Annotated in this window: 50 protein-coding genes, 1 pseudogene and 1 riboswitch (2 of these 52 running past the window's edge); of the genes and pseudogenes, 20 read left to right on the forward strand and 31 right to left on the reverse strand. The window is 61.4% G+C overall.

From position 1 onward, the window contains the following. A protein-coding gene (locus J3P79_RS21875) for a hypothetical protein (RefSeq protein WP_434605645.1) crosses the window boundary here: on the reverse strand, positions 1-304 show its 5' portion. 17 nt of this gene lie to the left of the window's left edge; 304 of the gene's 321 nt are visible here — the first part of the coding sequence; it begins with the start codon at positions 302-304; the stop codon falls past the left edge of the window. A gap of 200 nt (positions 305-504) precedes the next feature. On the opposite strand from J3P79_RS21875, the gene J3P79_RS21880 reads away from it, so the two are divergent. After that, positions 505-1,590, forward strand: coding sequence for a diguanylate cyclase domain-containing protein (locus J3P79_RS21880; RefSeq protein WP_434605646.1), 1,086 nt, complete (start codon positions 505-507; stop codon positions 1,588-1,590). On the opposite strand, the gene J3P79_RS21885 is transcribed toward J3P79_RS21880, so the two are convergent. The 6 genes from J3P79_RS21885 to J3P79_RS21910 all read right to left on the reverse strand — a co-directional run bounded on the left by J3P79_RS21885 (position 1,574) and on the right by J3P79_RS21910 (position 15,689). Next, positions 1,574-3,925, reverse strand: a complete 2,352-nt coding sequence (locus J3P79_RS21885) for a TonB-dependent receptor (protein WP_434605647.1) — start codon at positions 3,923-3,925, stop codon at positions 1,574-1,576. The two genes, J3P79_RS21880 and J3P79_RS21885, sit on opposite strands and share 17 nt — an antisense overlap. 1 nt (position 3,926) lies before the next feature. Then, the gene (locus J3P79_RS21890) at positions 3,927-6,314 is read right to left on the reverse strand and encodes a 7TM-DISM domain-containing protein (protein ID WP_434605648.1); all 2,388 of its coding nucleotides are present in this window, start codon (positions 6,312-6,314) and stop codon (positions 3,927-3,929) included. Next, complete coding sequence (locus tag J3P79_RS21895; RefSeq protein WP_434605649.1) at positions 6,314-7,135, reverse strand: response regulator transcription factor; 822 nt, start codon at positions 7,133-7,135, stop codon at positions 6,314-6,316. The genes J3P79_RS21890 and J3P79_RS21895 overlap by 1 nt, the downstream gene beginning before the upstream one ends. Positions 7,136-7,467: 332 nt before the next feature. After that, positions 7,468-9,132: a ShlB/FhaC/HecB family hemolysin secretion/activation protein gene (locus J3P79_RS21900; protein WP_434605650.1), complete on the reverse strand. Its 1,665-nt coding sequence runs from the start codon at positions 9,130-9,132 to the stop codon at positions 7,468-7,470. Between the two features lie 90 nt (positions 9,133-9,222). Then, the gene (locus J3P79_RS21905) at positions 9,223-14,745 is read right to left on the reverse strand and encodes a filamentous hemagglutinin N-terminal domain-containing protein (RefSeq protein WP_434605651.1); all 5,523 of its coding nucleotides are present in this window, start codon (positions 14,743-14,745) and stop codon (positions 9,223-9,225) included. 449 nt (positions 14,746-15,194) lie between these two features. Beyond that, complete coding sequence (locus J3P79_RS21910; RefSeq protein WP_434605652.1) at positions 15,195-15,689, reverse strand: hypothetical protein; 495 nt, start codon at positions 15,687-15,689, stop codon at positions 15,195-15,197. 343 nt (positions 15,690-16,032) lie between these two features. Between J3P79_RS21910 and J3P79_RS21915 the strand changes: the two genes are divergently transcribed. After that, positions 16,033-17,538, forward strand: a complete 1,506-nt coding sequence (locus tag J3P79_RS21915) for a hypothetical protein (protein WP_434605653.1) — start codon at positions 16,033-16,035, stop codon at positions 17,536-17,538. 156 nt (positions 17,539-17,694) lie between these two features. Here J3P79_RS21915 and J3P79_RS21920 read toward each other — a convergent pair whose 3' ends face one another. Continuing rightward, positions 17,695-18,240, reverse strand: a complete 546-nt coding sequence (locus tag J3P79_RS21920) for a DUF4256 domain-containing protein (RefSeq protein WP_434605654.1) — start codon at positions 18,238-18,240, stop codon at positions 17,695-17,697. Positions 18,241-18,388: 148 nt separating this feature from the next. Between J3P79_RS21920 and J3P79_RS21925 the strand changes: the two genes are divergently transcribed. The 3 genes from J3P79_RS21925 to J3P79_RS21935 are packed head-to-tail and all read left to right on the forward strand — an operon-like array spanning position 18,389 to position 19,110. Further along, complete coding sequence (locus J3P79_RS21925; protein WP_434605655.1) at positions 18,389-18,562, forward strand: hypothetical protein; 174 nt, start codon at positions 18,389-18,391, stop codon at positions 18,560-18,562. 15 nt (positions 18,563-18,577) lie between these two features. After that, the gene (locus tag J3P79_RS21930) at positions 18,578-18,817 is read left to right on the forward strand and encodes a pyocin S6 family toxin immunity protein (RefSeq protein ID WP_434605656.1); all 240 of its coding nucleotides are present in this window, start codon (positions 18,578-18,580) and stop codon (positions 18,815-18,817) included. A gap of 41 nt (positions 18,818-18,858) precedes the next feature. Then, positions 18,859-19,110: a DUF7683 domain-containing protein gene (locus J3P79_RS21935; protein ID WP_434605657.1), complete on the forward strand. Its 252-nt coding sequence runs from the start codon at positions 18,859-18,861 to the stop codon at positions 19,108-19,110. A gap of 216 nt (positions 19,111-19,326) precedes the next feature. On the opposite strand, the gene J3P79_RS21940 is transcribed toward J3P79_RS21935, so the two are convergent. Continuing rightward, the gene (locus tag J3P79_RS21940; RefSeq protein ID WP_434605658.1) at positions 19,327-20,040 is read right to left on the reverse strand and encodes a FadR/GntR family transcriptional regulator; all 714 of its coding nucleotides are present in this window, start codon (positions 20,038-20,040) and stop codon (positions 19,327-19,329) included. Positions 20,041-20,136: 96 nt separating this feature from the next. Between J3P79_RS21940 and J3P79_RS21945 the strand changes: the two genes are divergently transcribed. Continuing rightward, positions 20,137-20,880, forward strand: coding sequence for a FadR/GntR family transcriptional regulator (locus tag J3P79_RS21945; RefSeq protein ID WP_434605659.1), 744 nt, complete (start codon positions 20,137-20,139; stop codon positions 20,878-20,880). Positions 20,881-20,883: 3 nt separating this feature from the next. Here the strand turns inward: J3P79_RS21945 and J3P79_RS21950 are convergent, their stop codons facing one another. The 7 genes from J3P79_RS21950 to J3P79_RS21980 all read right to left on the reverse strand — a co-directional run bounded on the left by J3P79_RS21950 (position 20,884) and on the right by J3P79_RS21980 (position 28,192). Beyond that, complete coding sequence (locus J3P79_RS21950; protein WP_434605660.1) at positions 20,884-21,606, reverse strand: oligogalacturonate-specific porin KdgM family protein; 723 nt, start codon at positions 21,604-21,606, stop codon at positions 20,884-20,886. 131 nt (positions 21,607-21,737) lie between these two features. Then, on the reverse strand, positions 21,738-22,505 hold the full coding sequence (locus J3P79_RS21955; protein WP_434605661.1) for an ABC transporter ATP-binding protein: 768 nt from the start codon (positions 22,503-22,505) through the stop codon (positions 21,738-21,740). Between the two features lie 10 nt (positions 22,506-22,515). Further along, a complete protein-coding gene (locus tag J3P79_RS21960) occupies positions 22,516-23,355 on the reverse strand; it encodes an ABC transporter ATP-binding protein (RefSeq protein ID WP_434605662.1) in 840 nt (279 codons plus the stop codon). A 10-nt stretch (positions 23,356-23,365) separates the two neighbouring features. Then, positions 23,366-24,274 (reverse strand): ABC transporter permease, encoded by a 909-nt coding sequence (locus J3P79_RS21965; protein WP_434605663.1) that lies wholly within the window; start codon positions 24,272-24,274, stop codon positions 23,366-23,368. Beyond that, positions 24,274-25,311, reverse strand: a complete 1,038-nt coding sequence (locus J3P79_RS21970; RefSeq protein WP_030138629.1) for an ABC transporter permease — start codon at positions 25,309-25,311, stop codon at positions 24,274-24,276. The genes J3P79_RS21965 and J3P79_RS21970 overlap by 1 nt, the downstream gene beginning before the upstream one ends. Before the next feature lie 34 nt (positions 25,312-25,345). Next, positions 25,346-26,968, reverse strand: coding sequence for an ABC transporter substrate-binding protein (locus tag J3P79_RS21975; protein WP_434605664.1), 1,623 nt, complete (start codon positions 26,966-26,968; stop codon positions 25,346-25,348). A gap of 69 nt (positions 26,969-27,037) precedes the next feature. Next, positions 27,038-28,192 (reverse strand): mandelate racemase family protein, encoded by a 1,155-nt coding sequence (locus J3P79_RS21980; protein WP_434605665.1) that lies wholly within the window; start codon positions 28,190-28,192, stop codon positions 27,038-27,040. Between the two features lie 268 nt (positions 28,193-28,460). On the opposite strand from J3P79_RS21980, the gene J3P79_RS21985 reads away from it, so the two are divergent. Then, positions 28,461-28,877: a VOC family protein gene (locus J3P79_RS21985; RefSeq protein WP_434605666.1), complete on the forward strand. Its 417-nt coding sequence runs from the start codon at positions 28,461-28,463 to the stop codon at positions 28,875-28,877. 21 nt (positions 28,878-28,898) lie between these two features. Here J3P79_RS21985 and J3P79_RS21990 read toward each other — a convergent pair whose 3' ends face one another. Then, the gene (locus J3P79_RS21990; RefSeq protein WP_039592153.1) at positions 28,899-29,270 is read right to left on the reverse strand and encodes a PH domain-containing protein; all 372 of its coding nucleotides are present in this window, start codon (positions 29,268-29,270) and stop codon (positions 28,899-28,901) included. 47 nt (positions 29,271-29,317) lie between these two features. Then, positions 29,318-29,545: a hypothetical protein gene (locus J3P79_RS21995; protein WP_434605667.1), complete on the reverse strand. Its 228-nt coding sequence runs from the start codon at positions 29,543-29,545 to the stop codon at positions 29,318-29,320. A 170-nt stretch (positions 29,546-29,715) separates the two neighbouring features. Here J3P79_RS21995 and J3P79_RS22000 point away from each other — a divergent pair, with 170 nt between their 5' ends. The 5 genes from J3P79_RS22000 (at position 29,716) to J3P79_RS22020 (ending at position 35,831) form a co-directional block, all read left to right on the forward strand. Next, a complete protein-coding gene (locus J3P79_RS22000) occupies positions 29,716-30,708 on the forward strand; it encodes a TRAP transporter substrate-binding protein (RefSeq protein ID WP_434605668.1) in 993 nt (330 codons plus the stop codon). 125 nt (positions 30,709-30,833) lie between these two features. Further along, entirely contained in the window at positions 30,834-31,832 is a 999-nt protein-coding gene (dctP, locus tag J3P79_RS22005) for a C4-dicarboxylate TRAP substrate-binding protein DctP (protein ID WP_434605669.1), read from the forward strand. Between the two features lie 66 nt (positions 31,833-31,898). Then, positions 31,899-32,531, forward strand: a complete 633-nt coding sequence (locus J3P79_RS22010; RefSeq protein ID WP_434605670.1) for a TRAP transporter small permease — start codon at positions 31,899-31,901, stop codon at positions 32,529-32,531. Next, positions 32,528-33,811, forward strand: coding sequence for a C4-dicarboxylate TRAP transporter large permease protein DctM (gene dctM, locus J3P79_RS22015; protein WP_434605671.1), 1,284 nt, complete (start codon positions 32,528-32,530; stop codon positions 33,809-33,811). The genes J3P79_RS22010 and dctM overlap by 4 nt, the downstream gene beginning before the upstream one ends. A gap of 112 nt (positions 33,812-33,923) precedes the next feature. After that, complete coding sequence (locus J3P79_RS22020; RefSeq protein WP_434605672.1) at positions 33,924-35,831, forward strand: alkaline phosphatase D family protein; 1,908 nt, start codon at positions 33,924-33,926, stop codon at positions 35,829-35,831. Here J3P79_RS22020 and J3P79_RS22025 read toward each other — a convergent pair whose 3' ends face one another. The 7 genes from J3P79_RS22025 to J3P79_RS22055 form a co-directional block, all read right to left on the reverse strand. Beyond that, positions 35,832-36,440 (reverse strand): LysE family translocator, encoded by a 609-nt coding sequence (locus J3P79_RS22025; protein WP_434605673.1) that lies wholly within the window; start codon positions 36,438-36,440, stop codon positions 35,832-35,834. It abuts the gene before it with no gap. A 111-nt stretch (positions 36,441-36,551) separates the two neighbouring features. Next, the gene (locus tag J3P79_RS22030) at positions 36,552-37,052 is read right to left on the reverse strand and encodes a methylated-DNA--[protein]-cysteine S-methyltransferase (RefSeq protein ID WP_434605674.1); all 501 of its coding nucleotides are present in this window, start codon (positions 37,050-37,052) and stop codon (positions 36,552-36,554) included. A gap of 23 nt (positions 37,053-37,075) precedes the next feature. Beyond that, a complete protein-coding gene (locus J3P79_RS22035) occupies positions 37,076-39,808 on the reverse strand; it encodes a LuxR C-terminal-related transcriptional regulator (RefSeq protein WP_434605675.1) in 2,733 nt (910 codons plus the stop codon). A gap of 336 nt (positions 39,809-40,144) precedes the next feature. Continuing rightward, positions 40,145-41,509: a DUF1329 domain-containing protein gene (locus tag J3P79_RS22040; RefSeq protein WP_434605676.1), complete on the reverse strand. Its 1,365-nt coding sequence runs from the start codon at positions 41,507-41,509 to the stop codon at positions 40,145-40,147. A 24-nt stretch (positions 41,510-41,533) separates the two neighbouring features. Continuing rightward, on the reverse strand, positions 41,534-43,390 hold the full coding sequence (locus J3P79_RS22045; protein ID WP_434605677.1) for a DUF1302 domain-containing protein: 1,857 nt from the start codon (positions 43,388-43,390) through the stop codon (positions 41,534-41,536). A 287-nt stretch (positions 43,391-43,677) separates the two neighbouring features. After that, a complete protein-coding gene (locus tag J3P79_RS22050; protein WP_434605678.1) occupies positions 43,678-45,360 on the reverse strand; it encodes a fatty acid--CoA ligase in 1,683 nt (560 codons plus the stop codon). Positions 45,361-45,504: 144 nt separating this feature from the next. Further along, entirely contained in the window at positions 45,505-46,134 is a 630-nt protein-coding gene (locus J3P79_RS22055) for a LysE family transporter (RefSeq protein WP_039592165.1), read from the reverse strand. 195 nt (positions 46,135-46,329) lie between these two features. On the opposite strand from J3P79_RS22055, the gene J3P79_RS22060 reads away from it, so the two are divergent. The 3 genes from J3P79_RS22060 to J3P79_RS22070 all read left to right on the forward strand — a co-directional run bounded on the left by J3P79_RS22060 (position 46,330) and on the right by J3P79_RS22070 (position 49,175). Beyond that, positions 46,330-47,295, forward strand: a complete 966-nt coding sequence (locus J3P79_RS22060; protein WP_434605679.1) for a 2-hydroxyacid dehydrogenase — start codon at positions 46,330-46,332, stop codon at positions 47,293-47,295. A 33-nt stretch (positions 47,296-47,328) separates the two neighbouring features. Beyond that, a complete protein-coding gene (locus tag J3P79_RS22065) occupies positions 47,329-48,327 on the forward strand; it encodes a methyltransferase (RefSeq protein ID WP_434605680.1) in 999 nt (332 codons plus the stop codon). A gap of 51 nt (positions 48,328-48,378) precedes the next feature. Next, positions 48,379-48,500, forward strand: a riboswitch (yybP-ykoY riboswitch). A gap of 90 nt (positions 48,501-48,590) precedes the next feature. Next, the gene (locus J3P79_RS22070) at positions 48,591-49,175 is read left to right on the forward strand and encodes a TMEM165/GDT1 family protein (RefSeq protein WP_039592168.1); all 585 of its coding nucleotides are present in this window, start codon (positions 48,591-48,593) and stop codon (positions 49,173-49,175) included. Positions 49,176-49,309: 134 nt separating this feature from the next. Here the strand turns inward: J3P79_RS22070 and J3P79_RS22075 are convergent, their stop codons facing one another. After that, positions 49,310-50,125: a M48 family metallopeptidase gene (locus tag J3P79_RS22075; protein ID WP_434605681.1), complete on the reverse strand. Its 816-nt coding sequence runs from the start codon at positions 50,123-50,125 to the stop codon at positions 49,310-49,312. A 1,392-nt stretch (positions 50,126-51,517) separates the two neighbouring features. Between J3P79_RS22075 and J3P79_RS22080 the strand changes: the two are divergent. Next, positions 51,518-51,574: pseudogene (locus J3P79_RS22080) on the forward strand (hypothetical protein); the annotation flags it as partial. A gap of 201 nt (positions 51,575-51,775) precedes the next feature. After that, entirely contained in the window at positions 51,776-52,480 is a 705-nt protein-coding gene (locus J3P79_RS22085; RefSeq protein WP_434611575.1) for a methyl-accepting chemotaxis protein, read from the forward strand. Between the two features lie 99 nt (positions 52,481-52,579). On the opposite strand, the gene J3P79_RS22090 is transcribed toward J3P79_RS22085, so the two are convergent. The 3 genes from J3P79_RS22090 to J3P79_RS22100 are packed head-to-tail and all read right to left on the reverse strand — an operon-like array spanning position 52,580 to position 53,692. After that, positions 52,580-53,203 (reverse strand): SOS response-associated peptidase, encoded by a 624-nt coding sequence (locus tag J3P79_RS22090; protein WP_434605682.1) that lies wholly within the window; start codon positions 53,201-53,203, stop codon positions 52,580-52,582. Positions 53,204-53,239: 36 nt separating this feature from the next. After that, the gene (locus J3P79_RS22095; protein WP_434605683.1) at positions 53,240-53,500 is read right to left on the reverse strand and encodes a putative signal transducing protein; all 261 of its coding nucleotides are present in this window, start codon (positions 53,498-53,500) and stop codon (positions 53,240-53,242) included. Positions 53,501-53,509: 9 nt separating this feature from the next. Next, a complete protein-coding gene (locus J3P79_RS22100) occupies positions 53,510-53,692 on the reverse strand; it encodes a CPXCG motif-containing cysteine-rich protein (protein ID WP_030138605.1) in 183 nt (60 codons plus the stop codon). Positions 53,693-53,831: 139 nt separating this feature from the next. Here J3P79_RS22100 and J3P79_RS22105 point away from each other — a divergent pair, with 139 nt between their 5' ends. Further along, positions 53,832-54,998, forward strand: coding sequence for a 1-acyl-sn-glycerol-3-phosphate acyltransferase (locus tag J3P79_RS22105; RefSeq protein WP_434605684.1), 1,167 nt, complete (start codon positions 53,832-53,834; stop codon positions 54,996-54,998). Between the two features lie 69 nt (positions 54,999-55,067). Here J3P79_RS22105 and J3P79_RS22110 read toward each other — a convergent pair whose 3' ends face one another. After that, positions 55,068-55,349 (reverse strand): lipoprotein, encoded by a 282-nt coding sequence (locus J3P79_RS22110; RefSeq protein WP_039592175.1) that lies wholly within the window; start codon positions 55,347-55,349, stop codon positions 55,068-55,070. A gap of 210 nt (positions 55,350-55,559) precedes the next feature. Between J3P79_RS22110 and J3P79_RS22115 the strand changes: the two genes are divergently transcribed. Further along, positions 55,560-55,766 (forward strand): hypothetical protein, encoded by a 207-nt coding sequence (locus J3P79_RS22115; RefSeq protein ID WP_046063543.1) that lies wholly within the window; start codon positions 55,560-55,562, stop codon positions 55,764-55,766. Positions 55,767-55,822: 56 nt separating this feature from the next. Here the strand turns inward: J3P79_RS22115 and J3P79_RS22120 are convergent, their stop codons facing one another. Then, positions 55,823-56,407, reverse strand: a complete 585-nt coding sequence (locus tag J3P79_RS22120; protein WP_030138601.1) for a YajG family lipoprotein — start codon at positions 56,405-56,407, stop codon at positions 55,823-55,825. A gap of 206 nt (positions 56,408-56,613) precedes the next feature. Between J3P79_RS22120 and J3P79_RS22125 the strand changes: the two genes are divergently transcribed. Continuing rightward, positions 56,614-56,679: the beginning of a hypothetical protein gene (locus J3P79_RS22125; RefSeq protein WP_434605685.1), read on the forward strand. Its footprint extends 168 nt past the window's final position; the window shows 66 of its 234 coding nt (coding positions 1-66); the start codon lies at positions 56,614-56,616; the stop codon falls past the right edge of the window.

The following is a 56,679-nucleotide window of genomic DNA, read 5'->3' on the forward strand; positions in this document are numbered from 1 at the left end:
CTTGATGGTCGCCATCCAGCGTTTGGATGCCTCGACTGCCAACCTCACCCACCTGCTCTAACGCCAACCGATGCAAGGTAACTGCCGCCAGTTCGAAGCGATCACCCCAGTTCACATCGAACCCCCATTCGCCCAATTGGGCAGTGCCGAACAACGACAGATCTTTCAAGAGCTCGAGCATTGGGAATTGTCGGATGTGCTCCCGTAGGTCAACGTCGTAGCACTTACCGTCGGCAAACACCACTTGCAAGGCGTATTGGCCGGGGACGGCTTTCACGCTGTTGATTCTGGCTTGGCTGATCACGAATCAGTCCTCCATGTTGAGTCCACCTAGGGATTCATTTCCGCGCCAAGGTGGCTTTCAAGGCTACACCCAAAATCTTTCCACTCCATCCTCTCCCGCAAAGCCCCCATCCCCTCCAGCAAACACCCCACCGCCCCCCCACCCCGATAATCCCCCGCTTCACCCACCCCAAGCGCTACAACCGAGCACCGCGTCCCCCCATGAACCTACGCACCTTCATTCGCAGCTATTGCCTCAACTCCAGGCTCGCCACGAATGCCCTGACCCGCCTGCACAAATCACTCTCCTCCCTGGTCAGCTACCTGGCCCAGCAAGGCTTCGACTCCAACACATGGCCCGCCACCCGTGACGAAGCCACACTGGACAATCGCATCAACACCCTCTGCCCTGAGCTGGCGACCACCGTGTTCAGCCACGCCCGCGAGGGCATCATTCTGGTCGATCCATTCGGCCGGGTCATTGGCGTAAACGAGGCCTTCACCCGTCTCACCGGCTACAGCCAGGAAGAGGTGCAGGGCCGCGAGTTGAACTCCCACCGCATGGTCCGTCGCCTCACCGCTTTTTACGCGCCGATGAAAAACGCGTTGGATTTCCACGGCCATTGGTCCGGCGAGATCCAAAGCAATCACAAAGACGGGCGGGAGATGACGTCGCGGATCAGCATCAGCGCCGTGCATGATCGTCACGGTAATGTTCAGCACTATGTGGCGCTGTTCAGCGATATGACGCAGATGAAGCAGCGTCTGCAGTTGCTGGAACGTGACGCTCGGTATGACGCGCTCACGCAGTTGCCGAATCGGTTGTTGTTGGCCGAGCGGATGCGGCAGGCATTGGGCAAGGCGCGGATTCATCAGCAGAAGGTGGCGATTGCGTTTATCGACCTGGATGGGTTCAAAGCGCTGAACGACAGTTATGGCCATGACTGGGGGGATCGGGTGTTGCAGATTGTCGCGGCGCGGATCAATGCGACGTTGCGTGAGGGCGATACGTTGGCCCGGCTGGGAGGTGATGAGTTTGTCGCGGGGCTGGTGGGTTTGCACGCCGAGGCGGACAGCGAGCCGTTGCTCAAGCGGATGCTGGCGGCGGCGAATGCGCCGATTCTGATTGGCGCGCAGACGGTGGAGATCGCGGCGAGTATCGGGGTGGCGTTTTACCCTGAGCATGGACTTGAGGTGGATGGGCTGATCAGTAAGGCGGATCAGGCGATGTACCTGTCGAAGAAGGCCGGCGGCAATCGCCTGGCGTTTTGTCCGACGCGGTTTATTTCGCTCAATAGCGAAGCCTGACGGTGGTGCCGACGGTGCGTTCGCTGCCGGTCATGACGCCATAGTCGCCGGCGCCGAGCAGTGAGTAGACGGCGGTGATGTAGTGGCGGTCGAAGACGTTGCGCACCCAGCCTTCGACTTCCCAGGCGCGGTCCTGGCTGCGCAGGCCCAGCCGCAGGTTGGTGAGGCCGTAGCTCGGTTGATAACTCCCTTCGCCGCCTTCGAGGGTGCCGTAGTAGCCCGTGCGGAAGCTGTAGTCGACGCCGCTGAACGCTTCCAGGCCGTAGGGCAGCGGGTGGGTGTGGTCGAGGCCGCTGCTGAGGTTCCATTCCGGGGCGTTGTAGAGGCGCTCGCCGCTGAGGTCGCAGGTCCATTGGCCCGAGGCCGGCGGGCACGGGGCACTGGGGAAACTGCGGTAGCGCGCATCGCTCCAGGCCACGCCCAGGCGCCCGGTGATTTGGGAAGTGAGTTGCCAGGCGGAATCGAGTTCGATGCCGCGCAGGCGGACTTTGCCGACGTTGATCAGGTTGTCCCGCAGCGGGGGCGCGAACAGCGAGGTGGGTGGGCTGTAGGTGAGCGCTTGGTAATCGTCGACGTCGGTCTGGTAGACGGCGAGGTTGAGCAAGGCGCGCTGATCCCAGAACCGCGTCTTCATGCCCACTTCCAGGGACGTGGCCCGCTCCGGCTCGAAGGTCGGCGCGGTGAACGGGCCGATTACGTCGAAGTTGATGCCGCCGGCCTTGTAACCCCGCGACCAACTGACGTAGCCCATCACCCCATCGCTGAAGCGATAGCTGGCGCTGAGCAGGCCAGAGACATTGTCCTCTTTGATCGAGTCTTCGCGGTAATAAGCGCTGCCGAGGGCAATGTCGCGCAGCAGTTGCCCACCGGCCTGGAAGACCGGGGGCAAACCCGTCAGCGGGGCGAGGTTGCTGACGTCGCGGGAAATCCAACCGTCCTTGCGCTCCTGGCTGTAGCGCAGGCCGGCGGTGAGTTCCAGCGGGCCAATCGGGCGCCACGAGAGTTGGCCGAACACCGCTCGGCTGTCGCCCTTTTGCTCGCCGTCATAGCGTTGCCGGGCGCCATCGAGTAGCACCGAAGGCACCTGCCTCGGATCGGTGAGGCGGATGCCGAAGAGTTTTTCCAATGACTCCAACTGATCGCCGACGAACCAGGACGCGGCGTCCGGGCCAAATTCGGCGTTGATCTCGCGGTCGAGCTGCTGGCGCAGGTAATAGAGCCCGGCGACGTAATCGACGGACGAGCCGGCCGTGCCGGACAGGCGCCATTCCTGGCTGAACTGCCGATGGCCGAGCTCGGCTTCGGATTGGGCCACCGACAGCGCGGTGCTGTCACCGTCGCGGTCGGCGCGGTAATCCCAGTCGCGATAGGCGGTGATGCTGGTGAAGCGCATCGCTTCGTCCAGATCCCAATTCAATTCCAGTGACACGCCGTTTTGCAGGGTTCGCGGTTGGCCCGGCGCGTCGATGCGGTTTTCCCGCTGGTAAGGGTCGGGCTCCGCCAGCGGATAGCCGACGAATCTGGCGCGCTTGCGGGTTTGCTCGCTGTAGTGATTGACCAGCAGGACGTTGCCGGCTTCGTTCTGCTCGGCGTAGTCGGCGATCAAACGGGCGCTGAAGTCGCTGTTCGGCGTCCACAGCAATTGGCCGCGCAGGCCTTGGCTATCGGAATCGCCGAGGCGGCTGCCGTCTTGCAGGTTTTCCACGGAGCCTTCGCTGGAGCCATCGAATACGTTGAGTCGGCCAGCGAGCACGTCGTCTTGCAGCGGCCCGGATATCGTCCCGCGATATTCCCGCAGGCCACGTTCGCCGTAGCTGGCTTCGAGGTTGGCTTCGGGCTGGAACGTCGGCTGGCGAGTGACGATGTTCAGCGCGCCGGCGGTGGTGTTCTTGCCGAACAAGGTGCCTTGGGGCCCGCGCAAAACTTCGATGCGCTCGATGTCCATCAATTCGGTGAAGGCCATGCCCTGGCGCGCCTGGTAAACGCCGTCGACGTAGGTGCCGACGCTGCCTTCCAGGCCATCGTTGTAGGCCGTCGCGCCGAAGCCGCGCAGGCCGAAGCCGGCATAACGGGCGTCGTGGCCGGAGACCACCAGGCCGGGCACGCGTTGTTGGATGTCTTGCAGGCGGTGCAGGCCGGCTTCGTCCAGTTGATCGCCATAGAGAACGTTGATGGGGATCGGCACGTCTTGCGGGTCTTCTTCGCGACGACGAGCGGTGACGGTGGTTTCGTCGAGCGTGAGGGCGCCGGGGGTCTCTTGGGCGGCGTGGACCGACGCCCAAGGCAACGCGCAAAGGCTGCCGAGCACGAGCAGCCGATAACCCAGGACCGACATGCTAGAACTCCCGGGCCATTTCGCGATGCACCGTATCCGGGCAAACCAGCGTCTTGATCCGCCCCAGCAATTCGCGGCTGTCGGCGGGCTTGAGCAGTGCCGCGTCGAAGGCCAGGTCTTCTGGGAAACCTTCCGGCCTGCGTGGCGGGATCGCTGAATAAAGCATCACAGGCAGATCGTGCCCACGGTCGCGCACCTGTCGCAGCAGTTCCCAACCGTCCATGCCGGGCATCATCTGGTCGCTGATCAGCAGGTCGATCGATTGATCCGCCAGGCAGGCCAACGCGTCTTCGCCGTTCGCCGCGATGCTGACGTCGAAACCGTAGCCGGCCAGCAGGTCGTAGAGCCATTCGCTGTTTTGCTCGACGTCGTCCACCAGCAGGATGTGCTTGCCCTGACCGTCGAATGGCGTGATGTTGTTGTCGACGATGCCGTTTTCCAAGTCATGCTCGTCGGCGCATCTCAACTGCAGACGGAAACTGAAATGGCTGCCCTGCCCCGTGGCTTGCGGTTCGAGGCGGCTGTCCATGCGCTCCAGCAACTGGGTGACGATGGACAGGCCCAGCCCGCTGCCTTCATAGCGCTGCGCGTTGCGGCCACGGCGGAACGGTTGCAGCAGTTGTTGGAATTCATGTGGTTCGATGCCGATACCGGTGTCGATCACGCTGAAGCGCAGCTCCACGGTGTCTGCGATGGTTCCGGGAGAACAGCTCACTTCGAAGCGGATCTGACCGTCGCGGGTGAATTTCGCTGCGTTCGCCAACAGGTTCATGAGCACCTGCCGAAGCCGTTTGAAGTCAGCCTCCACCAAGGGCGGGAGATCTTGTGCCAGTGCCGCGTTGAAGCTGTTGCCCTGGCGCGCGGCAAGGAAGCCGGCCTCGTCGGCGACCTCTTGGAGAAAGCCGTACAGATAGCCCGGCGCGAGGGTCAGTTGCATTTGCTCCAGTTCGCCACGGGAGAATTCGAGCATCTCGTCGATCAGTTCCAGTTGTTGCCGGGCGTTGCGCTCGATGGTGGCCTGATAGTCACGGTTGGGCCCGGCATGCAGCAGGCGCGCGTAGTCGATGATGCGCACCAGCGGCGAGCGCAGGTCGTGGCTGATCCGGGCCATCAACGAACTGCGCGCCTCCAGGGATTCGCGCAACTGCGAGGTGCGCAACGCCACGGTGCTTTCCAGGCGTTCGTGCTCGGCCTGGCGTTGTTGTTCGAGGGTGGACAGGGCGTGTTTTTCCCGGTGGCGGCTGCGGGCGACTTCCATGATCAACGTGCACACCAACAACACCACGCCCGCGAGGGTGGACGAGAGGCTGTATTTGCTTTCCGGCGATTGCCAGGGCAGTTGTTCCTGGGGAAAGAAAATCCGCATCATCAACTGCCCCACCAACAGGGCAGGCACCAGCCATGCCATCCAGCTGTAGCTCAACCGCTTGCGCCAGGCCATGAATAACGTCGCGAGCAGCGCGCCATAGAAACTCATCAACGAGACCTGGACGATTTGCGAGCCCTGGACCGCATCGATCTTCAACCACCAGAGTCGGCCGAAGACACAGCCCAACAGCGGCACCCAATAAGTCCAGCCAATGATTTTGGGCAACCGGGAAACCTGCAACAGCACGCGGAAGTAGGCCAGGAACAATACGAACGAAAGCGCGCTGGCGCAGGTCAGCAGCTCACGCGTCCAGCCCAGCGCCGAAGGCCAGTAGATCAGGTAGCCATTGAGGATGCAGGTCAGCAGGATGTAGCTGAATACCGCGCCGGCATTCACTGTCAGCAGTCGGGAACGGAGGATCCAGCCGACGATAAAGCCGAACGGCACCACCAGCAGGACAATACCGAGGGCGAGCCCGTCGCTCAGGTACGTCTGCTGCTGACTGCGCAGCAGCGCTGGTTCGGACCACAGTTCCGGCTCCAACAGCATTTGGAAATTGCTCGCCACTCGGACAAACACCGTGGCGCTCTCCCCCGCCGCCAACGACACCGGGAATGCTGGCTGACGCGCCGTCGGTTGGGGCCATTCGGCCAGGGGATAGGCGGCTCCGCCGTGGGCATTACGTCCCGGTTGGTAGACGCGGATGTCTTCCAGGCGCGGCGCCCCGACCACCAGCAAGCGCGAACACGCCGCAGCGCTTGAATTAGTCAGTTGTAGTTTCAACCAGAAGGCGGAGCGGCTGTAGCCTTGGGTCGGCCAGCTTGGGGTCGCGGCGTTGAAATCGGCGTCAGGCCGTTGAGCGATTTGTTCCAGGCTCAGGTGTGCCCGGGTGTCCTCGAAAATCTGCGTTACCGGCATCAGGTTCAGATAGTCAGTGCGGCAGATATCCACAGGCGCCGCATGCGCCAGGCCTGTGGATAACAACGTTATCGTCAGCAGTAGAAACTGTAGGAGCCGCATCAGGCGCGCCCGGCCGACTCAGAGTCAACGAGGCCCAGGGTCTGCTGGCGAAACTGGCTGGGCGTCATGCCGATTCGCTGGCGGAAGGCAGTGGTGAAATTGCAGGCGTTGCGAAAACCCACCAGCTCGGCGACATCCTGCACGCTCATGGCGCTTTCGCAGAGCAGATCCTGGCCGCGTCGCAATCGCGCGTCGCGAATGTAGGCGAACACGGTCATTCCCAGGTGCTCGCGAAAAATCGCAGTGAGTCGTTTTTCATGGGTGCCGACCTTTTGCGCGAGGCTGGCCAAGGGCGGCATGTCGTCCAGCTGGTGTTCAATCAGGCGCATCGCCGCCCGCAGGACGATTTCATCGCCTTCCGGTTCCGGATCGGCCGGGCGGGCCTGAGCGGTCGGCGGCGCGCGCCAGGTCAATTGCAGGTGGATCTTGATGCGGGCGAGCACTTCTTCCGGGGCGCAGGATTTGGGGATGTAGTCCACCGCGCCCACGGTCAGCCCTTCCAAGCGCTCCAACGAAGTATTTGCTGAAGAGAGAAACAGGATCGGGACATGCCGAGTGGCCGGCGCTTCGCGCAACAGCCGGCACAGGCTGAAGCCGTCCATCTGCGGCATGTGCACGTCCAGGACGATCAGGTCCGGGCGCAGGGCGAGCGCCCGTTGATAGCCCTGATAGGCGTCGCTGGCCAGGGAAATGCGCCAAGGCTGGGTCTTCAACAGGATGAGCGTGGCGCGGATGTCCTCGGGAACATCGTCGATCAGCAGAATATGCGGCAGCGACTCGGGCGCCGACGCTGCCTGCCTTTCATGTCGTCCGTTGTCCATTCGCCAGGTCTCTTGTTGTGTTTAGCCAGGTCACTGTCGCGCAACTGCCAACGAAAAATCACCAATCGGGCTGGCAACAAGCCGATATAGCGGCAGATCGAGCGAGAACTGAAGCTATCAAATTTTTCTTGGGCGATAAACGGTCATGCCGTTCGGGGCGGGATGTTGTTGGCGGGGGGCCAAGACATGTGGCGAGGGGATTTATCCCCTCGCCACAAAGGGGGAGGCTCGACTGACTGTGCCGAACTGCATTGGGCTGCTTTGCCCGAAGCGTCGGACCGACCCAGCGGGAGCAAGCTCCCTCGCCACGGGGTCTTTAGATGAACAACAGGTTAGAACTGGTAACCAATCTGAGCCAGCAACTGCGGGTTTTCCTGGCGCGTGTCGCTCTGCGCTTCACCACCGGAGTGACGCCAGGCCACCGTCGTGTCGAACGAAAGCGGGCCGTATTGAGCACGCAGACCCACACCGCCGCCGGAGATGCTGCGGGTGTTTTCTTCGTCGGCCCACTCGTTGTGGTTGATGCGCACTTTGCCGGCGTCCCAGAACAGGTAAGGCGTCAGCTTGTCGATGGGGTAGCGAAGTTCGATCTGGGTCAGCATGCCTTCGTCGCCCGACGCTTCGCTCTGTGGGTAAGCCCGCACGCCGTCGATGCCACCGAGGCTGAAGTCTTCGGACGAGTCCAGGTTGTCCTGGCTCCATTGGCCGAGGAAACGGGCGAACAATGTGAAGTTGGCGGGCAGCGCTTGCAAGCGGGCAAGGTCGACGTTGACTTTGCTGAACTGGCCTTCGGTCTGGGCTGTCTGACGGTCGCCCTCGCGCAGGGCCGAATCGAGTTTCAGGTCGCCGTAGGTCAGCGTCGCGCCGCCGTAGGTGATGCCGCCACCGAGCAAGGTGTCCCTGACGTCGAATTGCAGGCTGATGGGCAATGAGTTGCTGCTTTTTTCAAAGCTCAGGCCCAGCACTTCGTATTTGTCCTCGAGATCTTTATGTTGGTACTGCCCGGCCAGCATGAGGTTCGCCTGGTTGCTGCGAATGAGCGGATAACTCAAGCCGATGCTGCTGACCTCGGCGGTACCGGTCGCCCCAAGGTCGGCGAATTCGGCGCCCAGGTCGTAAGCGCTCTGGGCATAACCGACGTTGCCACGCAGGCCGGACGTGCCCAATGGCATCGAGTAGCCAAGGCTGCCGAAATACAGTTCTTCATCGGTGGCCATCACGGCGGCGCTGAGCTTGTCGCCCAGCATCATCGGGCTGTTCCAGTCACCCTGGACCGTCAGGCGATTGCGCCCCGAGTAACGGTTGCCGTGGTTGTCCAGGGTGGCCTTGCCCTCGAAGGCCTTGGTTTTTCTCACTTGGGCGTTGAGGTCACCCGTACCGAGATCATCCCCCGGGCGGATGACCGGACGCACCGCTACGCCGGGCAAATCGGAGAGCACCAGGATGCTGCGTTCCAGGCGGTCACGCTCGATCACGTCGCCCGGCCTCAAGTCGTCCAGGAAAGGCTGCGCTTGTGCGGCCAGTTTCGCATCGTCGTTGACGGCAGTGACCTTGCCATAACGGCCTTCGATCACCGCGATGGTCAGCTCGCCGTTGGCCATGCGCTGGGCCGGCAGGTAGGCACGGGCAAACGGGTAGCCATGCTCACGGTAGTAAAGCGTGACCTGCCGGGCGACTTCCCGCAGTTCGTCGAGGTCGTGGGCCTTACCGATGGCCGGCGAGACGACACGTTGCAGGCTGGCCTCGTCGATGCGGGTGTTGTCGATGAAATGGATAGCGTTGAGCTGGACCTTGGCGCCGCCGACTTTTTCCTGCGCCGGTTGCGGTGCCTCGATATCCAGGCGAATGCTTTGCGGCAATTCCTGCTGGGGAACCGGCAGCTCCTGCAGGATACGGCCGGCGTCCGGGATCGGGCGTGCCGGCAGGGGCGCCGCCCAGGCCGGGGAAGTGGACAACAACGCCAGACCAGCGGCGCAGGACATCAGTTTGTTATGCATTGAATAAATCTCGAAAAATTCGGGTTGCCTGAGCCCATGACCGCGTCCGGGGACGCGGCCAAGGGGCTCCTTCAAAAGGAAAAGTGGGGATCAGGGACGCATCGCGAGACCTGGACCTGGCAAGCGCACACCGCCGCGCACGACGAACACGGTCTGCGGCGGGTAGGCCGCACAGGCGCCTTCACCCGATACGCCGCCATCGGCGCAGACGTTACCGGCCAGTTCCCGCTCGCTCTCGGCGTCCTGGGCCTGGGCAGCCGAATCGCTGTCGCCTTGGGCCAGGGCGTTGCCCGCACCGTTGCCGCCATTGGCATTCGCCGACGTGCCGCCTTGATCCACCAATAGCAGGCCGCCGTCCTCGACCCCGACGCCGGACCAGTCAGTCGGTTTCGGCTGGGCTGGGTTGAGCTCCGGAGCGTGGGGCGAAGTCACTTCAGCTCCGACGCGTGTGGCATCGGCGACGCTTTGCTGGATGGCTTCAATGTCAAACGACTGCGTCACGGTGACGTTGGCGTTGGCCGGGTCGCTGACGATCAGGTAACCGAGGTCAGCCAGCCCACCGATGTTGATCTGGTGCGTCCCAACCTCCGGGCTCCCGATCGAATACACCGGCCGTCCGAGCATCTGCTTGGTATCGCCGTTCCACAGGCCGTTGGCGTCGAAACCGGCGACACCGCCGCCGTTGAATGTGGTCTGGCCATCGAACGGCTTCGTCTGGGTGGTCGTGCCGTTGGTGGAGACCACCAGCGTAGGTTGCTCGCGGTACACGGCGTGCACGCCGTTGCCCAGCGCCCGACCGAAATTGCTCTGCTGCTCGTCACTGTTGTAGCGGAAGTTGCCGCTGCCACTGCCCACCACATTCACCACGCCGGTGCTGCCGGCAAGACTGCCGGTGTAGATCACCGCACGACCACCTGCGCCGGTGGACACTGTCACGCCCGTGCTGGCTTTCACGTCACCGCCCGTGGCCACGCCCGCCGAAGCGGATTGACCGGCGTTGAGCACGACTGCATCGGAAGCGCCGCTGGTGGTGCTGACGTTTTCGGTCAGGGTGATGTTGCCGGTAGTGGTCACCACCTGGACTTTGCCGGTGTTGCCGATGCCGACGATCTGATCCAGCTGGGTGCCGTCCAGTGCCGTCTCGGTCAGCCTGCCGACGGTAACGTCGCTGCGGTTGACGAAGCTGACGTCATTCGCCCGGCTGGCGATATCGCCGACCCAGTTGCTGGCGTTGCGCAGGTCGAAATCGCCGCCCTTGAGCGCCAGGCCATCGGCAGTGATGCTGCCCTTGGCGTTCTGGGTGGTTTTGCCATCGACATTGAGGAACACGTTGCCGCTGGTGGTCAGCGCTTCGTTGATCGCCAGGTTGCCTTGGGTGCCGATGCTCACGTCGCCGGTGTTGTTTACGCCAGTGATGGTGGTCTTCGTGCCGTCGACATGGGTCGCGGTCAGCGAACCGACCTTGAGGTCGCCGCTGTTGTTGAACTGGACCTTGCCCGCGTCACTGGCGATATCGCCGATGACGTTGCCGGTGTTGCCCAGCGCGTAATTGCCGCCCAGCAGCACCAGGCCGCTGGCATCGAGCTTGGCCCCGGCGTCGCCGGCCTGGATGGTTTTACCCGCCACTTCCAGGGTGATGATGTCATCGGCACGGGTTTGACCCTGGCCGACGTCATCCCGTGGGCCATTTTCGATGGTGATGCCTTTTACCAGCGTCAGGTCTTGATCGGTTTTCAGGGTGACCGCTTCGTCGGAAGTAATCCCCACGGTGCCGTCCACGACGCCGACCGTCAGGTTGCCGTTGCCGGCGAATTTCAGGCTGCCGACATCAGCGGCGATGACGCCCACGTCATGCCCCTTGCCCAGGTCGAAATCGCCTTCGCCGCGCAGGGCCAATTCGTCTGCGGTGATGGTCGCGCCCGTTGCCTGGGTCGCACCTTTGCCCGCGTTGACGGTGAGGGTCAGCCCCTTGCCGGTCGTGCCATCTTCATCGGTGCCTTCTGGGTCCTTGAGGGTCAGGTCGCCCAGCAGATTCAAGACGCCATTGGCGATCAACGCCAAGTCGTCCTTGAGGGTCGCGCCTTCATCGTCGACGGTGATGTTGCGGGTCTTGTCGTTGCCGATGACAACCTTGTCGAAGCCATCCTGGATATTCGCCAGGTCAGCGTCAGACAGCACCAGCGGATCGTTAGGCCCGGTCACTTCCGGGTCGTCGCTGCCGCCCACGTGGATATCCAGGCCCGGTGTCTTCTGCTGCAAGGTAAGGCTGCCAGCACCGGCAACGCTCGCGGCGATATCGATTTCATCGGCGCTCAGGCTGGTATCGCCTTGGGTGAGCACTGCCTGGCCGACCGTGAGCGTGTCGGCGACAAGATTCAGGTCACCGGTCTGGGTCATGCCGGCGACCGGCACGCCTTGCGGGTTGGCGGGGGTCTGGCTGTCGGGAATGGTCACTACGCCGACGGTCAGGTCATCGACATCGGCAAAGCTCACCGTGCCGGTGTCGCTGGCGATGGTGTTGACATCGTTGGCGGCGTTATCCAGGTCATGAGTCGCGCCGTCACCCAGCAGCACCAGGCCATCGGCGACAATGGCGCCGCCGACGGTCTGGTCGATCTTGCCGCCATTGCTTTGCAGCGCCAGGACCGGGGCCGGCTTGCCGTCATCGTTGCCGGTGCCCGGTGCGTCCGCCACGGTCAACTGGTCATTGATGTGGATATTGCCGGTACCGGCATCGAGGATAAGGCTGTCGTTGATGCGGGTCGCTTCGATGATGCTGATGTCGCCGGTCATGTCCGCGCCACCGATCTTCACGGAAGTGAACCCGTCGCCCAGGGCGGTGATGTCGGTGCCGGTCAGTTCCAACGAACCGGGGGCGTCGCCGGTGCTGCCGCCCACGGCAATGTTTTTGCTCGGGGTGTTGGTTTCAAGAGCAATCGAGCCATTGCCGGTGACGCTGCCGGCGCCGCCGTTGAAGTTGATGTCGTCGGCCTTGATGGCCAGGTTGTTGTCGGTGCTGTTGAGGCTGCCGTTGAAGGTGATGGAACTGCCTTGCAGGCCTTTGCTGCCCGAGGTGTTGGTCTTGATGTTGTCGACGTACAACGAACCGCCGACCTGCTTGCCGGCGGTCTGGTCGAAACTGCCCGACACGAACACGAATTTGTACGTGCCGGCCTTGTCAGCCGTCGCCGTATGGCTTTTCCAATCCACCGCGCCCGTGCCGTTCCCCGTTTCGTTCAGGATGATCTGGTATTCGCCAGTGTTGACGTTCAACAGGTAGCCAAAGACGTCATAGGTATCGCCGCCCGCGACCGGTTTGTAATCGAAACTGACCGCCTCCCCTGCCGCCAGGGAAACCGTACCTTCGCTGACGACCGAAGGGCCACGCATGATGCAACCGGCGGGGGCGTTCTGGCAGTTGGAGTTGTTCTCGGTACCCAGCAGCAGCGCAGCGCCGCCGTCCTTGCCCTGGCCAGCCGCGGCGACTGGTGTGAGGGGTTTGTAATCCATGTCGCCCTGGTCACCAGGCGAAACGCTCGGCGCATTGCCGTTGGTTGGCGACGTGGTCGGCAACGTCGGGTCATCTGGCGAGAGCACGCCTTCCACCACGGTAACGCCAGTGAAGAACTGGGCTATGGACGTCTTCCACCCCACCAGGCCGTTTTCGAAGTCGGCGTTCAGGAACTGCGAGGTGCCCATCTCAACAGCACCGTTGTAGACCTGCTCGCCGCTGGTGAAGACTTTGGCGCCGTTGATAAAGGTCTTGCCGAGGCCACTGGTGGTTGCATAGAGGGCGCCCAGTGCGCTGTTGCCGCCCACCATGTCGCTGAAGATGATCGAGCCCGAACCGGCGTCGACGCGCAATTGACGATTGTTGGCCACCGCATCGGAATCCACCACGCCGGCAAACACGATGTTGCCGCCGTTGCTCTTCAAACTGACGTCAGTGTTCAACGCGATCTTGCCGTTGAAGATCAACGCCAGGCTGTTGCCGTTACCCGCGCCGCTGGCGTCGATGTCACCGTTGAGGAAAATATTGCCGAAGACGTAGCGGCCCGTTCCGACGTCGTCGTGTCCGGACTGCAAGGTCAGGGTCCGCTCGCCGCTGATGCTCGTCGGGGTGTAGTCGCCGTTCCAGTGGATGCTGTTGTCGGCCTTGATCGCGACATCGGTGCCGCCGGCCAGGGCCGTATTGATCGCGTTGAAGCCGACCGTGGCGTCTGTCCCGTTGGTGCCACCGGTCAACCCTCCGTCACCCGCCGCCACCGTGACACTGTCCGGATCGAGCAACCACAAGCCGCCCTTGCCGTTTTTAGCCGAGGCATCGGCGGCTTTGCTCACCGCCAGCTTCGCGCCGCTGGTCTCGATCTTGCCGCCGTCGCCGCCCTTGGCGCCGCCGGTGGCTTTCAGGGTGCCGTCCACACGGGTCACGCTGCCCGGTTTCTTGACATCGGACCAGGCCACCACGGTGCCGCCCTTGCCGTTATCGGTCGCCGATGCATCGAGCACGGCACCGGCGGCGACGGTGGTCTGGCTGGCCTGCTTGATCGAAGGGTCCTTGCCTTGCCAGCTACCGCCCACATAAATCTCGCCGCCGCCCTTGGCGCCGGTGGCATCGAGCTCCGCGCCGCCCTTGATGGCCACGCGCTCGCCGGTCACGACGATCTTGCCGCCCTTGGCGGTGTCGGAAGACACGTCGATGCGTCCGGCGACCTGCACATCGCCGTGGTCGCCCATCAACGTGACCAGGCCGTTCTCACCGATATCCAGCGAACGGGCTTCGATCAAACCGGTGTTGTTGATGACCGTGCTGGCCAGGGTTTCCGCCGCGCGAGCGGTCAGCAGGATCTTGCCGGCATCGGCACGAATGGCGCCGCCGTTTTCGATCAGCGCCTGCAACGCGCCTTCTTTGACTTCCAACTGCACCGGCCCGCCCAAGTCGAGCGTCACGACACTGCCGGCGCCCAGCAGCACATTGCCCTTGTGCGCGGTGATGTTCCCTTCGTTGACGATTTTTGCCGCGATCAGGGCAACGGTGCCGCCTTGCGCTGCATTGATGTTGCCCTGGTTGACCACCGACGCGGCGCTGTCGCCGCTGAAACGGTAGTTGCCAGCGAGAAAATCTTCCGTGCTCAAGTTAAGCGTGGAGGCCACCAGGCCGCCGACATCAACCTGCGCGCCGGGGGTGAACAGTACGCCGTTGGGGTTGACCAGGAAGACTTGGCCGTTGGCTTTCAACGCGCCCTGGATCACCGACACATCCGAGCCCAGTACGCGGTTCAACGCGACGGAATTCGCGCCAGGCTGGACGAACTGGACGGTGTTGCCCTTGCCGATGGAGAAGCTCTGCCAGTCAATCGCGAGCTTGTCGCTGCCCTGATGAATGGCCATGCCCGCGCCATTCTGCTGGATGCTGCCGCTACCCGCCACGATGTTGCCGCCGGACGGCAACGGCCCCGCCGCAGCGACCGAAGCAAATACGCCGCCACCCACGCCGATGACGAGGCTGAGCGTGGTACGGCTTTTGTCCTTGCCATGGCTCTTGACCAACTCGGATGCCACCTGCCACGCGCCCATCACGGCATTCCAGACGACTCGGTAAGCTCTATTCATTTCTGTTCACTCATCCTTAATACGGCGGGTCGCGCCATGACGACCAGGCGGTTCGCTGTCGACAAATCAAATGGAAAAACGCATCCGGGCGGATTGCGGCTCGCAACATCCCACAGTGCTCCGCGCCATCATGTCTGCCGCGCAGGCGCCGCTCCTTTGCTGGAGCGCCCAAGGCTTTTGATTGAGGGGATGGGATGAAGATTTTTTTACGAAGGATGGGTTGCTGGTCGCCTCGTCGTGGGCGACCTATGCTGAGTCCGGCTGGCGCAGTGTTAGAGGATGAGCTGGAGAAGCGGGCTGAGGGAGCTCGTCGCGGGTCTATTCGTGTGTTTGAGTTCGACTACGCTAGATCGTCCCCAACGGCCTGCCGCTAAGACAGGCCTTTGGAAACCCGTAACGTCAGCCAAGAGACGGGACCAGCAAGCCTAAACCGTAGAAAGTACTGGCTTCTATCCCTCTTGACGTTTCCGATATAAGTCAAAATCGCCCCTGAATACCTTACCCTCTTTATCGGTAAACTCATAATCACCTTTGAAACACCCAAAACCATGGCTAACGCTAATTCTTACAGTCCCGATTACCGCGTGATGCACATCACCGCCAGCGTTATGGTATGTCAATATCTTAGGATCCTCATACATAGCAGGAAATATAAAAACTTGTTCACCTCCATCGGATTTAATTTTCGGAAAGCCTATATGAATCGAGCCTCCTGGCGATGTCCCGCTTTGGATAAGCCCCGCGCTTTCATTTGTACCGGAAGGAAACAGAAGCACTAAAGGATCAGCAGTGAACTGCTCCGAATTCACCGTGATGTAGCCTTCCAAATTCTCTGCCCCTCTTGTTCTCTCTGTTCTTTCCGGCTTCTCTGTTTCCTCTGTTTTCTCTGTTTTCTCTGTTTTCTCTGTTTTCTCTGTTTTCTCTACTATCTCTTTAATAAACATTGCAAACCCTCAAGACAATTAATTAGACCAAAAAAACAACAAATACGCCGCAGAACAAAATACATAGTTTAATCGAACGCCAGCTACTGTCAGAAACTACAGTTTTTTATAACATTTGCAGAGATTTTTGTACCCACACCCATCCAATAACTATAACGGCCGGTGATATGCATCAGCGCTTATTCGTTGCGCGCTCATAAATGGCCGTTATCACGCTCCACTTCGCAGATATTGTGCTTAGCATGGGAGGGATCAAAACCTACCTTGCCACGGTTGGCAGTGTTGTCCTTTTGGGGCGGACCGCTAAGATTGGCACGCCGAGAAATCACGAGGAACAGGCCCGATGCAAACGCCATTCGATCCGTTGGTTCACATCGATTGGAAAACCCCGGGGAGCGACTTGCTCGGGCTGTTGCAGCATTACTATCCCGACATCGGCGTGTTTGCCGGACCGGGATTCGAGGCGTTGTTGGATGAGCTGTCCAACGAGATGCCCGAGGTCTGCTTCGAAGCCCTGGCGCCGGTGCTGGCGGGTCGGGGTTTTGACTTGTGGAATCTGGATGCCGGTGGCGATGATTATCGGCCGGTGATCTTCCCCTCCGATCAACGCGAGGCGTTCGCCCAGCATTGGCAAAGCCCACGTGGCGAGCCGAGGTTCACGCCGACGTTGATCGAGCCGCCGAAGCCCGCGGTGAACGAGCGCAAACCCACCCAACCCAAGCGCAGCAAGGTGAAGTGGTTGCAAGAAGTCCACGATTATCCCGGCCCCACTTACGTGCATGAATACAACTACCGCAACGGTTGGGCTGCAATCACCGAGCAGGACGAAGCGAGCTGGCTGTGCTTTTTGATCGACTACAACCAGTGGCCGCCCGCCGAACAGGACATGCTTGAACACCGCACCGATGAGGTGGATGGCGCGGATTTGCGGCTGATCGATGCCAACGCCCAGCGCAGCCTGTGGAGACGCCAAGTCAAACACGGCGATTACAGCGCGGATGATCGGTTCAAATACGAGGTTCGCCGGGGCGATGCCATCGAGGACTTCGGCCCCGCCGGGCTGGAGTGGCGGGCATTCGAAGAGCCCTGCGTCGTCGTAGACGATGGGATATTCGAGCGCCAGCGTATTTACGAACCCAAGCACCTGACGCGAATCTGGTGGATCACGGCGGACAGCAGCGAGGTGATTTTCGAGGACTCGGATGAGCTGACCATCCTGCCAGTCGGCGGGCGTCGATTGTTGTTCATGCAGCACAACGGCAAGCGCTGCTGGATCTGGAACCAGGACACGCAGCAGGCCATCATTGCCAAGCCGATGCCCGCCGAGGCTTATAAGCTACGGGCATCCTCCGCTTACTTGGGCGGTGACGAGATTTTGCTGTTCAGCGAAGGCGCGCGGCAGAACGTCGAGCACTCGGGTTATCAGGAAACGGTACTGCTGGCGTGGCGCTTCAATTTCATCACTGGCGCCAAATCAAAGGCGATGCTTGAAGGTTTTGGCAGCGAACTGCGCCAGGACACGCGCCTGCTGGTCACGCAGCCCAAGCAGGTGATTACACTGCGCACATTCCATGGGCAGCTTCATGTGTCCCGCGGGCAGGGTGATTGGTGGGTGTGGAGTTACCGACCCAACACCTTTGGCACGCATACGCTGGCGTGGTTTTGGAATCAGCGCAGTAATGAGGTGGTGAAGCTGTCCACCAAGGATATCCCGCGCATCAAGCCGCAGATTCGTTATGTGCCGGCGCTGGATCGGTACCTGGCGTTCGAGGCGGATTTCGTGGCGCGGTTGCCGGAGTTCGCGCAGATTCTTGAGGCCAAGGGTTGTGAGGTTTTGGCTTTCGAGTAAAGAAACTTGCGGCGCCTGCGACTTCCGTGGCGAGGGAGCTTGCTCCCGCTCGACTGCACAGCAGTCGCAAAACCTGCCACCCGTTTTTCCCAGCCTCACCGCCGGGGGGCTGCTACGCAACCCAGCGGGAGCAAGCTCCCTCGCCACGGGTTTGTCTTAAACCTGCAGCACCCCACGAAAGCCACGCGCCGCGTAATACGACTGCACGCCATTGTGGTAGATGAACACCCGACCATAACGGTAGTCGCCAAAAATCGCCCCATCGAGCGCACGCAGTTCTGGGGGCGTCGCCAGCCAGCTGGACGTCTTGGCATCAAACTCACCGAGCGTTTGCAGGGCTCGGTACTGATCTTCCGTCAGCAGGGCGATACCCATCTCTTCGGCCATTTCGATGGCGCTGCCTTTGGGCTTGTTCTCCTTGCGCGCATCCAGGGCGGCACGGTCGTAGCAGAGGCTTCGGCGGCCGGTCGGGCTTTCCTTGGCGCAATCGCAGAAGGTGACCGTGCCGGTCTTCGGATCCTGGCCGATCACGTCGGGTTCGCCGCCGGTGGCTTCCATGACCTGGAGGGACTTCAGGGCATTGGGGTTGTTTTCGAGCCGGATCTGGACGTCGATCCAGGACATGTCCGGATGGCGGTTGGGGTTCTGTTCGAAGCGGGTTTTCAAGGTTTTGAGCAGGTTTTCTTGTTCTTGTTTTTTCATGTCATTGAATCCGTGGCAATCCACCAATTGTTTCCAAGGGCTGGCAGCTGAAGTTTTCCAGACCAGACATATGCCGCAAAGGTCCTTGCATTGCCGGCCATGGCGCGCCTCACCAGAATAGCCCGCCTATTTAACCGCAAGGATCGCAATGCGCTTGATAAGGAGTGTGGAGAAAGGGGCCGAGCCGACCGAGGCCCTCGATCAGGCTGCGCGAATGGTCGATGACGCGCTGATGCGCGGTCACACCATTGACGGGCTGGATGAGTTTGGAACGTTGTCGGAGATTACCCACCACGGCGACATTGTCGAGGCCGTCAAGTAGATAAATAGGAGGCTCGTGTACTTATCTATCAGCGGTTTTTTACCAGACGAGAATGAAGATGACTCACTCAAATTCGATCGTGATTTGAAGGAGTCCTACAACAGCCGAATCTTGCAGCTACTAGGCCACCGCAGCCTTAACGCAATGGCTGAAGGGGAATGGCTGCTGACGAAAGAGCAGGTAATCGAGCTATCGCAAATTATCGGGGAATCCCTACCGACAGATCTAGATTTGTATATTGGCGTCCTGGCGTAGCTGACGACGGAACCGGGACGTAGCAAGAAATGGAACACGAAATGCCGGCACAACATCGCATGTCATATATCGTCGAGATCTTCGATAAAAAAAGCGAGACGTTAACTTTTGAAATAAGACTGCCTACTGGGAGCGATGCACAACTGAAACAAATCATGGGATGGTCTACCCCCCAACGCGGCGACGAAGGTTATAACCTGAGCCCCAGCCAAGCCGCAGCTATTGAAGCATTGGTCGGCAAGCGTTTTTACGATGACGATCATATATTTCAGCTCACCTGCAACATAGATTAAGGCCCGGTAATACAGCAACCGCTACCTGAAAATCTCGACCTGTTTATCGGGGTACGGGCATAACGGATTACATTTTTTAGGGCTGCTGCGCAGCCCAGCGGGAGCGAGCTCCCTCGCCACGGAGACGCGCCAAGCCTGCCGGACCAGCTTTTGCTCACGGTATCATCTCAGTTGATAGCGTGCGAAATTCCTGGTTCAAACCGAGCCATCGCAGCTTCAACCCGCCTGCAACTCCACCACACCCCGAACCCGCTGCATCATATTGATCAAGTGCAACCGCATCGAAGCCCGAGCGGCTTCGCTGTCCCGTCGCGCCAACGCCGCGTAGACCTGCTCCCGCTCACGCACCACCAACGCCCGATTCTCACCCGTTACCGCCGGCCCGGCCTGTTGCACGACCGCGATCAGCGTGTTGCCCACATGGGCCATGGCATCGATGAAGAAACTGTTGCTGGTGCACTGGGCGATCTGCCGATGAAATTCGAAATCGGCCCGGGCGCTTTGGTCATCCGTTGGGTCAAGTGCATTCGCTACGTCGAGCGCTTCACGCATGGCCAGCAGTTGTTCGGGCGTGGCCCGTTGCGCGGCGATGCCGGCGGCTTCCACTTCCAGGCTCAGGCGCAGTTCAATGACGGCCAGTGCATCATAGGCGCCGCCCTTGACGTGCTTGCTGCCCTGGAAATCTCCCGGGCGGGCAGTGTCTACAACGAAGGTGCCGATGCCGTGGCGCGTCTCGACCAAACCTTCGGCCTGCAGCCGGGACATGGCTTCACGGACCACGGTTCGACTGACGCCGCGCTCCTTGATGATGACCTGTTCGGTCGGCAGCTTGCTGCCGGCGGGTAACTCGCCGGCGAGTATCTGCTGCGTCAGGTCGACCACCAGTTGCTGAGTCATGCTCAGGCGTCGATCGGTTGTGACACGCTCCATTGCACCTATCCATCAAGCCAGACGATCGCGGCATTATAGCCGCGACCTTGCGCTAAAACTCACTATAATGCCCGCTGATCACACTAGAGCACGCCGATGACGGATCAAGCGTTATCTCCATTGAACAAGCCGCGCCGCCTCGCCGAAACACTGGTCGACCGTTTTGCCCAGCGCATGCGTGACGGCATTCTTAAATGCGGCGAAAAGCTCCCGACCGAAGTGCACATCATGGAAGCCGAAGGCGTCAGCCGTTCGGTGGTACGCGAGGCGTTGTCGCGCTTGCAGGCGGCGGGGTTGGTGGAGACGCGTCATGGCGTCGGCACCTTTGTGCTGGACATGCCGGCACCGGAAGGTTTTACCCTCGGGCCGGCGACGATTGCCACGTTGTCCGACGTGCTCAATTTGCTAGAGTTTCGCCTGAGCCTGGAAGTGCAGGCCGCCGGCATGGCCGCCGAGCGCGCCACGCCCGAAGCCCTGGCCGAACTGGCCCAGGCGCTGGAAGCATTGATGCAAGGGCCGGAAAAATCCGGCACCACAATCAATGCCGACTTCCAGTTCCATCTGAAAATCGCCAAGGCGGCCGGCAATTACTACCTGATCGACATCATGAAACACCTGGGCACGAAGCTGATCCCACGTACCCGGATGAACTCCGCCTATTCCGGGCAAAGTGATCGCAGCGCCTACCTGCAAGGGATCAACGCCGAACACCAGCAGATCTTCGATGCCATCGCCAGCGGCAATGTCGACGCGGCGCGGGCGGCCATGTACCTGCACTTGAGCAACAGCCGCATGCGCCTGTGTGAAACCCAACAACGCCAGGCTTTTTACAACGAATAGCGATTAGAAGAAGCTGTATTTGACACCGACCCGCAGCCGCAATTGGCGATCACTGTCGACCGAATTGACTTTAATGTCACCCACTTCAAAGAATGGCGCCCAGCGTTTATCCCACTGGTATTTGACCACGGCATTCTGTTCATAATCGTCGGTACCGCCGTCATAGCGAATGTAGTCGGCGTCGAAGTAAGTCAATTGATATTCATAGGCCCAAGGTCCTTGAGGGCCATAGTTGATATAAACATCGTAACGGTTGACCTTCTGATCGTCCTGCCCATTATGGGGCACGTCACGGTCGATCTTGTCGCGGTCAAGCTTGGCTGAATCATAACGGTAGCGACCGGCGACGCTCAGCTCTTTGGTTACCCGGTAACCCAGGCGCAGGCCCAACTTGTAGGTGGTGGATTCCTCATCGCTGTCCAGGGCCAACGAAGGCGTCAGTGTCCAGCGATCATCGATCTTGTGCTGATAATTGACGGTAAATTCATGGCCGCTGCCGACGGTATTGTCGAAGGCGACGTCTTGCCGGTCACCGGCGGTCTTGTATTTGAGTTCACCTTCCAGGCCCACGCCGTTATCCAGCCTGATGCCGAACTTGGCACGGTCGGCATGCATGCGGGTCTTTTCAGCGTATTGATGGCGGACGTTGATATAACCGGTATCCGCCTGAGCGACAACCGAAGTGAACAACGAAGCGATGGACAAAACTACCAGGGTCTTTTTCATGTTTTTTATTCTTGTAAGTTGAAATCAATAGTTGGGGGTGAACGCCAAATCGCAGGCGAGCGCGTGCGCGCATTGAAACGTGCGGTTCAACGGGTTCTGCGGTTTAAAACAGCTGCAGCGGGTTGGTTATTTCAGACAGCGATAGGTATTCGTTGTATGTCGCGGCTGGCTTGCACCAGCAGGCGCGTGTATTCATGGTCGGCACCATCGGCCGCCAGCAGATGACTGTCGAGCGTCTCCACTACCCTGCCCTGCTGCATTACCGCCAGCCGATCGCATAAATGCGCAACGACGGCGAGGTCGTGGGTGACCATCAAATAAGTCAGCCCTTCCTGGCGACGCAGATCAGCCAACAGGTTGAGGATTTCCGCCTGCACCGAAACGTCCAGCGCCGAGGTCGGCTCGTCCAGCAGCAACACTCGAGGACGCAAGATCAGCGCCCGGGCAATCGCCACGCGCTGACGCTGGCCGCCGGACAGTTGATGCGGATACCGAAAGCGAAAGCTGTCGTTCAAGCCGACTTTGCGCAGGATCTCGCTGACCTTTTGCCCACGCCCGTCGATGCCATGAATGCGCAGCGGTTCCTGCAAAGCGGCGTCAATGGTGTAGCGCGGGTGCAGCGAGGCGTACGGGTCCTGGAAGACCATTTGCACGGTGCGGTAGTGATCCAGCGGCAGCTTGCGCGTCACCGCCCGGCCGGCGATCTGCAGTTGTCCGGTCCAGTGCTGGTACTGCCCGGCCAGGCAGCGCAGTACGGTGGTCTTGCCCGAACCGGACTCCCCCACCAGGCCGAATGCCTCGCCTTCGGCAACGCTCAAATCGACGTCGTGCAATACCGCGTTCAGTGCCGCACCCGTGCCGAAACTGAGGTTCAGGCCGGCGATTTCAATCATGCTCATGACAGGCTCCTCAAGGGTTCAACCAGTGTGGGTCGCGCTGCAACACTGGCAACGTGGCGCGCGGATGGTCCAGGCTGGGCACTGCAGCCAATAGGCCCTGGGTGTAGGGATGGCTGGCGTTATCCAGATCCGCGGCGGCAATCGACTCGACCACACGCCCGGCGTACATCACCAGCACGCGGTCGCAGAAATGCCGCACCAGGTTCAGGTCGTGGCTGATGAAAATCAGCCCCAGGTCACGCTCGCTGACCAACTCTTCCAGCACGTTGAGTACCTGCCGGCGCACCGACACGTCCAGCGCCGAAGTGGGCTCGTCGGCGATGATCACCTGGGGATCGGTGATCACCATCATGGCGATCATGATCCGCTGGCCCATGCCGCCCGAAACTTCATGGGGGTACAAGTCATACACGCGCCGAGGGTCACGGATATGTACCTTGGCAAGCATATCCAGCGCCCGCTCCCGGGCTTCGCGATGGGGCACCTTGTGGTGGGCGAGATAGGCTTCGGCGATTTGCTCGCCAACGCGCACCACCGGGTTCAGCGAGTACTTCGGGTCTTGCATGATCATCGACATGCGCGCGCCGCGAATCGCCTGGATCTGCTTTTCGCTCGCACTCAGCAGGTCGATGTCGGCGAAGCGCAGGGTCTTGGCGGTAACCCGTGCCGTCGGTGGATGCAAACGTAGAAGGCTGCGGCCGACGGTGGATTTACCCGAGCCGGATTCACCGACGATGGCAAGTTTTTCCCGGCCCAGGGTGAACGACACGTTACGCACCGCCAGTGACGTCTTGCCCGCATTGCGAAACTCCACGCACAAATCCTGTACGGCCAGTTTTATCTCGGTCATGGGACTTTCCTCAGGATTGGCTGCGGGGATCGAGGACGTCGCGCAAGCCGTCGCCCAACAGGTTGAAGGCCAGGCTGACCAGCATGATCGCCGCACCGGGCGCCGCTACCAGCCACCAGCTTTCGAGCATGTAGCGCCGTCCGGTGGAGATCATCGCGCCCCACTCCGGCAGCGGCGCCAGGGCGCCGAGGCCAAGGAAACCCAGCGCGGCGGCGGTGAGAATGATGCTCGCCATGTTCATGGTCAGGCGGATGATCACCGACGACAGGCACATCGGAATGATGTGGCGCAGGATGATCCGGGTACTCGACGCGCCCTGGAGCTGCACAGCCACGACGAAGTCGGCGTTGCGCAGCGGCAGGGTTTCAGCCCGAGCCAACCGGGCAATCGGCGGCCACGCCGTCAGCGCGATGGCAATCACTGCATGCTCCAGGCCCGGGCCGAGGGCGGCGATGAAGGCCAGCGCCAGTACCAGGCTGGGGAACGAGATGAAGATGTCGGTGATGCGCATGAACAGGCTGTCCACCCAGCCACCGAAGTAGCCGGAAACGGTGCCGACCAACAGCCCGATGGGCCCGACGATCACCGTCACCAGCAAGACGATGTACAGCGTGATGCGCGAGCCATACACCAGCCGGGCGAACACATCGCGACCGTATTCGTCCGTGCCGAACCAATGGGCACCGCTGGGCGCTTGCAACGCGCCGGCAAGGTTCTGCGACAAGGGGTCGTGACCGGCGATCCACGGCGCGAACGCCGCCACCACCATCAGGGTCGAGACCACAACCAGGCCGGCGAACGTCATCGGGTTGCGCAGCAGGAATCGCAACAGGCGAGTGGCGCTGGCCACCAGCGCGGCCGTACTCGAAGCGGGCAGCGCGGCACTGCCGGCTGCACTGGAAGCAAGGGGCAGGTTCATTAGCGAGTCCTCGGGTCGAAGATCTTGTAGAGCGCGTCGCTGATCAGGTTCAGCGTCACGAAGATGAGGCCGATCAACAGCACGCAAGCCATCACCGCATTCATGTCGCCGAGCAACAGACTGCTGGTCAGGTATTGCCCGAAGCCAGGCCAGGCGAAGACGGTTTCGATCAACACCGCACCTTCCAGCAAACCGCCGTAGGCCAGGGCGACGATGGTCAATAGCTGCACGCGGATGTTGCCGAAGGCGTGGCCCCAGACGATCTTGCGCTGGGACAAGCCCTTGACCCGGGCGGTGATGATGTACTCCTGGGACAGCTGTTCGAGCATGAAGCTGCGGGTCATGCGGCTGATATAGGCAACCGAGTTGAAACTGAGGATCACCGCCGGCAGCAGGATGTGCCGCAGTGCGCTGCGAAAGGCTTCCCAATCGCCGGACCAGGCCGTGTCAATCAATAGCAGCCCGGTGTGCGTAGGAATCAACCCGTCATAAGCCAGGCCGATCCGCCCGACGCCGCCCGCCCAGCCCAACCAGGCGTAGAACACCAGGAATGCCATCATGCCGATCCAGAAAATCGGCGTGGAGTAGCCGAACAGCGTGATCAGCCGAGCAACATGATCACCGGCACGGCCCTGATGGGTCGCCGCGTAGACGCCCAGCGGCAAGCCCGCCAGCACGCCGAACAGAATGGCCAGGGTCGCCAGTTCCAATGTCGCCGGAAAGACGCGGGCGATGTCGGTGATGACCGGGTTGCCGGTCAGCAACGCCATGCCGAAGTCACCGTGGAGCAGGTCGCCGAGGTAGATCGCAAACTGGGTCCACAAAGGCTTGTCCAGGCCCAGTTCCTTGTAGACCTGGGCATACGCCGAGGCGTCGGCGTCCGGGCCGACGATGGCCAGCACCGGGTCCAGGGGCATCACCCGTCCGATAAAGAAAGTCAGCAGCAGCAACCCCAGCAGCGTCACCGCCACCGAGCCGCCGCGCCGGGTCGCCGAAGCGGCCCGGGTGGTCCAGATTGAAAAGGATGCAGTCGACATATTCATTCCTGCCTTGGCCTTGGGGCCGTCGATTTCAGCGCTGCTTATAGACGTCGCGAAGGCGCGTGGTGGCGGCGGTGTGGCCGATGTAGTTGCGCACGTCGGCGTGGATCACCACCTCGTCGACCATCTGCGAGACCGGCATGATTGCCCCCGCCTGTTGGTCGTAGAGGGTCTGGACCTGGGCATACATCTGCCGCTGGCGCTCGGGGTCGCGCTCGCGTTCGGCCTGTTCGATCAACTGGTTGAGCTGCGGGTTGAAGAACGAGGTGCGCCAGCCCTGGAAGTTGCTCAACTTGGCTTCGGTGCGGTTGTCCGGGTTGTACACCAGGGCGCGCAGGCTCGAATGCGGATGACGCTCCGCCCCGCCGCCGCCACGCCCCACGATGATGTCGAACTGGCGGTCGCGCATCGCCCCGTAGATCTGGTTGCCGGTGCCGGTAATGATCGTCGCCTGGATGCCCGCTTGGGCGAGCGTCGCTTGCAGGCTGGTGGCGATGTTGATGAACGGCGGATCGGTCAGCGAGCGGATGCTCACCTTGAAGCCTTCGGCATGTCCGGCCTCCGCCAGCAGTCGCTTGGCCTTGGCCACGTCCAGGCGATAACCCGGATCGTCCAGGCGTGCCGGTAAGCCCAGTTGCATCGGCCGCTGGTTTATCACGCCGTAGTGCGGCATCACCACGTCGTTGATGCCTTGGTAATCGATCAGCAGGCGGATGGCCTGGCGCACGCGGATGTCCTGGAACAGCGGTTGCTGCATGCTCATCGCCACGTAGTACAGCGTGCCGCGGGCGATGCTCTGGATGCGCACTTCATCGACCTTGCCCAGCGCCTTGATGTCGGTGGCGGCCATGCCACGGGCGACGTCCAGGTCTCCGCGCTCGACCATCAGGCGCAGGGCCTGGGATTCGGTCATGTTGCGCATGATCACTCGACGTAATTTCGGTGCGCCGCGCCAATAGTCGTCATTACGACTCATCAGGATCACGTCGTTGGCGCGCCAGATATCCAGCTTGAACGCGCCAGACCCGGCCGTATGCGTCGCCAGCCATGCCGCGCCCTGATCGTCACCGACCTGATGCTGCAAGGCCACCGAGCGGTCGACGATGAAAGCACTGGGCGAGGTTGCCAGGGTATTGAGCACCAACAGCGGATCGGTGCTGCGCGGCAGCTCCATGACAAAGGTGTGCGGCCCTTCGGCGCGCATCAGTTTGACGACGTTTTCGGCGGTGAAACCGTAGGCTTTCCAGGTCGAAGCCAAGGCGCGGTTGAGGATGACCACGCGCTGCAACGACCAGGCGACATCCTGCGCAGTGAGCGGCGCGCCGGAGTGAAAGCGTACGTCGTCGCGCAACTGAAAGGTCAGGCGCATACGGTCCGGGCTGATTTCCCAGCTTTTGGCCAGGGCGGGAACCAGCGTGTCCGGTTGTGCCGCATCTTGCTCCAGGAGCATGTCGTAGACGTTGGCGTTGACCTCTGCAACCTCCAGGCCCGTCGCGGCGGCCGGGTCCAGGGACAGCAGGTTGATCATGCTCATGCCCACCACCAATTGGTCGACGGGCGTTTCGCCTTGGGCCAGGCTGACGGGCACCTGCACGGTGCACAGGGCCACGATGACACACAGCAGCCTGGACAGGCGCTTGGGCCAGAGTTTCATGGTTCAGTCCTTTCTTATATTTATTAAGACTTGTCGTCCGGGCCATTCAGCCTCGGACGCAGTGCGCCATCAGTGTTGAGACAGAGTGTTGGCTTCGATATACGCGAAGTTGATGTCCTCGCCCAACCCCGGCCGATCAGACAGGTGCACATACCCGTCGGCGTCCATCGGGTCGACAATGCTGTTGAGGTGCGCCGGCACCTCTTCGTAATCGAGGAACGGGTGCAGCAGGCCACGCTCGTACCAACGGCAATTGCTGATCGCCCCCACCACGGCGAGGTTCGCCGCGCCGTTTCCGTGGACTTCGCAATCCATGCCGAACGACTCGGCCAGGTGCGCCACCTTCAGGCACGGCCCGATGCCGCCGACACCAGCCACGCCGGCGCGCAGGATGTCACAGGATTTGTGCGTGACCCAACTGGCGCGGCTGTGGAATTTGCCGGCGATGCTTTCCGGGCCCAGCACCGGAATGTCCAGGTTGGCCGCCAGCCAGGCGTAGGACTCGGCGGAGTCTTCCATCATTGGCTCCTCGAACCAGGCGAAATTCAGCTTTTCCAACGCCTTGCCAATGGTCAGTGCGTCCATGCGGCTGTACCAGTGGTAACCATCGAGCATCAGGGCGATGTCCGGGCCAACCGCCTCGCGCACGGCGGCGCAGGCCTGGATGTCCATGTGCGGATTTGGCGCGAAGGAAATTGGCGGCATCCAGGTGTGCAGCTTGATTGCCTTGTAACCGCGCTTGACGAGCTTTTCGGCAAACTGGCCATACTCATCCGGCGTCGACAAACCGCCCGGCAAATCATCGCCGCACATCGTCGAGCCGTAGGCCAGCACCTTGTCGCGGTAACCGCCGATGAGCTTGTGCACTGGCAACTTCAGCTTGCGCCCGGCCAGATCCCACAAGGCTTGTTCCACCAGCGCCAGCGCCCGATCAGTGAACTGCCCTGCGCTACCGCGCTGCCAGTGCGCCAGATCCTGCCAGATGCTCTCGCGGTCCATCGGGTCGCGACCGATCAGCACTTTGCGCACGAAGGATTCGACGATGTGCGGGCGAATCAATTCAGGCGTACCGAAGGCATAACCCTCCGATCCATCGTCGCAGCTGATTCGCAGCAGGGCCATCTTGATCATGACTTCGTCGCCGGGATGGGCGTGGCCGGCACTGTCCTGGGCGCGACGCGACGGGGTGGAAAAGATTTCGACGTGAACGCCTGTGATTCTCATAGGGAGGGGCCACCGTGTTGTTATTTGTATTTGTATGTCGTCATACAACGTGATTGATTATTTGAGCGCCCCGCCTTGCCTGTCAACCCACAAAACCAAACAAATAAGAGATTTTTACCGCTGGACACTGTTTTACAACCATGACGACTCCAGAAAAGTCGTCATACCACGCAACGCATCATCGCCAGAGATCAGCTCGCGCCCATTGCGGGAATTGTTGGCTACAGTGACTTGACCCATTGGCGCCAGAACTCATGCGGAGGCCGACATGAAGAACTTCAGCATCGAACGCATCGACCACATCGTCCTGCGCGTGACAGACATCGAACGCAGCCTCGCCTTCTACACCTCAGTGTTCGGCTGCGAGCTCAGAAAGCGTCGGGATGACCTGGGCCTGATTCATCTTGGTGCCGGTGCATCGATGATCGACTTGGTGGACGTCGAGGGACCTTTGGGTCGCCAGGGTGGCGCGGCAGCCGGCGAACAGGGCCATAACGTCGACCACTTCTGCCTGCGCATCGAGCCGTTCGACGAGCAGACCCTGCTCGCTCATCTGGCCGCAGCCGGCCTGGACGTCGAGAAAGCGCAGATGCGTTATGGTGCGGAAGGGAAAGGTTTTTCGATCTACTGCACCGACCCGGACGGCAACCAGATCGAATTGAAGGGGCCATCGCTGGAGCCTTGAGCTCCAGCCGGCCTGATGCGGTCAGGCCAAGAGGTGCCTGGAGATGACTTTGGAGATTTCGACGATGCCGGTCTTGCCGGTGAACTCGAACTTCACCTTGCCCAGGGAGGAGAAGTAGATCTCCAACTCAGAATCCAGGTCGAAAGTGCCGGAGGTTTCCACCGAGTACGCGACGATGTTTTTGTAGGGTAGCGAAGTGAAGTCCTTTTTGCTGCCGGTGATGCCCTGCACGTTCACCGCGATGATGCGTTTGTTGGTGAAGACCACGCCATCGCGCATGGACTTGTAGGCGTCGATGACCTGCTCACCGTCCAGCAACAGGGCCGTGACGCGTTCGGCGTATTCGTCGTTTTGCTTGAGCTTGAAGAAGCCTTTGTTGTTGAAATCGATCATTGCTGAATCCTGTGGGATGAAAATCGCCTATCGCGCGTGGAGCTCGGTTAAATCCTTTTCGCACGCCGCCGGCCCCAGATAATGCCCGCCGCAGCCGCGACGATCATCACTCCGATGTTTCCAAACAGCCAGATTGCGAAATTGCGGCTCTGGTCCGCATCGTTTTCGTACAGCGGACCAAAATAGGTTCCGATCAGTATGAAAATCAAATTAAAAGCACCCACGGCCGAGGCGACGAGCAGCAAAACGAACAAGACTCCCTTGATGGCCTTCATATGATCTTCCAGAACCAGATGTCTTCGGGCCTAGCCTAGCAGATGGCGAAAAGTCTTCATTTTGCCCTTCACCCGATCACCCACGTTTTTTCTCCTAGACTTGCCATTGTTTGCAGTTCGCCGGGGCTGGGATGAGCCCGCACGATAAACACAATTCCAAGAGAATCGCCATGCTCAAACCTTTACGGAACGCGCTCGCCTTCACGCTGGCTTTCACCACGTTGGGCACCGCTGCGGCGGACCCCATCGTCATCAAATTCTCCCATGTGGTAGCCGAACAGACGCCGAAGGGCCAAGGCGCGCTGATGTTCAAGAAACTGGTGGAAGAACGCTTGCCGGGCAAGGTCAAGGTGGAGGTGTATCCCAATTCCACGCTGTTTGGTGATGACAAGGAGATGGAAGGATTGCTGCTGGGGGATGTGCAAATCATTGCCCGGTCCCTGGCGAAATTCGAGCAATACACCCGCAAAGTCCAATTGTTCGACTTGCCGTTCCTGTTCGATGACATCGCCGCGGTAGAACGTTTCCAACAAAGTCCCCAAGGCCAGCAACTGCTCAAGTCCATGGAAAGCAAGAACATCACCGGCCTGGCCTATTGGCACAACGGCATGAAACAGCTGTCGGCGAACAAACCGTTGCGCATGCCCAACGATGCGCGGCGCCTGGTGTTTCGCGTGCAGACTTCCGCCGTGCTGGAGGAACAGTTCAAGGCCGTGGGCGCCACAGGACAACCGATGATTTTCTCGGTGGTGTACCAGGCCTTGCGCGCGGGTGTGGTCAACGGTGCGGAAAACACTTACTCCAATTTCTATAACCAGAAACTGCATGAAGTGCAGAAGTACGTCACCGAGACGGACCACGGCATCCTCGACTACATGCTCATCACCACGTCCGACTTCTGGAACGGCCTGCCACCGGATATCCGCGCGGAACTCGAGAAAATCGTGGCCGAGGCAACCGTCCACGCCAACAAAGAGGCGCAACGACTGAACCAGCGCGACAAGGAAATGGTTCTGGCCGCCAAGACCACCGAAATCATCAGCCTGACGGCGGACGAGCGCAACGCATGGCGTGACCAGATGAAACCGGTGTGGGCGAAGTTTGAAAAGGACATCGGTCCGGATCTGATCAAAGCCGCCGAAGCCTCCAACAAGACGCAGTAAAGCCCTGCACTTGATGTCACAATGCCCCGGCAAGCTATTTTCTGCCTAGACTTGCAACTGTCTCACCGTGCGTTGTGTTTTGAATGAGCCCGCACGGGTAAAACTAAAAATAAAAGGAAACCCCAATGTTCAAACCTATGTGGAAAGCACTCGTCTGCACGCTGGCCCTCAGCGCGCTGAGCACCGCCATGGCAGCTGACCCGGTGGTCATCAAGTTCTCGCATGTCGTGGCTGAACAAACGCCGAAGGGCCAGGGCGCGCTGCTCTTCAAGAAGTTGGTGGAAGAGCGCTTGCCGGGCAAAGTCAAAGTCGAGGTGTACCCCAACTCCTCGCTGTTCGGCGATGGCAAGGAAATGGAAGCCCTGCTCTTGGGCGACGTGCAGATGATCGCGCCGTCCCTGGCCAAGTTCGAGCAGTACACCAAGACGGTGCAGCTGTTTGACCTGCCCTTCCTGTTCGACGACATCTCCGCCGTGGACCGCTTCCAGCTGAGCCCCGAGGGCCAGAAGCTGCTCAAGTCCATGGAAAGCAAGAACATCACCGGCCTGGCTTATTGGCACAACGGCATGAAGCAACTGTCCGCCAACAAAGCGCTGCGCGAACCCAAGGACGCCCGTGGCCTGAAGTTCCGCGTGCAGGCCTCGGCCGTGCTGGAAGAACAGTTCAAGGCCGTGAACGCCAACCCGCGCAAGATGAGCTTCGCCGAGGTGTACCAAGGCTTGCAGACCGGCGTGGTCAACGGTGCGGAAAACCCGTACTCGAACATCTACAGCCAGAAAATGCACGAAGTGCAGAAGTACATCACCGAGTCCAACCACGGTTTGCTCGACTACATGCTGATCACCAACACCAAGTTCTGGAACGGCCTGCAGCCGGACGTGCGTAGCGAACTGGACAAGATCCTTGTTGAAGTGACCGCGCACGTGAACAAAGAAGCCGCGCAACTGAACCAGAACGACAAGCAGCGCATTGTCGACGCCAAGACCACCGAAATCATCACCCTCACGCCTGAAGAGCGCAACGAATGGCGCGACAAGATGAAGCCGGTGTGGAAGAAGTTCGAAGGTGACATCGGTGCCGACCTGATCAAGGCCGCCGAAGCCTCCAACAACAAGGCTCAGTAATGGGTTGGCCGGCGCTGCCGCCGAGGCAGCGCCGACCTGTCGTCCTCCCTGCAGGAGATGCCATCCATGAACGCCCTTCGGCGCACTTGGGAACATTTCGAGGAAGCTTTCATTGCCTTCCTTCTGGCCACCATGACGTTGGTCACCTTCGTCTACGTGGTCCTCAACAACGTTTATGCCGTGTTCTATAGCCTCGGCGACAACTGGCCGGCCGCCAGCGAACCGATGTTCGCCATCGGCGACGGCATCATGAGCATGGCCCAGGCCATGACCTGGAGCAGCTCCTTGACCAAGGCGCTGTTCGGCTGGCTGATTTTCTTTGGCTTGTCCTATGGCGTGCGCACCGCCGGGCACATCGGTGTCGATGCGCTGGTGAAACTGGCGAGCAAACCGGTACAACGCTACATCGGCGTGATCGCCTGCCTGTGCTGCCTGGGTTATGCCGGGTTGCTGGCGGTGGCGAGTTTCGAGTGGATCAACACTTTGATGATTGCCGAGATCGGCGCCGAAGACCTCGGCCACTTCGGCATCATGCAATGGCATGTCGGACTGATCGTGCCGGTAGGGTTCGCGCTGGTGTTCATCCGTTTCGCGGAAATTCTCGTTCGCATCCTGATGAATCGTCAGACGGGCCTGGGCCTGGCCGATGAAGCGGCGGAAGCGATCAAATTGACCGAGATCGAGGAAGACAAGCCATGACCATTGCCTTCCTGTTCCTCGCGCTGTTCGTGCTGATGTTCATCGGCGTGCCGATCGCGATTTCCCTGGGCCTGGCCGGATCGCTGACGATCATTTTCTTCAGCCCCGACTCGGTGCGCTCCCTGGCGATCAAGCTGTTCGAGACCAGCGAACACTACACCTTGCTGGCGATCCCGTTCTTCCTCCTGGCCGGTGCGTTCATGACCACCGGTGGCGTGGCACGGCGGCTGATCGACTTCGCCAACGCCTGCGTCGGCCACATCCGTGGCGGCCTGGCGATCGCGGCGGTGCTGGCGTGCATGCTGTTTGCGGCGTTGTCCGGCTCCAGCCCCGCGACGGTGGCCGCGGTCGGTTCCATTGCCATCGCCGGCATGGTGCGCTCGGGTTATCCACAGGCGTTTGGCGCGGGCATCGTCTGCAACGCCGGTACGCTGGGCATCCTGATCCCGCCCTCGATCGTCATGGTGGTATACGCCGCCGCGACCGAAACCTCGGTCGGCAAGTTGTTCATGGCCGGTGTGATTCCGGGCCTGCTGCTGGGCACCGCATTGATGGTGGCGATCTACATCGTCGCGGTGAAGAAAAACCTGCCGGCCATGCCCAGGGCAACCTTGCGGGAATGGCTGACGGCGGCACGCAAGGCCGGCTGGGGCTTGCTGCTGATGGTGATCATCCTCGGCGGGATCTACTCGGGGATGTTCACACCCACCGAAGCAGCGGCAGTAGCGGCGGTCTACTCAGCGTTTATCGCGCTGTTCGTCTACAAGGACCTGACGTTCCGCGAAACGCCGAAGGTGCTGTTGGAGTCGGCGAAGCTGAGCATCATGCTGATGTTCATCATCGCCAACGCCATGCTCTTTGCCCACGTGCTGACCACTGAGCAACTGCCGCAGCAGATCACCGCGTGGGTGATCGAGGCCGGCCTGACGCCGGTGACCTTCCTGTTGGTGGTCAACATCGTGCTGCTGATTGCCGGTGCGTTCATGGAGCCGTCGGCGATCATCCTGATCCTGGCGCCGATTCTGTTCCCTATTGCCATGGAACTGGGCATCGATCCGATCCACCTGGGCATCATCATGGTGGTGAACCTGGAGATCGGCCTGATTACGCCACCGGTGGGGCTGAACCTGTTCGTCACCTCGGCGGTGACCGGCATGTCCTTGCCCGCCACCATCCGCGCGGCCATGCCGTGGCTGATGATCCTGCTGGCGTTCCTGCTGCTGATCACCTATGTGCCATGGATTTCGTTGGCACTGCCTAATTGGCTGGGTATGAGCTAAGCCTTGTGGCGAGGGAGCTTGCTCCCTCGCCACAATATTGCTGCCTCCACAGCCCTCGGGCACATTGCGTTATGATCCTCGCTTTCCTTTGAAAGCAGAGCTTTTACCACGCATGTTGCCGCCCTCTTCCGACATCTCTTCCACCCTGCCCTCCGTTCTCGTCGGCCCGCTGCTGCGGCGGCTGGAACCCAAACGGCTGGTGATGTGGCTGGTGGGTTCGCGACCGTTGGCGCTGACGTTGCGGCTGGACGGCGTAGCCGATCTGCAGCTCGACGCCACGCATTGCACGGTGGTGCCGGTGGGCCGCCACGCGTTTGTGCATTTGATCGACGTGCCACTCGATACCGCGCTGCCGCTGGACGCGGCGATTGACTACGACCTGCTGGTGGACGGTGCCGGCATCGCCGAATGGGCGCCGCATCTGGTGTATGGCGCTGCGCGGTGTCCGAGTTTCGTGGTGCATTCGCGCATCGACCAATTGGTCCACGGCTCCTGCCGCAAACCCCATTACCCGGCCAACGACGGACTGCTCTGCGTCGACCGGTTGTTAGCGCAGTCTCCTGAACAACGACCGGCGCTGCTGATGATGAGCGGCGACCAGGTGTATGCCGACGATGTGGCCGGGCCGATGCTACGGGCGATCCATGCCTTGATCGAACGCCTTGGGTTGTTTGAAGAGTGCCTTGAAGGCGCGGTGGTGGAAGACAGCGCCAAGCTTTACCAACATCCCGCCAGCTACTATCACCGCGCCGACCTGCTGCCGGCACTGGAAAGCAACGAAACCCTGCGCGAGCGATTTTTTGGCGGGGCGCGCAAGCCGATCTTCACCAGCAGCAGCGCCGACAACCACCTGGTGACCTTCTCCGAGGTCATGGCGATGTACTTGCTGGTGTGGTCGCCCGTGCCCTGGACGCTGATCGACCCGCAACCGCCGGAACTGACCGCCGAACGGCGCCAGCGCTACGATCTGGAACAGCAACGCATCGAGGCCTTCAAGACCGGGCTGGGTGGCGTGGCACGGGTGTTTGCCCACCTGTCCTGCCTGATGATCTTCGACGATCACGACATCACTGACGACTGGAACCTGTCCGCCCAATGGGAAGAAACGGCCTACGGCCATCCCTTCTCCAAACGCATCATCGGCAACGCGTTGATCGCCTACATGCTCTGCCAGGGCTGGGGCAACAATCCGGATGCGTTTGGCGAGGTCATCCAGCAAACCCTGGCCTTGACCGACACCGCCCGGGACCGCTACATCGACAGCGCGCCCCAGGATGCGTTGATCGACCAATTGCTCGGCTTCCAACGATGGCACTACGTGCTGCCGAGTACCCCGGCGCTGGTGGTGCTCGACACCCGTACGCGACGCTGGCGCAGCGAGAACAGCCTCAAGCAGCCGTCGGGCCTGCTGGATTGGGAAGCCCTGAGCGAACTGCAACAGGAATTGCTCGACCACCCTTCGGCGATCATCGTCTCGCCGGCACCGATCTTCGGCGTCAAGCTGATCGAAACCGTACAGCGGGTGTTCAGCTGGTGCGGCTACCCGCTGCTGGTGGACGCGGAAAACTGGATGGCCCACCGTGGCGCGGCCCAAGTGATCTTGAATATTTTCCGACACTCGCGAACGCCGGGCAGCTACGTGGTGCTGTCGGGCGATGTGCACTATTCCTTCGTCTACGAGGTATTGATCCCCCATCGCAAGGGCGGCCCTTGCGTCTGGCAAATCACCAGCAGCGGCATCAAGAATGAGTTCCCGCCCGCGCTGCTTGAATGGTTCGACCGCCTCAACCGCTGGCTCTACTCGCCGCGCTCACCGCTGAACTGGTTTACCAAGCGCCGCAGCATGCGCATCGTGCCCCATGTCCCGGAACACGCCGAGGCCGGGGAACGCTTGTGGAATTCGGCCGGGATCGGCCAGGTGTTTTTCAACGAACAGGGGCAACCCGTGCGAATCTATCAACACAATGCCGACGGCAAGCCACCCACACGCATGCTGGCGCCGAAATCGCCCACGAGCTGATCACTTGCTGGCCGAGGCCATCAACACACCGAAGGAAAAGAACGTCGCGCCGGAGAGCTTGCCGACGATCCGCGCGCCCTGGCGAGTCGAGAGCCAGCCCCTGGCACGGCTCGCCATCAATGCGTAGCCGCTGTGGATGCCCATCACCAGCAGGCCGTAGGACGCCACCAGCAAGAAGAACTGCGTGTAATAGTTACCTTGCGGCTCGATGAACTGTGGGAATACGGCCAGGAAAAAGAACCCGGCCTTGGGGTTGAGCAACTGGATCGACAATGCCTCCACAAATCGCCGCCAAGGGCGTGAAGCCGTGTCGTTGAGGGTTGGAATGAAGGTCTTGGTGTTCCACATCTTCAGGCCCAGGTACAGCAGGTACGCCGCCCCTACGTACTTCAACACCGTGAACGCCGTCGCCGAGGTAGCCAGGATCAGGCCCACGCTGCTGGCCGAGATTCCCGCCACCAGGAAACCGCCGAGGGCAATGCCCAGAATTCCGGGCAAGGCGCCACTCCAGCCGTGACGCACCGAGTTGGACAGCGTCAGCACCACGCCCGGCCCCGGGCTGAGGATGGTCAGGGTCGCGAGCAGCAGGAACAGTCCGTAGCCGGCCATAGAGGGCTCCGTTGGCGGTTTATGTTTGAGGCGGATAAACACTGTAAACGGATTCCCAAACCCTGCATCAACTTTTCAGTTGCATAAATTCATTGTGGATTCGGGCAGGGTTCAGAATGCCAGTTGCAGGCTCTGTTGGCCTTCCAGGCTCAACAGGAACTGTTTCGCCGCGAGGCCGCCAGCGAAACCGGTGAGGCTGCCGGAGGTACCGATGACGCGGTGGCACGGGGCGATGATCGAGATCGGGTTACGGCCGTTGGCAGCACCGACGGCGCGCGTCGCGGTCGGTTGGCCGATCTGGATGGCGATGTCGCGATAGCTACGGGTTTCGCCGAATGGGATGGTCAGCAACGCCTGCCAGACCCGCACCTGGAAATCAGTGCCAGCGAAGTCCAGTGCCAGCTCGAACTGGCGACGCTGGCCGGCGAAGTATTCAAGCAGTTGGCGCTCGGTTTCCTTGAGGGTCGGGTGATCGCTGTCGAGCTCCAACGGTCCGAGGCGCACTCGATTGAGCCGTTCGTTTTCCCACAGGATGGCCGCCAGCTTGGTGCCGCGAGCGACGAGCATAAGCTCGCCGACGGGGGATGGAATGGTTGTGTACCGCGGCAACATTTAATGCATTCCTTGGCTCATGCTCATCCCAACAACCCCAACGCCTTCGCCCGAGCCACGGCCTGGGTGCGGCGCTCGACGCCGAGCTTGCTGTTGATGTGGCTGGCGTGGGTCTTGACCGTGTGCAGCGAAATGAACAACTGCTCGCTGATTTCCTGGTTGGAGCAACCTTGGGCAATCAGTTGCAGCACCGCCCGCTCCCGGCTGCTGAGGGTTTCCACCGATGCCGACGATTCGACCGGCTGCGTCGTCGAGGGTAAACGCTCGAGCAACTGTTGGCGCAATTCGCTGGGCGGCGCCTGCAGCAGTTGTTCGCGTAACCATTCGGGACGCTCCTTCAGCAACCATTCGAACGGTTGCAACACTCCCCCGATGGCGGCCTCGAAGGCCTGGGCCAACGTGCTGCGAGCTTCGGATTCGCGGCCCACGCCCAGCAGCAATGCAACTTTCTGATTGAGCACCATCACGGCGAGCATCTGCCGTCCGGTTTGCTGGGCGTGCTGGAGCAACGCATCGAGCCGCCCTTCGGCCTGCATCGGTTGGCCGCGAATGGATTCCAGCAGGGCCTGCTGCAGCTCGACATGCAACGGAAGTTGCGGATGGAACTCCGGTGGCGCGGCGGCGCGCTCGCCGGTGTAGGTCTGCCCCAGCCGCGCCAGCCAGGCTTCGGCCAGTTCAGTGCGACCCTGGGCCAACCAGAGCTCGCATTTGACCAGTGTAATCATTGCCAGGTAGTAGACCGGCGGAACATCCCAGATATGCATCAGCCGCTCGGCTTCGGCCAGTTCGGCAAAGGCTCGGGCAAACTCGCCCGCATGGCCTTCGACACGAGCGATCACGCAATGGCCGATCAGCACGCTGATATCCCGGCAGGCCCGGGCTTCGGTGAGGCCAGCCTGCAACCGCGCCAACCCGGCCGGGGATTGCATGCGCAGCGTCAACAGGAAACCTTCGTACAAGACCAGTCGCGCGCGCACCGCATACAGCCGTTGGGGCGAGAGCGCGTGCAAGCGCTGCAAGCCCTGCTTCACCTCATCGAGCGCCCTCAGGATTTCGCCTCGCGCCTGCAACACCCGGGCGCGATCGTAATGGGCCAAGGCCTCGAACAGAGGGTTGCCGACCCGCTGCGCCAGTTCCAGGGAATCGCGGTTCAACGCGCGGGCACGCCACAGGTCACCGTCGGCAATCGCCAGGTTCGACAAGGTGGACAAGCACATCAGGCGTTGGCCGTAGCGTTTTTGCGGCAGGCTTTCCAGGGCTTCGGTGCAATAGCGAATGGTGGCCTGGCGATCGCCCCGGCCTCGGGCGACGATGCCGCTCAGCGCCAGCCACTGGGCGAGCATGGATTTATGCGCAGTGGCCGACGGGGCCGGCAGGAAGCGGCTCAAGTGGGCGGCCAACTCCTCGGCAGCATCCAGTTGGCAGGCCAGACCCAAGGCCCAGCTGTAAAGCACGATCAACCGCGGCGTGCTGATGAGCAGGCTGTCTGGCAGGTCCATCTTCCAGCGCAGCAACATGCCGACATTCTGCTCGGCCAGCAGCTGTTCCTCCGAGAGGTTCTGCACCAGGTTCGCCGCTACATCCAGATGTCCGGCCCGCAGCGCCTGCTCCACGGCTTCGTCGATCAAGCCCTGGACATTGAACCAGCGACAGGCGCGCAAATGCAGGGTTGCCGCCGGCACCATGGCTGGCGCGCTGGGCCGGCTGCGCAACAGATCGGAAAACAAATGATGGAAACGATACCAGTGCCCGTGCTCGTCCAGCGGCACGAGGAAAACCTGATGGGCCGCCAGGTATTGGAGAATTTCCTGGCTGTCATGGGCGTCGCGCACCGCATCGCACAGCTCGTTGCAAAAACGTTCCTGAGGAGCGATGTCGTAGAGAAATGCCTGCACTTCGGCGGGCAGGCAGTCAATGACTTCTTCAAGCAAATAGTCACGGATCAGCCCTTCCCCCCCGTGCAGCGCCTGGGGCAGTCGCCCTTCGCTGCCGGCCTCGGAAGCGGCCAACAGCCAGAAACGCAGCCCGGCGACCCAACCTTCGCTGCGCTGGATCAGGTTTTCCAAGGCCTCCCCCCGCAGTGAGCTGCTGTGGTGCTGGAGCAGCGTCTGCGCTTCGTCGTGGGTCAGGCGCAAGTCCTGCTCGTTGAGTTCGAGCAACTGGCGCGACAGGCGCAAGCGCGCCAGGTGCCAGTCCGGCCGCTGGCGGCTGGTCACCAGTACCAGCAATCCTTCGGGCAGGTGGTTGAGGAAAAACTGCAGGCAGCGATCCAGCACCGGACTCTGGGCGAGATGGTAATCGTCGAGCACCAGCAGCAAGGGCACGCGCGGGGATAAATGTCCGGATAACTCATCGAGCAGGCCGTCGAGCCATTCCTCGAAAGCGAAGGGCTGATGGCGTTGGCGCATCTTCAGCAGTCCCAACGCCCGCCCGCCCAACTGGGGGAAAAAGGCCTGGAGCCCTTCGAGCAACCGTTCCAGGAAACGCCCCGGATCGTTGTCCCTGGCACTGAGCCCCAACCAGAGGCTGTGCCAGTGGGCCGGCAAGCCCTGGCAGAACTCCACCGCCAGCGAACTCTTGCCGAACCCCGCCGGTGCACTGACCAACAGCAACCGGCCACCGAGCCCCGCGCTCAGACGCTCGCACAACCGCGGCCGCACGATGTGGCCGTCGGGCAAGGGCGGGCGGTAGAAGCGCCCTTCCTGTACCGCAAAGGCAGCGCGGGAAGAATCCGGGGGTGAAGACAAATCAGTCATGGCCGGCTCTTGTTGGAATGCGGGTGGCGGCGTTGCAGATGTCCGCAGACTAGCTGTAAACGAGGACGTATTGAAGGGAGTGCTACAAATGGCTACAAAAAGGCTACAAATTGTTTATGGCAGTTGTGGCGAGGGAGCTTGCTCCCGCTGGGTTGCGAAGCGACCCCCAAAGCGGACCGCCCTGGCTTATCGGATACCGTGAGAGGGTTTGATCTGGGACTGCTTCGCAGTCCAGCGGGAGCAAGCTCCCTCGCCACAAAAGATTTGTGTTGGCAAAAAAAAACGCCCCGAACCAGTCGGGGCGTTTTTCGAGGATGCGGCCTCGGGCGAAGCGGTTTAGCGAACGCCTTCCTGGCGCAATGCCGCCGGGGTGAAGTCGCTGGTGGACGCGGTGAAGCCGAAGTCGTAGGCCGACTTTTCTTCGTTCTTCATGCCCAGGGCCAGGTAGCGACCGGATTGCAGGTCATAGAGCGTTTCCAGGGCGTACCATGGCACCTGCTTGTCGTAGTAGTTCTCGGCATGGGCCTCAGCCACGCGCCACAGTTGGCCACGACCGTCGTAGTGATCGATGACCGCGGCTTGCCAGGTGTCTTCGTCGATGTAGAAGTCACGCTTGGCGTAGATGTGGCGCTGGCCTTCCTTCAGGGTCGCGGTCACGTGCCAGACACGACGCAGCTCATAGCGCGCCAGGTCCTGGTTGATGTGGCCGGCCTTGAGGATGTCGGCGTACTTGAGCTGCGGCGAATCGATCTTGTGGCTGTTGGAGGCGATGTACAGCTCTTTCTTGCCTTCAAGCTTCCAGTCGTAACGATCCGGCGCGCCGTTGTACATGTCCAGGTTGTCGGAAGTCCGCAGGCCGTCGGCGGCGGTACCCGGGCCGTCGTAGGCGACTTGCGGGGCCTGGCGCACGCGGCGTTGGCCGGCGTTGTAGATCCACGCCTTGCGAGGCTCCTTCACCTGGTCGAGGGTTTCGTGCACCAGCAGCACGGTACCGGCCAGGCGCGCCGGCGCAGTCACTTGCTGCTTGAAGTAGAACAGCACGTTGCCTGGGTTGGCCGGATCGAAGCCCTTGATCTTGTCACGGAACACGAACTGGTCCTGGAAGTACACCAGGTTGTACGAACCGTTGGGTTGCGGCGTGGCCTGGGTCACCAGGCGAGTCACGCTGCCGCCGCGGTAGCGGGTGATGTGGTTCCAGATCACTTCCAGGCCGCTCTGGGGAATCGGGAACGGCACTGCCGTCTCGAAATTCTCCAGGCCGTTGCCTGCGCCCACCAGTTTGGTGTTCACGGCGTTTTTCTTGATGGAAGCCAGCACTTCATCCGGCACGGTGGCGCCGCGATGGGTCGGGTAGACCGGCATCTTGAAGGTTTCCGGGTAGCGCTTGAACATCGCGTACTGGCCCGGGGCGAGCTTGTCCTTGTACTGGTCGACGTTCTGTCCAGTGATGGTGAACAGAGGCTTTTCACTGGCATACGGGTCGGCGAGGAAGCCCTTGCCGTCGACGCTGCCGGCATTCTTGGCCATGGGTTTCCAGGCCGAAATCGAACCATCGGCGTTGCCGGCCATCTCGGCGCCCATCGGCGTCAGGCTCTTTCCCAGCTTATCGGCTTCGGCGGCAGGCACCGCGGCCATGACGCTGGCCGCCAACAGGGACAATCCCAGCGCACCGACTTGCAACAGATTCTTTGTTATTTTCATAGTGTGTCGTCCTGAATACGGTGCTTAGAAGTTCACGCCGACGCTGAGCGCCAGGAAGTCGCGATCATCCACGGTACTGAAATCCCCGCCAAAGAAGTTGGTGTAGGCCAGGCTCGCGTTGTAGGTGTTCTGATACTCGGCATCCAGCCCGAGGCTGACGGCCTTGCGACCTTCCTCGAAGTTGGCGCCAGGACCTGGCGAGTAGCCCTTGACGTCATGGGACCAGGCCACGTTGGGCTTGAGGTTCACACCGGCGAAGACGTCCGGGTAATCCCAGATGGCGCGTGCGCGGTAGCCCCAGGAGTTGGAAGTGGTGAAGCCATCGTTGTTGCAATTGCTGTTCACGGCACCGATGGTCTGGCCGCCACCGGCCGCCGTCGACGTGTTGAGGGTGTTGCAGAAGCCGCCGGGCAGCTCGCCAGGCCCGAACACCGGGTCACGACCGTAGCGCGCCTCGGAACGGCTTTCCAGGCCGCCCACGTGAGTCACGCCGATTTCGCCGACGAGGGTCAGGCGGCTGGCGCCCATGACTTGGTCGAGGAAGTGGGTGAACGTGGTCTGGAACTGGGTGATTTCCTTGCGGCGATAGCCATGCAGGTCCTGGCCAGGCGCGCCGTCCAGCACGGAAGCGTTGCCAAAGCCCGGGATCGGCGTCACACCGGCGAACAGAATATCGGTGGTGCTCAGTTGGACCGGAGCGTTCGGACGGTAGCTCAGCTCACCGCTCCACGCGGTGCCGGTGGGCAGCGTGGTGGAGAAGCTCAGGCCGTAGAGCCGGATATCTTCCGGGTATTCGACGAAGTAGTTCGAGTTGCCCGCCACGATCACCGGACGCAATGCCGCCAGTGGGCCCAGCGGCTGGTTATAGAAACGTGCTGCCGCCCCCGTGGCGCTGAAGATCGGCGCACGGCTGTGGTAGTTCATGAAGTAGGCACCGAACTCGGTGTCCAGCGGCTCGAACATGTACTTCAGGGACGCGCCCCACTGGCCGCTGTCACGGGCATCGCGGTCGGGACCACGACGAACCAGGACGCCTTCCTCGTTTACGTTCACGCCCAGGGCGGTCAAGGTCGGCAGGGCGGCGGCTGGAATGCGCGAACGTTTGTTCAGCACGCGCAGGTTGTCGTCACAACCGTCGGCAATCACATCCGGCTGGGAGAAGAACGTCCCGCAGTTATCCACCACCGTCTGGTCCCACTCGATCTGGTAGAACGCTTCGGCCGACAGGTTATCGGTCAGGCTCTGGGACACGTAGAACATGTTGACCGGGATCAGGCCTTCCTTGACCTCGGCGCCTGGACGACGGAACGCGGACACGTCGACCGGGTTGATGGAGTTGATGCCACCCTGGATGAAGGTGCTCTCACCCCAGCTGACCACCTGCTTGCCCAGGCGGACCGAACCCGGCTGATCGGCAATGGCGTAGTTGTGGTAGACGAACGCATCGAGGAGCTGCACGCCGGACGATTTCGCGCCTTCCTTGCGGTTGTTGTCGCTGATGTCCTTGTACAGGCGGTCTTCGTCCTTGAGCTCGAAGTCGTACCAGTACTTGCCCCGTACAAACACACCGGTGTCGCCGTACTTCAGTTCCAGGTCATGGATGCCCTTGAAGATCTTCGAGAAGGTCTCGCCGCGCTTGAAGTTCAAGTGGCCGTCATCGGAGGTCTGGGACAGGCCCTTGCCACCGTTGTTGACGCCGATCAGGTCCCGATTGGCATCGGCCGTGGACCAGCTCGCGCCGACCGACAGGGCCGAGTCGAACTGGCCTTCGATTTCACCGATGTTGAAGCTGACGCCGAATGCCGGGCCGGCGAGCGAGGAGGCAAGACTGACGGCCAGCGGCAATTTTGCCCGGCGCCAGAAGGTGTTTGCTGAGGTCATCGACGCAACTCCATGTGTTTTATTTTTATGGCAGTGGGTATTTCCGGAAACCCTTCGCCGTGCTGGCACGCGCGTCCCATTCCGAAAATCCTTGAGCGGACTATAGCCAGCGGGTAGTACGGCTTGATCCCTCTAAAGTGTGATTTGCAGCCCTCGACCACTCTGGAACAGTCCTTCGCCAGGCCGACGTTTATCGGCACGGCAAGGATGGCTGAAATTTCCGATTTGACAAGACAAGCGCTTGCTTGGTGGGGCTGCCGTGCCCTTTTCGGGCACGGCAAGGACGCTCAGAGCGTCGAAAGGAAGGTGCTGTTGTTGTTCTGCCATTCGGTGATGTCGACGCGGATACGCTTCTTGTCGAGCTTGCCGACGCTGGTCTTGGGAATTTCAGTAACAAGGGCGATCTGGCTCGGGATCGCCCACTTGCTCAGGTGCCCCAGCTCGACAAACGGCTTGAGGTGTTCCTTGAGCTCGCGAGCCCCGATCTGGTGCCCTTCGCGAATCACCAGCAAGGCAAACGGTCGCTCGCCCCACTGCGGATCAGGGATGCCGACCACTGCTACTTCGCGTACCGCCGCGTGCCGGCTGATGAGGTCTTCCAGGTCCAGGGACGAGATCCATTCGCCGCCAGTCTTGATCACATCCTTGATGCGGTCGCGAATGTCGATGAACCCCATGCCGTCCAGCGTGGCGACGTCGCCGGTGTGCAACCAGCCGCCACTCCAGAGCTCGGCGCCCTTCTGCGGTTCGTTGAAATAACCTTCGGTAAGCCACGGCGCGCGCAACACCAATTCGCCCTGGGTCTCGCCATCGGCGGGAAGGAAGCGGCCCTCGCCGTCGACGATCGCCGCTTCCACCAGCGGCCCCGGCACGCCGGCCTTGATCCGATACGTGATGCGTTCGTCTTCGCCGCCGGCCATCAACTCATCGTTGAGGTGGGCGCAAGACACCAGCGGGCCGGTTTCCGACATGCCGTAGGCGGCGGTGAGCTGGATGCCCTTGGCCTTGGCCGCCTCGTACAGGCTGCGGTTGAGGGCGCTGCCACCAATGACGATTTTCCAGCCGCCGAAATCGGTGTCCTGGGCGCCCTTGGCGTTGAGGACCATTTGCAGGATGGTCGGCACGCAGTGGGAAAAGGTGACCTTTTCCTTGCGCCACAGCTCCACCAGGAACTCCGGGTCGTATCGACCGGGGTAGACCTGCTTGAGGCCGAGCATGGTCGCCACGTACGGCAGGCCCCAGGCATGAACGTGGAACATCGGCGTGATGGGCATGTACACATCGTTGGTGCCCAACAGGCGCACGCTGTCGATGGCGCCCATGATGGTCGACACGCCCAGGGTGTGCAGCACCAGTTGCCGATGGGTGAAATACACACCCTTGGGATTGCCCGTGGTGCCGGTGGTGTAGAACGTGGTGGCGACGGAGTTCTCGTCGAAATCCTGGAAGTCATAGGCGGGGCTGGCAGCGGCCAGCAGCTGCTCGTACTCGCCGACGAGGTCCGGCAGATTGGCAGTCTTGTCCGGCTGGTCGGTCAGCAGCAGCGTCTTTTTGACCGTGGTCAGCTGGCCGGCGATCGCCTGGTACAACCCGACGAACTCGCTGTTGACCAGCACGAAGCGATCCTCGGCGTGGTTCATGGTGTAGAGGATCTGTTCCGGCGACAGCCGCACGTTGATGGTGTGGATCACCGCGCCGATCATCGGGATCGCGAACATGCATTCCAGGTAGCGATGGCTGTCCCAGTCCATCACTGCCACGGTGTCCCCGGCCTTGACCCCGGCCTCGGTCAACACGTTGGCCAGCCGTGCGACACGCTCGATCAGCGTGGGATAGGTGTAGCGCAACTGGTCCCGGTAGATGATCTCGCGGGTTTTCTCATAGCGCGCGCCGGACATCAGCAGCCGCTTGATCAGCAACGGGTATTGGTAAACGCCCTCGGCTGGAGGAATAACGCGAGTCTGCAACATAGGAGTCCCTTTTCTGACTGCACGGTCTTGGCTGGAAAGTAAGCACTCTAAAGCGCTTGTTCGCGGATCAAATCAGCCGAAGGAATGATTTGATCCGCCCGCAAACACTAGCCTTGAGCCATCATCGGGATCCGCTCAACCCGTTCAATGGGCCTCGGTAAACGCCAGTTTCACACCGATGGCGATCAGCACGGCACCCATGGTCCGGTCGAACCAATGGCCCATGCGGGCAAAACCGGCACGCACCCGCGCCTGGCTGAACAGCATCGCCACCATGCAGAACCAGGCCGCCGTGGCCACCGCCAGGTACACACCGTAGCCGGCCTGGATCGCCAGCGGCGTGTGGGGATTGATCACCACGGTGAACAGGGACAGGAAGAACAGCGTCGCCTTGGGGTTCAGCCCATTGGTGACGAAACCGGCGGTGAACGCACCGCGAGCGGTACGTTCACCTGCGTCCTTGTGCAGGTTCTCCTGGGTGGCCTTGGCCGGTTGGGCGCGCAAGGCCTTGAAGCCGATGTAGAGCAGGTACGCGGCGGCGGCCCACTTCAAGGCGTTGAACAGTACGATCGACTGGGACACGATCAGGCCGATCCCCAGCAGCGAGTACCCCACATGCAGGAAAATCGCCGTGCCAACGCCCAACGCCGTCCAGGTCCCGGCACGGCGGCCGTGGGTCACGCTTTCACGGACCACCACGGCGAAGTCCGGACCAGGACTGGCCACGGCCAGCAAGTGGATCAGGGCGACGGTAAGGAATTCGGCGAGGTACATGGTGGGCTCCTTGCGACAATCTCTGTTGAATGAATCCCGTGGCGAGGGAGCTTGCTCCCGCTCGGCTGCGCAGTAGCCGCTTACCCCGGAGGCCTGCTTCGCCGGCCAGCGGGAGCAAGCGCCCTCGCCACGGCAATTTGTTCTGATAGGCTCGCCACATTACGCCTTCAGTCTTTTACATGACAGGTACAGCTGATGACCAATACCGCCCGCGCAGTTTTCCTCGACCACTCTTCCCTGGATCTCGGTGACTTGGACCTGGCTCCATTGCGCGATTGCTTCGCCGAACTGGACCTGTATGCCGGCACCCGCCAGGATGAGGTGACGGAACGACTCAAGGGCGCCACGGTGGCGATCACCAACAAAGTCGTGATCGACGCGGCCGCCATGGCCGCCTGTCCCGAACTGAAACTGATCTTGATCAGCGCCACCGGCACCAACAACGTCGACCTCGCCGCCGTCCGCCAGCACGGCATCACCGTCAGCAACTGCCAGGGCTATGGCACGCCGTCGGTGGCGCAGCACACGATCATGTTGTTGCTGAACCTGGCGACTCGCCTGGGCGACTACCAAAAAGCCGTGGCCGAAGGTCGTTGGCAACAGGCGTCGCAGTTCTGCCTGTTGGATTACCCGATCGTCGAACTGCAGGGTAAGACCCTCGGGCTGCTCGGCCATGGCGAATTGGGCGGCGCCGTCGCTCGGCTGGCCGAAGCCTTTGGCATGCGCGTGCTGCTGGGGCAGATTCCGGGGCGGCCCGCCCGTCCTGACCGCGTTGCGCTGGACCAATTGCTGCCGCAAGTGGACGCTCTGACGCTGCATTGCCCCCTCAACGAGCACACCCGCCACTTCATCGGCGCGCGTGAGCTGGCGCTGCTCAAGCCCGGTACATTCGTGGTCAACACCGCACGCGGCGGCCTCATCGATGAACAAGCCCTGGCCGACGCCCTGCGCAACGGTCACCTGGGCGGCGCCGCCACCGATGTGCTGAGCGTGGAGCCGCCAACCCAGGGCAATCCGCTGTTGGCGGGCGATATACCCCGGCTGATCGTCACGCCCCACAATGCCTGGGGCAGCCGTGAAGCCAGGCAGCGGATCGTCGGCCAACTGGCGGAGAACGCCCGGGGGTATTTCAGCGGTACAGCGCAACGAGTCGTCAATTGATAGACTGCCGCACTTTTTTACAAGGAGCAGACCATGGATCCGCGCAGTGAAGTACTGCTTCGTCAGGCCGAGTTATTCCAGGGCTCGGTCCTGCTCGCCGGGCTGCCTGCCGACGATCTGCTGGGCCGTCTGCCCGAGGCCCATGGTTGGTGCTGGCACGCGGGCGATCAAGCGGCCCTGGATGCGCGCTTTCCGGAGCGCAGCCACTTTGGCGTGAACGTACCCGAGCGCGGGTTCGACACCGCCGTGGTGTTCCTGCCCAAGGCCAAGGACCTCACCGACTACATTCTCAACGCCGTGGCTTCGCGCCTGCCCGGACGCGAGGTGTATCTGGTAGGGGAAAAACGCAGCGGCATCGAAGGCGCATCCAAGCAACTCAACCCGTTCGGCAAACCGCGCAAGCTCGACAGCGCGCGGCACTGCCAACTGTGGCAGGTCACCGTTGCCAACGCCCCCGAGGCCAAGCCGCTGGAAAGCCTGGCGCAGACCTATGAACTGCCATTGGCCGAAGGCCCGCTCAAGGTGATCAGCTTGCCGGGGGTGTTCAGTCACGGTCGACTGGATCGCGGCAGCGCGCTGTTGCTGGAGCACCTGGACAAGCTGCCCAGCGGCCACCTGCTGGACTTCGGCTGCGGTGCCGGCGTGCTGGGGGCGGCGGTCAAGCGGCGCTATCCACACAACACGGTGACGCTGCTGGATGTGGATGCCTTTGCTGCCGCCAGCAGTCGACTGACGTTGGCCGCCAACGGCCTGGAAGCCGACGTGCTGACCGGTGACGGGATCGACGCCGCACCCATGGGCCTGAACGCAATCCTGAGCAACCCTCCGTTCCACGTCGGCGTGCACACCGACTACCATGCCACCGAGAACCTGCTGCGAAAAGCGGCCAAACATCTGAAAAACGGCGGCGAACTGCGGCTGGTTGCCAACAGCTTCCTGAGATACCAACCGTTGATCGAAGAGCATCTGGGGCCCTGCGCAATCAAAGCGGAAGGCCAGGGTTTCCGCATCTACCGGGCCAAGCGCGGCTGACGCGTTGTTGCAAAACAGCGCTTGCCCAATCGGATTTGCCTAGGCAGAATCCGCACCGTCCTAGGGGAGTAGTCTCCCGCGAGCGCCCAGCTCGCCCGGCATACGTCAACATACTTGGTCAGCAGGCCATGGCGTATGCGGCCCAAGCGTCCACGCAGATGGTCGCTGGGTTTGACAAGACCTATGACACGCACACCTTACCCGGGGCGGGAAGGCTGTACGTGTCATAGCCGTGTCGACCCGCCCCTTTTAGGAATTTCCTGATGCTGGACTCTTTCCTCGTACCCACCGCCATCGTTGCGTTGGCCGAAATCGGCGACAAGACGCAACTGCTCGCCCTCATCCTCGCCGCTCGCTTTCGTAAACCGTGGCCGATCATTGCCGGCATTGTTGCCGCGACCCTCGCCAACCACGCGGCGGCAGGCGCGGTCGGGGCCTGGGTCAGCGGGTTCTTCTCCGACGCGGTGTTGCATTGGATATTGGCGGCAAGCTTCGCGGCCACGGCGCTGTGGACCCTGGTCCCGGACAAGCTGGACGATGAAGAGGCGAATACGGCCCGCAAGTTCGGCCCGTTCCTGACCACGCTGATCGCGTTCTTCCTGGCGGAAATCGGCGACAAGACCCAGATCGCGACGGTGATGCTCGCTGCGCAATACCCCGAACTGTGGCTGGTGATCATTGGCACCACCGTGGGCATGTTGATTGCCAACGTGCCGGTGGTATTGGCCGGCAACTTCGCCGCCGAGAAACTGCCCCTGGCCCTCATCCGCCGTCTGGCCGCCTCGGCGTTTTTCATCCTGGCAATCGTAGCGGTGTACAAGGCGATGCAGAGCAGTGGGTGGGTTTGATACCGCGTCATCGCTCATCGCGAGCAAGCTCGCTCCCACAGGGGCTGCGGGTGTCCACAAGATTGTGTACACCGCAGATTTGTGGGAGCGAGCTTGCTCGCGATGAGGCCAGCCGCCTCACCGCAAGGTGATGATTATTTCTTGGCCTGCTGATACAGCGGCATCACCTTCGGAATCGCCGCCTGCAACGAGGCGATCCGGCTGCTTGACGATGGGTGGGTGCTCATGAACTCCGGCGGAGCGCCTTCCGAAGCCTTGGCCATCTTGTTCCACAGGGTGATCGCGGCGTTCGGGTCGTAGCCGGCACGGGCAGCCAGCTCGAGGCCGATCAGGTCGGCTTCGTTCTCGTTGCCGCGGCTGTTGGGCAGGGTCATGCCATAGTTGGCGACCGTGTCGGCCAGCGCCAGGCTGTCCTGGCCCAGGCCGAATATCGCACCGGCACCCTGCTTGGCCATTTCGATGCCATAGGCCTTGGACATCGCTTCACGACCGTGCTCGCGCAAGGCGTGGGCGATTTCATGGCCCATGATCGCGGCGATCTCAGCGTCGGTCAGCTTCAACTGGTCGATCAGGCCAGTGTAGAACATGATCTTGCCGCCGGGACCGCAGTTGGCGTTGAGCTCATCGCTCTTGATCAGGTTCACTTCCCAGTTCCACTGCGCCGAATCCGGACGGAACACAGGCGCCTGGGCGATCAGCCGGTCAGCAATGACCTGCAGGCGCTTGGCGTCGCTACTGGTCTTGTCCAGGGCGCCTTGGGAGCTCGCCTCGCCCAACGTCTTCTGATAGGACTGGGCGTACATCTGGTTGACCTCGGCGGTCGACAGCATGCTGAACATGTACTGCTTGCGCTCCACGCCCACGGCTCCGCCGCTGGTGGTATTGACTGATTGGCAACCGGCGAGCAGCAGAGCCGCGCCCAGAGCGCTCACCATCAAAGTCTTGTTCATACAAAAGAAGCTCCATGGAATCGTGGGCGTATCCTAGGCCTTGATTTGTATCGGCGCCAGATACACAGCGAGGGATTACAAACTTTTCGGACAGTGCCTACTCGTCGGTTCACGACACCCATCCAGCCAAAACAGTCACCCGACGAACAGTGCCTCATGCCGGGCCACGGAAACGCCGATACAGGGACCAGACGTCATTTCAGGTCCGGTGCCTTTATGAAATTCAGATCGATCCAGTTTTCCGTTGCTGCCCTGGCCGGTGCCATCGTGCTCAGCGTGGTCGGCGCCCTGGTGCTGTACGCATTGTTTGCCGGCGCCAGCACCCAGGAAATGGTCCAACAGCGGACCAAGGCGCAATTCGAACAACTCATCGAGCAACGCCTCAGTGCCCTCGCCCACACCCAGGCCAGCCTGATCCAGCGTGAACTCGAAGCACCGCTGTTGCTTGCCCGGGGCCTGGCGACGACCAACGCTATGATGGGCATGAACGGCGCGGACGGCACTCCGCAATTGAAGATGCCACGCGAGCAGATGATCAGCCTGTTGCGCGAGTCCGTGGTGCGCAACCCGAAGGTCCTCGGGGCCTACATCGCCTGGGAACCGAACGCCATCGACCATGACGACGCCAATTACGTGAACAGCCAGGTGCTGGGCATGGAAACCGATGGGCGCTTCCTGCCGTGGTGGTTTCGCAACCAGGACGGCACCCTCGGCCTGGAAAAGCTCGCCGACGTAACGGACCAGAAACTGCTCTCCACCGGCATTCGCGCCAGCGAGTACTACCTGTGCTCCCAGGACAGCAAGAAAGCCTGCGTGATCGACCCGGCGCCTTACCGGGTCGGCAACACCATGACCATGCTGGCGTCGTTCATCGAACCGATCCTGGTCGATGGCAAATTCCAGGGCATCGTCGGCGCCGACCTGTCGGTGAACTTCATCCAAGACATGCTCGTCGCCGCCGACGCCAAGTTGTACAACGGCGCCGGGGAGATGGCCTTGCTCGCCAGCAACAATCGGCTAGTGGCCTTCACCAAGGACGCCAGCAAGCTCGGAGAGAAAGCCAGCGACCTGTTGGACGCCAACGAACTGGACAACCTGACCAAGCTCGGCGTCGGCCAAGTGCGTTACGACATCGATGAAGCCCACGGCCATATCGAGGTGTACATGCCGTTCGGCATCGGCGAGACCAGCGCCCGCTGGACGCTGATGCTGCAACTGCCGCTGGATGCGGTGATGGCCGATCTGCAAGCCTTGCAGAAGGACCTCGACGATCAGCGCGAGACCGATATCTTCGGCATGGCCATGGTCGGCCTCGCGATCGCCGCCCTCGGCCTGCTGGTGATCTGGCTGGTGGGCCACGGCATCGCCCGGCCGCTCAAGCAGATGGTGGCGATGCTCGATGACATCGCCCAGGGCGAAGGCGACCTGACGCGCCGCTTGACCAGTGACCGCGCCGATGAACTGGGCGCCATCGCCACGGGCTTCAATACCTTCCTCAGCAAACTGCAACGGATGATCACCCAAGTGGTGACGTCGGTGCAGAGCGTCAGCGACTCTTCGGAGCACACCGCCGACATCGCGATCCGCACCAACCAAGGCGTGCATAAGCAAATGTCGGAGATCGATCAGGTCGCCACCGCCGTGCATGAAATGACCGCCACCGCCCAGGACGTCGCCCGCAATGCGACCCAGGCCGCCCAAGCCGCCAGCCACGCCGACCAGGCCGCCAGCCAGGGCATGCAAATCGTGCGCGACACCTCCACTTCCATCGGCGCGTTGGCCGTGGAAATCGGCAAGGCCGTCGGCGCGGTGCAAACCCTGGCCAAGGACAGCGAGAACATCAACGCGATCCTCACCGCCATCCGCGGGATCGCCGAGCAGACCAACCTGCTGGCCCTCAACGCGGCCATCGAAGCGGCGCGGGCCGGCGAACAGGGTCGTGGTTTTGCCGTGGTCGCCGATGAAGTGCGCAACCTTGCGCAGAAGACGCAACAGGCCACCGAAGAAATCCAGTCAATGATCCAACAGTTGCAACAGGGCACCCGCGACGTGGTGCGTGTCATGGAAGACAGCCAACACCGCACCGATGAAAGCGTGCAGCACGCGGCCAAGGCAGCCCAGGCGCTGGAAACGATTACCCAGGCGGTGTCGGTGATCAACGACATGAACACCCAGATCGCCAGCGCCGCCGAGGAGCAAAGCGCCGTGGCGGATGACATCAACCGCAACGTGATCAACATCGGCCAGGTGGCGAACGAAGTGGCCAGCGGTGCCGACGAGTCCAGCGCCGCCAGCGCCGGGCTGACCAAATTGGCGGAGCAACAGCGGCGGTTGATCAATCAGTTCAAGGTCTGATCCAACGGCCCCATCGCGGGCAAGCTCGCCCTCACGGGGATTTGTGTGGCCCTCTGTGGGAGCCTGCTCGCGAAGGGGCCGGCTCTGCCGCCAAAGAACTCAAGCCGGCGTCAGGCACTCCGGCCCATTGAGCTTCGGGTCGTTGACCATGTTCGCCAGCACCCGCTCGCGCAATTGCCCCGGCTCGCTCGCCAGCAGCCCTTGCAAGGCATGCAAAGGTGTCTCGGGATCGAGCCACAGCCGCTGGCCCTCTTCATCAAGAATCAACGGACGCCGCTGTCCTGCCGCCGGCTGGGTGATGACCGCCGTGCTCAACCACACCTGTTCCTGCACCGGATACGCTTCCCAGATCGCGGCGAAAAACAACGAAGAACCCTCTCCCGGCGTCAGCCAATACGGGCGTTTACGCGAACCTCCACGCCATTCGTAGAAGCCGTTGGCCGGCAGCAAACACCGACGCAACCGCAGGGCCTCGCGGAACATCGGTTGCTCGGCGACGGTTTCGGCCCGGGCATGGGCCGGTGTGCGGGACAGGTCGGTCAGCCACGGCGGCGTCAGCCCCCAGCGCGCCCGGGCCAATTCGCGCTGGCCATCGGCGCCGGCACGCAGCATCAGAACCGAATCGTTGGGCGAGATGTTCCATTGAGCCTTCTGGTCGGCGGGGAAGCCGGGCAAGGCCGCAAAGGCGGGGTTCCAGCGAAACAAGGCATAACGTCCACACATGGGGTAACACGACTCTCATATCACACGGCGGCCAGCCTAACAGACCAGCGTTCCGGGGTAACTGTCCGGCTCCTCGCCGGGCAACGGCAGCGCGGCATTGTAGGCGGCGATCAGTTCCCGGGCGTATTGCGCCTGTTCATCCTCCACCGCCAGCCCCAACAGCCCATGCATCGGCAGTTCTCCCGCGCCCCCAACCAGGTCACGACCCACCAGATGCGCCGTGATGCCTTCGCTGGCGAGCATGCCTTGGAGCAATTCGCCTTCCATCAGGTTTTCCAGTTCGTAGATTCGCTGCATGGCCGTCCCTCACTCGTTCTCGCTGAAAACCTCGAGGTGCCATTCCTCGCCATGAACCTGAAGCACGAAGGTAATCGGTCGACAACAGACCTGGCAGTCCTCGATATAGGTCTGGTCGCCACCGGAAAGATCCAATGAAGTCTCTACTTCTTCTCCACAATACGGACATTCATATTCAGCAGCTTCCAGCATCGCGGTCTCCCAAGTGACTTGTGCGTATAATCGCCGGTCTATTTGCAGGGCTATTTTCGCCTGGACTATCTTCCAGGCCGTGTCCTGTCATTTTTTTGATCGAACCTTTACTTACCCTAGCGGTTTCCAACAAGAGAGCATGATGGGCGAATTCGATGCCATCCGACCTTACGACGACAGTGAAGTACCAGCGGTGCTGGCACGGCTGCTCAGCGACAAGGCGTTTCTAGATATCCTCACCCACTTCCGCTTCCCGCGCCTGGCCGGCGCGTTCGGCTGGATGCTCAAACCTCTTATAGCGCAGAAACTGCGTCGAGAGTTCGCCGGCGTGACCTCGGTCGCCACGTTGCAAGATAAAGTGGAGTTCTACGTCGACCACACTATCGAGCGCGCCACCGATGGCGTGACCTACACCGGGGTGGAGCAATTCAAGTCCGGCAACGCGTACCTGTTCATCGCCAACCACCGCGACATCGTGATGGACCCGGCGTTCGTCAACTATGCCGTGTACCACGCCGGCCTGCCGACGCCGCGCATCGCCATTGGCGACAACCTGCTGCAAAAGCCGTTCGTCAGCGACCTGATGCGCCTGAACAAGAGCTTCATCGTGCACCGCTCCATCACCGGTCGCCGGGAAAAGATGGCGGCGTACCAGTTGCTGTCGGCGTACATCAACCACTCGATCCGCAACGATTGCGCCTCGATCTGGATCGCCCAGGCCGAGGGCCGGGCCAAGGACGGTGATGACCGGACCGAGTCGGCGATCCTCAAGATGTTCCACATGAGCCGCAAGGACGAGCCGTTCGGCGAGGTCATCCGCTCGCTGAACCTCACGCCGGTATCGATCAGCTACGAGTACGACCCGTGCGACCAGGCCAAGGCCCGCGAGTTGTACATCCGCGCCACCACCGGGACCTACACCAAGGCACCGGGCGAAGACGACGTCAGCATCGCCAAGGGCATCACCGGCTATAAAGGTCGGGTCCACGTGAACTTCTCCGCGCCGATCACCGAGCTGTTCGAAGACACCAAGCAATTGGCGGCGGAGATGGACCGGCAGATTCTCGGCGGTTATCGGCTGTTCCCCGTGCATTACCTGGCCTACGCCCAATGGACCGATGCCGACCCGCAGCTACAGGTGCCGACGGCGGCCGAGGTGTTCGGTGCCGAGGAACTGGCGAAGGCTCAAGAGGAATGGCAACGTCGGCTGGATGCGTGCCCGGTGGAACAGCGACCGTTCCTGGTGCTGCAATATGCGACGCCGGTGCGTAACCAGTATCGGGTCAAGGCGGGGTTGCCGCTTTAAAGCGGCGAGTGTTTTTGGGTGGCGAGGGAGCAGCTCCCTCGCCACCAAAGCAGTTGTCGCCGACTGCGATCAGAGCTGTGTGCTGATCCACGACATCAACAGCGCCACGCCCAGGCAGGCGAATCCGAATCGGTAGAAGAAACGGTTCATGCGCTGCGTGGCCAGATCCAACAGTGCTTCGAATCGTTCATTGCTTTCGCCGGTGCGAGCTTGAAGGCAAGCACGTGCTCGCTGTTCGCGGCGTCGCGTCGCGTGCAATACCCAGCCACCCGGGCAGGCAAACAGCAGCGCGAGCAGGTTGATCAGTTTGGCGGGGTGGGCAGCGAACAGAGAAAACAATTGCAACGACATCACAGACCTCAAGCGAAAAACGGACGCCTTGCGCCCGGGACCTACGAACAGGGCGCGGATTCTACCGAAAGCCTGGCGCGCTGCGTCGGTTTTTCCGACCGGTAACGATCCGCCCAGGCCAGGGCCACAAAAGAAGGTTAATTTTCATGTAACGGTTTCGTCATATGGATAGGCCACCCTGTCGCCCTCCAAACCTGTACGGAATCCCTCATGTTGCACGCCGAAAACCAGGATCGTCTCTATCTCATCAGCCCGAGCGATGAACAACAGAACCTTGTCGGCAGTTTGTCCTTCAACGTGCAGGACCGTCATTGGCTGGTGTATTGCGCCCTCGGCGGTCATCAGCATGCGGACCTCCCGGAGACAGACCTGCTGACCGGGATCAGCGTGCTGGAGTTCTATTCCCAGGCTGCATGAAGACCGCGCCGACAAAAAAGCCCGCTTATGCGGGCTTTTTCGTTCGGGACGCAGCCTTACTCCGCCAGCACCTGACCAATGGTCGGGTCCTTGAACAGACGGGTCAGGGCATCGCTCAATACGTCGCTGACCAGCTTGGTGTTGGTGTCCTGGTTGGGCGCCATGCCGAAGCGCTGGTCCAGGGAAGCGCCGTATCGGCCGCTGTAGCGACGGTTGGCGTTCTGCACATCGGAGCGGAAGGTCGCGCCGATTGTCGCCTCAGTCACGTACATGCCTTCCTTGGGCGACTGGTATTTCAGTTCGGCCAAGGTCACGGTCAGTTGCGGGGCATTCATTGCATTAGCGGTGGGGGTGAAGCCCAGCAAACGCACGGCCGCCTCGGCCTGGGCCTGCAATTTAGGCAGGATCTGCGCACCCTGCACCGTGATCACGCTGGTTTCCGGGTACAGCCCACCACGCGTGCCGAGGGTCGGCGACGGACGACCGTCAACAACCCGCACCACCACCGGCTGGCCGCGACCCACCGGCGCCAGCTGGGCGTTAAGCTTGGGCTCCGGGTTAAGTTGTTGCGGGCTGTGGGCACAGCCGACAAGGGTCAGACTGGTCACTGCGATCAAACCGAACAACAGGCGTTGCAACATGCTCTTCTCTCCAGAATCGGGCACAGACAGGCCGGCAGTATAGCGGTGCGCCATCGCGGCGAACTAGCGTCGCAGCATGAATACTGAAATGTCTGACACGGGTCTGGGTGGGCGGTTCCTGTCACCCCGTTGTCATCGTCCTTAAACCTCGACGTCATGGCTGGCTGTCAGGCTGTGCCCAAGTTCCCCGGATACGGTACCTGACCATGCGCCACCTCATTTCCCTGTTCACCCCGCGCCCGCATCACCGCTGCTTCGCCCTGCTCGACCGC

It is taken from the genome of Pseudomonas sp. R1-7 (assembly GCF_051132105.1).
Taxonomy (GTDB): Bacteria; Pseudomonadota; Gammaproteobacteria; order Pseudomonadales; family Pseudomonadaceae; genus Aquipseudomonas.

Coding starts and splice junctions, on each gene's coding strand:
- J3P79_RS21880 (WP_434605646.1), top strand. CDS start 505: ATGAACCTACGCACCTTCATTCGCAGCTATTGCCTCAACTCCAGGCTC.
- J3P79_RS21885 (WP_434605647.1), bottom strand. CDS start 3,925: ATGTCGGTCCTGGGTTATCGGCTGCTCGTGCTCGGCAGCCTTTGCGCG.
- J3P79_RS21890 (WP_434605648.1), bottom strand. CDS start 6,314: ATGCGGCTCCTACAGTTTCTACTGCTGACGATAACGTTGTTATCCACA.
- J3P79_RS21895 (WP_434605649.1), bottom strand. CDS start 7,135: ATGGACAACGGACGACATGAAAGGCAGGCAGCGTCGGCGCCCGAGTCG.
- J3P79_RS21900 (WP_434605650.1), bottom strand. CDS start 9,132: ATGCATAACAAACTGATGTCCTGCGCCGCTGGTCTGGCGTTGTTGTCC.
- J3P79_RS21905 (WP_434605651.1), bottom strand. CDS start 14,745: ATGAATAGAGCTTACCGAGTCGTCTGGAATGCCGTGATGGGCGCGTGG.
- J3P79_RS21910 (WP_434605652.1), bottom strand. CDS start 15,689: ATGTTTATTAAAGAGATAGTAGAGAAAACAGAGAAAACAGAGAAAACA.
- J3P79_RS21915 (WP_434605653.1), top strand. CDS start 16,033: ATGCAAACGCCATTCGATCCGTTGGTTCACATCGATTGGAAAACCCCG.
- J3P79_RS21920 (WP_434605654.1), bottom strand. CDS start 18,240: ATGAAAAAACAAGAACAAGAAAACCTGCTCAAAACCTTGAAAACCCGC.
- J3P79_RS21925 (WP_434605655.1), top strand. CDS start 18,389: ATGCGCTTGATAAGGAGTGTGGAGAAAGGGGCCGAGCCGACCGAGGCC.
- J3P79_RS21935 (WP_434605657.1), top strand. CDS start 18,859: ATGCCGGCACAACATCGCATGTCATATATCGTCGAGATCTTCGATAAA.
- J3P79_RS21940 (WP_434605658.1), bottom strand. CDS start 20,040: ATGGAGCGTGTCACAACCGATCGACGCCTGAGCATGACTCAGCAACTG.
- J3P79_RS21945 (WP_434605659.1), top strand. CDS start 20,137: ATGACGGATCAAGCGTTATCTCCATTGAACAAGCCGCGCCGCCTCGCC.
- J3P79_RS21950 (WP_434605660.1), bottom strand. CDS start 21,606: ATGAAAAAGACCCTGGTAGTTTTGTCCATCGCTTCGTTGTTCACTTCG.
- J3P79_RS21955 (WP_434605661.1), bottom strand. CDS start 22,505: ATGAGCATGATTGAAATCGCCGGCCTGAACCTCAGTTTCGGCACGGGT.
- J3P79_RS21960 (WP_434605662.1), bottom strand. CDS start 23,355: ATGACCGAGATAAAACTGGCCGTACAGGATTTGTGCGTGGAGTTTCGC.
- J3P79_RS21965 (WP_434605663.1), bottom strand. CDS start 24,274: ATGAACCTGCCCCTTGCTTCCAGTGCAGCCGGCAGTGCCGCGCTGCCC.
- J3P79_RS21970 (WP_030138629.1), bottom strand. CDS start 25,311: ATGTCGACTGCATCCTTTTCAATCTGGACCACCCGGGCCGCTTCGGCG.
- J3P79_RS21975 (WP_434605664.1), bottom strand. CDS start 26,968: ATGAAACTCTGGCCCAAGCGCCTGTCCAGGCTGCTGTGTGTCATCGTG.
- J3P79_RS21980 (WP_434605665.1), bottom strand. CDS start 28,192: ATGAGAATCACAGGCGTTCACGTCGAAATCTTTTCCACCCCGTCGCGT.
- J3P79_RS21985 (WP_434605666.1), top strand. CDS start 28,461: ATGAAGAACTTCAGCATCGAACGCATCGACCACATCGTCCTGCGCGTG.
- J3P79_RS21990 (WP_039592153.1), bottom strand. CDS start 29,270: ATGATCGATTTCAACAACAAAGGCTTCTTCAAGCTCAAGCAAAACGAC.
- J3P79_RS21995 (WP_434605667.1), bottom strand. CDS start 29,545: ATGAAGGCCATCAAGGGAGTCTTGTTCGTTTTGCTGCTCGTCGCCTCG.
- J3P79_RS22000 (WP_434605668.1), top strand. CDS start 29,716: ATGCTCAAACCTTTACGGAACGCGCTCGCCTTCACGCTGGCTTTCACC.
- dctP (WP_434605669.1), top strand. CDS start 30,834: ATGTTCAAACCTATGTGGAAAGCACTCGTCTGCACGCTGGCCCTCAGC.
- J3P79_RS22010 (WP_434605670.1), top strand. CDS start 31,899: ATGAACGCCCTTCGGCGCACTTGGGAACATTTCGAGGAAGCTTTCATT.
- dctM (WP_434605671.1), top strand. CDS start 32,528: ATGACCATTGCCTTCCTGTTCCTCGCGCTGTTCGTGCTGATGTTCATC.
- J3P79_RS22020 (WP_434605672.1), top strand. CDS start 33,924: ATGTTGCCGCCCTCTTCCGACATCTCTTCCACCCTGCCCTCCGTTCTC.
- J3P79_RS22025 (WP_434605673.1), bottom strand. CDS start 36,440: ATGGCCGGCTACGGACTGTTCCTGCTGCTCGCGACCCTGACCATCCTC.
- J3P79_RS22030 (WP_434605674.1), bottom strand. CDS start 37,052: ATGTTGCCGCGGTACACAACCATTCCATCCCCCGTCGGCGAGCTTATG.
- J3P79_RS22035 (WP_434605675.1), bottom strand. CDS start 39,808: ATGACTGATTTGTCTTCACCCCCGGATTCTTCCCGCGCTGCCTTTGCG.
- J3P79_RS22040 (WP_434605676.1), bottom strand. CDS start 41,509: ATGAAAATAACAAAGAATCTGTTGCAAGTCGGTGCGCTGGGATTGTCC.
- J3P79_RS22045 (WP_434605677.1), bottom strand. CDS start 43,390: ATGACCTCAGCAAACACCTTCTGGCGCCGGGCAAAATTGCCGCTGGCC.
- J3P79_RS22050 (WP_434605678.1), bottom strand. CDS start 45,360: ATGTTGCAGACTCGCGTTATTCCTCCAGCCGAGGGCGTTTACCAATAC.
- J3P79_RS22055 (WP_039592165.1), bottom strand. CDS start 46,134: ATGTACCTCGCCGAATTCCTTACCGTCGCCCTGATCCACTTGCTGGCC.
- J3P79_RS22060 (WP_434605679.1), top strand. CDS start 46,330: ATGACCAATACCGCCCGCGCAGTTTTCCTCGACCACTCTTCCCTGGAT.
- J3P79_RS22065 (WP_434605680.1), top strand. CDS start 47,329: ATGGATCCGCGCAGTGAAGTACTGCTTCGTCAGGCCGAGTTATTCCAG.
- J3P79_RS22070 (WP_039592168.1), top strand. CDS start 48,591: ATGCTGGACTCTTTCCTCGTACCCACCGCCATCGTTGCGTTGGCCGAA.
- J3P79_RS22075 (WP_434605681.1), bottom strand. CDS start 50,125: ATGAACAAGACTTTGATGGTGAGCGCTCTGGGCGCGGCTCTGCTGCTC.
- J3P79_RS22085 (WP_434611575.1), top strand. CDS start 51,776: ATGACCGCCACCGCCCAGGACGTCGCCCGCAATGCGACCCAGGCCGCC.
- J3P79_RS22090 (WP_434605682.1), bottom strand. CDS start 53,203: ATGTGTGGACGTTATGCCTTGTTTCGCTGGAACCCCGCCTTTGCGGCC.
- J3P79_RS22095 (WP_434605683.1), bottom strand. CDS start 53,500: ATGCAGCGAATCTACGAACTGGAAAACCTGATGGAAGGCGAATTGCTC.
- J3P79_RS22100 (WP_030138605.1), bottom strand. CDS start 53,692: ATGCTGGAAGCTGCTGAATATGAATGTCCGTATTGTGGAGAAGAAGTA.
- J3P79_RS22105 (WP_434605684.1), top strand. CDS start 53,832: ATGATGGGCGAATTCGATGCCATCCGACCTTACGACGACAGTGAAGTA.
- J3P79_RS22110 (WP_039592175.1), bottom strand. CDS start 55,349: ATGTCGTTGCAATTGTTTTCTCTGTTCGCTGCCCACCCCGCCAAACTG.
- J3P79_RS22115 (WP_046063543.1), top strand. CDS start 55,560: ATGTTGCACGCCGAAAACCAGGATCGTCTCTATCTCATCAGCCCGAGC.
- J3P79_RS22120 (WP_030138601.1), bottom strand. CDS start 56,407: ATGTTGCAACGCCTGTTGTTCGGTTTGATCGCAGTGACCAGTCTGACC.